Source organism: Stenotrophomonas sp. FW305-3-2-15-E-LB1 (assembly GCF_058787375.1).
Map to the genome: position 1 here is coordinate 1 of NZ_JBYSZR010000003.1, position 57,671 is coordinate 57,671.

Below are 57,671 nucleotides of genomic sequence, written 5' to 3' on the forward strand. Positions count from 1 at the left end.
GGAAGTGAAACGCAGCTGCGCCGATGGTAGTGTGGCTCAAGCCATGCGAGAGTAGGTCATCGCCAGGGTTTATACCCAAAAACCCCGCTGCTTGCGCAGCGGGGTTTTTTCTTTGCGCGTGATTAATCACGCCGCACCCATGAACTGCACGGAGCAACACCGGTAGTGCCGGCCGCTGGCCGGCACAGGCGCGGCGTCCGCGCCTGCAGGAAGGGCGGTGCCAACCAAGGTTGGCATCTACCAGAGCACCGGCGCGTGGATGGGGTGGCCCCATGTAGATCCACGCAACGCGGTAGTGCCGGCCGTTGGCCGGCACAGGCACAGGCACGGCAACCGCGTCCGTGGAAAGCAAGGTGCCAACCAGGGTTGGCACCCGCCCATCGCAACTGCCCGGCCTCAGGCCAGCGCCACGTCCCGCGTTTCCTGCTGGCGGAACACCGCCACCGCTTCACTCAACGTGCCCGCCTGTACCTGCAGTTCGCGTGCGGCGGCAGTGGCTTCCTCCACCAGGGCCGCGTTCTGCTGCGTCGCCTGGTCCATCTGCACGACCGTCTGGTTGATCTGCTCGATGCCGCTGGACTGCTCCTGCGAAGCAGCGGAAATCTCCTGCATCAACGCGCTCACGCTCTGCACGCCGCCGACGATGCCCTGCATGCGCTGCCCGGCATCGGCCACCAGCTGCGCGCCGGCTCCCACTTCACGGCCGGCTTCGTCGATCAGTTTCTTGATCTCCTGCGCGGCCGCCGCCGAGCGCTGGGCGAGCACGCGGACCTCACTGGCCACCACGGCGAAGCCACGGCCCTGTTCCCCGGCACGGGCAGCTTCGACGGCGGCGTTCAGGGCCAGGATGTTCGTCTGGAAGGCGATGCCATCAATCACGCCGGTGATGTCACCGATGCGCCGCGACGCCGCCTCGATGGCCTGCATGGTGTCGACCACCCGCTGCATCGCCTGGTTGCCGTCGTTCGCGGCGTCCTGTGTGGTCGCGGCCAGATCACTGGCCTGGCGCGCATGGCTGGCGTTCTGCCGCACGGTGGCAGTCAATTCCTCCATCGACGCCGCGGTTTCCTGCAAGTGCGCGGCTTGGCGCTCGCTGCGCTCGGACAGGGCATCGTTGCCGGCGGCGATCTCGCTGGCGGCGCCGCGGATGGCACCGGCACTGCGCTGGATGCGGCCGACCATGCGCGCGAGCTGGGTCGCGGTGGCGTTGGCATCGCGCTGGATGGCGGCGAAGGCGCCGTGGTACTCGCCTTCCATGCGCTGGTCCAGCTCACCGCGCGCCAGTGCGGCCAGCATCTGTCGAACCTCTTCGACCGTGCCACCCACCGTGGCCATCAACTGGTTGATGCCACCGGTCAGGCCATCCAGGAAGCTGGCCCCCTCGCCGGCCTGCAGGCGCTGCTCGAGGTCGCCGGCGGCCGCGGCCGCAACGATGCCGGCCACGGCGTTTTCCAGCGCCAGCTCATGGGTGCGGTCATGCCATTCCACGGCAAAGCCGAGCCGGGTGCCCTGGGCATCGAACACCGGGGTGACGACCTGGGCGAAATGCACCGGCCCGATCTGGATCTTGCCGTTGTGGGTGACCTGCAGGCCGTTGAGGATGGCGCGGATGCGCTCGGGGTTGGCGTGGAAGCGATGGATGCTGCTGCCGACCAGCTGCTCGGCATCGAAATCGGGGAAGGCCTGGCGCAGCGTCGCCTGCTGGTTGCGCAGCAGGGCCACCACCGAACGGTTCACGTAGCGGATCACGTGGTCGTTGTCGGCGATCATCATCGCCGTGCGCGAGACATCCAGTGCCTGGCGGATCTGCGCGTTGTCCGCATGCGCCTGTGCCTGCCGCTCCCGCTGCGCCTGCACGTGGCGGGCGGTATCGGCCAGTGCATGGGCGAGTGAACCTGCGGCGTAATCCTGCACGTTGCTGTGCGCGGACAGATCGGCGCCGGTGGCGATGGCGCGGGCCAGCGCGGCCAGTCGCTTGGGGCCATGGCCGAGCGCTTCGCTCTGCTGGCGCAGGCGTGCTGCGGTCTGCCCGAGCACGATGGCCAGCGCGGCCAGCGCTGCGGCGTGCAGCACGGCCGGCAGTATCGCCGCGCCCTGCAGCAGCGGCAGCAGCAGGGCAATCACCCCGACCGCGCCGGCCAGCCACAGCGGCGGGCGATCACGGTGGCCGAGCAGCGCCGCCAGCAGCAGGCCGATCGGCAAGGCCGGGTTGAGACCACCGAGATGGCAGAGCAGGGCCAGCTGCGTGGCAACGATCACGGCCAGGCCGTTGCGGGCCAGCGCCCTGCCCGCGTGCGGGCCGCCCAGCCACGCGGCGGGCACCACCACGGCCGCCGCCAGCACGCCGGCCAGGCCGCCGTGGCCACTCAATGCAGCGCCAAGCCCGAGCAGGGCCATGGCAGCGCTGCCCAGCAGCAGGCGGCGGTCACCACGCCGTGCCAGTTGCTGCAGGTAGGGAAGGCGGCCCTGGTCGGGCGGGCGGGGGGATGCAACGGACATCGACGACTCCTGGATCAACGAACGGCAACGGCCCCGCGTACGGGCACGCACGACGGCGTAACGATGGCAGGGCCAGGATTGCGCAGGGGGAAAAGGTGCGGATGGCAGGCGCCGGGGCCACGTCCTGTGGGCGGCGGTGCGGACAGACAGGCATGCGGGCTTCCTTGCAGGACCACGAACAGCCGCAGGCCCGACCGGGCCCGCGTACAGCGGGCGCAGGGGCCCGCAACTGTTCTATCGGCCGTGCGCGCGTGGAGTGAAGCGCGCGCGGCCGTCCTCGCTCAGCCGCCGTTGCGTTGGAGCATCGCCATCAACTGGCGAGGAAGCCGTTGATGACCTCGGCGATCTGCGCCGGCTGTTCCATGTGCAGGTGGTGGTTGCCCGGGAACACGGCCAGGCGGCCATCGCGCAGGTGCTGCAGGCGCTGGCTGCGACCCGGCTCGGGATAGTAGGACTGTGCCGGCGTGGCGTAGATGACCTGGGTGGGGCAGGCGATGGCCTGCAGCAGGTTGTCGATCTGCCCTTCGCTGAGGCGGATGGCCGTGGGCAGCATCAGCCGCGGGTCGCTGCACCAGCGGTAGCCGCCTTCGACCGGCTCGACGCCGCGCTCGACCAGCAGACGGGCACAGCCCTCGCTGAGCTGGTTGGTCATCATCCGCGCGCGGATCGGCGCGGCCAGTTCGGGGAATACCCGCAGCTGCTTCCGGGCCAGGGCGCGGGTGGCCGTCACATGCTCGCGCAGGCGGTCGGCGGTTTCCTCTTCCGGCCCGCGCAGGCCGCCCAGTGCTTCGATGGCGATCAGCCGCTCAACCCGGTCACTGACCGCCGCGGTGAGGCTGGCGATGCCGGCACCCATCGAATGGCCCATCAGGGTGAAGCGGTCCCAGCCCAGCGCGTCGGCGACATCGAGCACGTGGGTGATCGCTGCCGGCGTGGTGTAGACCGCGCCCGCCGGCAGGTGTGCGCTGTGGCCGTGGCCAGGCAGGTCGATGGCCACCAGATCCAGATCGGGCAGGTGCGGGGCCAGCGGCACGAAGCTGGCGGCGTTGTCCAACCAGCCATGCAAGGCCAGCACGCGGGTGCCGCCGGCGTGGCCACCGCGCAGGCCGGCCACGCGCGCACCGGCGATGTCCATCGCGAACGGTTGCAGGCTCATGCCAGCGATGCCACGGCCAGGCGTGCCAGGGCGCGGGCGTGTTCGGGCTCGGCATTCAGGCACGGGATGTAGCGCATCTGCGCGCCGCGCTCGGCCAGTGTCTCGGTGAAGCCCATCGCCACTTCTTCCAGTGTTTCCAGGCAGTCGGTGGCAAAACCGGGGCAGACCACGTCGATCTTTTTCACCCCGGCCTCGGCCAGTGCCCACAGGCTGGGCTCGGCGTAGGGCTGCAGCCAGCGTTCGCGGCCGAAGCGCGACTGGTAGCCGAGCTGCCATTCGTCGGCGGCCAGGCCCAGTGCCTTGGCGATGGCCTGCGCGCTGGCTTCGCAGCGCTGCGGGTACGGATCGCCGGCATCGGCCAGCCGCTGCGGGATGCCGTGGAAGGAGAACACCAGCTTCTGGCCACGGCCTTGCTGCTGCCAGTAGCGTTGGATGGAGCCGGCGACGGCGGCGACCCAGTCCGGGTCGACCGAGTAATCCTGCACCAGGCTGATGGTGATGCCGGGATGGCGGCGCTGCCACGCATCGACGCGGTCTTCGATCGACGCGGTGGTGGTGGTCGAATACTGCGGGTACAGCGGCAGCACGACGATGCGGCGCACGCCTTCGGCGGCCAGGCGGTCGAGCTCGGCGGTGAGCGCGGGCGCGCCGTAGCGCATGGCATGGCGCACCCGCAGATTGGGCAGCAGCGCCTGCATGGCTTCGGCCAGGCGGCGGGTATGCACCATCAGCGGCGAGCCTTCCGGCAGCCACACCAGAGCGTACTTCGCCGCTGAACGGCCGCTGCGCAACGGCAGGATCAGCCCGCGCAGCAGCGGCTGCCAGAGCAGCGCCGGAATCGAGACCACGCGGGGGTCGGACAGGAATTCAGCCAGGTAACGGCGTACGGCGGGAGCCGTCGGCGTCTCGGGCGTGCCTAGGTTGACCGCCAGCACGGCGGTATCGGGTGCGTCGAGCATGGTCGATATTGTCGCCGATCCGGCGCCGCGCCGGGATGCAGGGTTTGGATCGTATCGATGCAGGGGGTTTATCCGAATGGGCCGCGCTCATTGGATATTCATGACAACGCTACTAATTTCAGTCACTTGCTATATCTTCCTATGGACTGACTTCTGGAGCCCGCCATGCGTCGCCCGATCCAAGCCCTGCTGATCGCCGCCAGCCTGCTGTCCAGCCAGGCCATGGCCGGACCGCAGGAAGACCAGCGCGCCCGCAACGCGGTGCGTGTGCTGGCTGAAATCCAGGAAATTCCCGAGCAGGGCATTCCGGACAAATTGCTCGACGAAGGCCGCGCGGTCATCGTCATTCCCGACACGATCAAGGCTGGTCTGGTCATCGGCGGTCGCCGTGGCCACGGCCTGATGTCGGTGCGCATGCCCAATGGTGCGTGGTCGAACCCGGTGTTCATCAAGCTCACCGGCGGCAGCATCGGCTTCCAGGCCGGCGTGCAGTCCTCCGACGTGGTGCTGGTGTTCCGCAACGACCGCAGCCTGGACAATCTGGTCAACGGCAAGTTCACCCTGGGCGCCGATGCCGGCGTGGCCGCCGGTCCGGTGGGCCGCAACGCCGCCGCCGCCACCGATGGCCAGCTGAAGGCCGAGATCTGGTCGTGGTCGCGTGCCCGCGGCCTGTTCGCCGGCGTCGCCCTGGATGGCGCGGTCCTGCAGATCGACGATGCCGCCAACCTCGATGCCTACGGCAGCAACACCACGCCGCGGATGATCTTCGAAGGGCGAGCCGCCGGTGCGCCGTCGATGGACGTGGTCGCCTTCCGTGACCGCCTGGAAGAAGCGACCTACGCCGCCCGCAACAACCGCACCGGCAACGGCAGCACGGCCAGCGCCCCGCCGCCGCCGGTCCAGGCGCCTGTTCAGGCACCGGTCCCGGCCCCGGCCGAAGCGACCACCGCGCCGCTGCAGAACATGCCGCAGACCCCGCCGCCGCAGCAGCAGGGTTTCCAGCCGGTCGGCGACGGTGAGATCCGTACCGAGACGCTGGGCGGCAACTGACTTTCGTCACGCGCGCCGGCTTACAGCCGGTGCGCTATGCTCGACAGCCTGATCACTACGTAACGAGCGTCTTTATGGGCGGTTTGAGCATCTGGCATTGGTTGATTGTCCTGGCCGTGGTTCTGTTGGTGTTCGGCACCAAGCGGCTGACCAGTGGCGCCAAGGATCTCGGCTCGGCGGTGAAGGAATTCAAGAAGGGCATGCGCGACGACGACAAGCCCTCGGCGCAGCTGGGCGACGAGTCGCGCAGCCAGGACGCCTCGCGCACCGCGCAGGACGAGCACGACCGCAACGCGCGTTGATCCGGAGCGGTTGCGGTGTTTGATATTGGTTTCAGCGAACTGCTGGTGATTGCAGTGGTCGCCCTGGTGGTGCTCGGTCCCGAGCGCCTGCCCAAGGCGGCCCGCTTCGCCGGCCTGTGGGTGCGTCGCGCCCGCAACCAGTGGGATTCGGTGAAGCAGGAACTGGAGCGCGAACTGCAGGCCGAGGAGATCAAGCGGCACATGCAGGACGTGCGGCAGGGCATGCAGGACACCGAGAACCAGCTGCGTGCCAGCGGCGAAGCAGTGCGCCGCGAGGCGAGCGAAGCACAGCAGCAGGGCGATGACCTGGCCCGGGAAGTGCGCGCGCCGGCCCAGGCGCAGACGCCGCCGCACCTGGCAGAAGACCCCGCGGTGCCCGCAGCGGCGCAGGACGGCGGTTCTATTCCGCCCACCTCTACCGAACTTGCCGCGGATGCGCCCGCCAACCCCGTGGCCGATGCGCCCGTTCCGCCGGAGCGCCAGCCATGAGCGAACATGATTTCGGCGAAAGCTCGCTGGTCGAGCACCTGGTTGAACTGCGCGCGCGCCTGATCCGCGCACTGCTGGGCTTTGGCGTGGTGCTGCTGGGCCTGCTGCCGTTCACCCAGAAGCTCTACAACACGCTGGCCGAACCGCTGGTGTCGCAGCTGCCGAACGGGCAGACGATGATCGCCACCAACCCGGCCGGCGCCTTCTTCGCGCCGCTGAAGCTGACCTGCTTCGTCGCCCTGTTCGTGGCCGTGCCGTGGCTGCTGTACCAGCTTTGGGCCTTCGTCGCACCGGGCCTGTACGCGCGCGAGAAGCGCCTGGCGGTGCCGCTGCTGGTGTCGTCGGTGCTGCTGTTCTACACCGGCTGTGCGTTCGCCTACTTCCTGGTGCTGCCGGCGGTGTTCCACTTCCTCACCACCTTCAGCCCGGAAGTGATCGCGATCACCCCGGACGCGAACGCCTACCTGGACTTCGTGCTGGCGATCTTCTTCGCCTTCGGTGGCAGCTTCGAGCTGCCGGTGGCGATGGTGATCCTGGTGCTGCTGGGCTGGGTGACGCCGCAGCAGTTCAAGGAAGGCCGTGGCTACGCGATCGTCGGCATCTTCGTGCTGGCGGCGGTGCTGACACCGCCGGACGTGGTGTCGCAGCTGATGCTGGCGATCCCGATGTGCCTGCTGTACGAGCTGGGCATCCACGCCGCGCGCTGGCTGGTGCCGTCTTCAGTGGTGAAGAAGCCCGCAGCCTGAAACGGAAACGCCGGGCATGGCCCGGCGTTGCGCGTTGGTCCGTTTCATCCACGCATGGCGTGGATCTACCCAGGTGCAGGTCAGGCGTGGAAGACGTCGTTCGCCGGTGCGTTGGCCGACACCGGCGGTGCCGCGCGGTTGCCGCGGTGGACGAACATCTGCTTCCAGGCGGCATAGACCGCGCCGACATACAGCGGCATCACCACCGTGGTCAGCACCAGCTGGGCGATGAAGGCTGCCGCCAGCGGGCCGCCGATCAGCATCGTGACCTGGATGACGATGACGAACAGGATGTAACCGCAGAACGCGGCGATCAGGCCCAGCACCGCGAACACGACCATTGCCACGATGTTCTCGATGCAGCCCTGCAGGCTCAGGCGCAGCGCATGCATGCCGCTCTGCTTGTCGAACACCACCAGCGCTGGCTGGGTGAACATCGCCAGCGACAGGCCCACGGCGGTGACGAACACCAGCAGCAGCCACAGCGCGATGCGCTTGGCCGGCAGGTTGGCCACCAGGTTCGCCGCATCGTCCGGGCTGATCTGCTGGCCACTGCGGCTGATCTGTTCCATCCTGGTCATGACCTCGCTGAAGGCGGCAAAGCCTTCCCGACCGATCATCAGGTACAGCAGCACGCCCAGCAGCAGCACCGCCAGCACCTGGATGGCCAGCGGCACCAGCAGGTGGCTGACGCGGTGGTCGCGGATCGGCTGCAGCAGGTGCGAGGCGAGGCCGGGACGGCCTTCGTCGATCTCACCCATCGCATACAGCATGCCGCCGAACATCACCGGCGAAATGGCCAGCGTCATCAACTGCACGGCCAGGCCCGCCGCACCCGGAATCAGGGTCGACAGCAGGGTGACTACCCAGCTGACCACCAGCCAGGTGAGGCCGATCCGGGCCAACTGCAGCGGCGCACGCCGGTACAGCGAGAACGTATCCAGCAACCACTGGGCGCCCGCCGAAGCCGGCAGCTTGCGAATCTCTTTCATGGACATCCGGGAAGGGACAGAAGGGGGCCGGGCGGGTGCCCGTGCCGCCGATTATCCCTGTTTTGCGACCGGCTGGGCTGAAGACTGCCGGGCCTGGCGGACGAAGCGGCGCAACAGCTGGCGGGCCAGGGGCGCGGCGCTGACCGCGCGCTCGATGCTGCGTGCGCAGCCGCCGTGGCGGCCGATGCAGTCGGCGCGGGCGCGGATGTAGCCACGCATGTGGTGGGTGGCGAACTCGGGGTGGAACTGCACGCCCCAGGCCTGGCGGCCCCAGCGGAAGGCGTGGCAGCCATCCAGCGGCGAGCGCGCCAGCACGGCGGCGCCCTCGGGCGCGCGCAGCACGGTCTGCAGGTGGGTGGCGTGGGCCGGGAAGTGGCTGGGCAGGCCGCCGAACAGGGGATCCTCCGCGGCGGCCGGGTCCAGCGCCAGTTCGATCGTGCCCGACTCGCGCCCGGCCGGGTTGTAGGCCACTTCGCCGCCGAGCGCATGCGCCAGCAGCTGGTGGCCGTAGCAGATGCCAAACACCGGCAGGCCATCGTGGGCCACCTGGCGCAGCCAGGCGGCGCTGCGCTCGCTCCACTCGGCCTGATCGGTGACGTAGGCGGCCGAGCCGGTCACCAGCACGCCGGCAAAGGCGCGGGCGTCGGGCAGGTGGTCGCCATGCTCGACATCGACCACCACCGTTTCGTGTTCTTCCAGCCCGGCGGCGACGCGGATCCAGTGCGGAAAACGACCGTAGCGCCGCAGCGACGGCACCGGGCGGCCGGTTTCAATGATCAGGAACGGTGCTGGATTCATCCGGGGGCGGCAGGACTGACAGGACTTCCTCGATTGTAGTCAGCCCCTGCGCCACCTTTTCAAGCCCCGCCTGGCGCAGGGTTCGCAGTCCTTCAGCCTGTGCGGCACGGCCGAACGTGGCCAGATCCATGTCCGCGCGGATCAGCCTGCGCAGCCGCGAACCCAATGGCAGCAACTCATACAGGCCGATGCGGCCGAGGAAACCGGTGCGCCGGCACTCCAGGCAACCGACCGGCCGACAGGGCGTGGCGGCATCTGGATATGCAGCATGGCTATCAGCCAGCACCGCCCAATCGGAGGGCCCGAGGGTGTGCGGCTGCTTGCAGTGCGGGCACAGGGTACGCACCAGGCGCTGGGCCAGGATGCCGTTGATGGTGCTGGCCAGCAGGTAATGCGGCACGCCGATGTCGAGCAGGCGGGTGATGGCCGAGGCCGCATCGTTGGTGTGCAGCGTGGACAGCACCAGATGGCCGGTCAGCGAGGCCTGCACCGCCATCTGCGCGGTCTCCAGGTCGCGGATCTCGCCGATCATGATGATGTCCGGGTCCTGCCGCAGCAGGGTGCGCACGCCGCTGGCGAAGTCCAGGTCGATGTTGGCCTGCACCTGCATCTGGTTGAACTCCGGCGAGATCATCTCGATCGGGTCCTCCACCGTGCACACGTTCACGTCCGGCGTGGCCAGCCGCTTCAGGGTGGAATACAGGGTGGTGGTCTTGCCCGAACCGGTGGGGCCGGTGACCAGCACGATGCCGTGCGGGCGCTCGACCAGGGCGCTCCAGCCGGCGGCCTCCTGCGGGCTGAAGCCGAGCTGGTCGATGCTCTTGAAGGCCGCGTCCGGGTCGAAGATGCGCATCACGCACTTCTCGCCGAAGGCGGTGGGCATGGTCGACAGGCGCATTTCGACTTCGCGGCCACCCGGCGAACGGGTCTTGATGCGGCCGTCCTGCGGGCGCCGGCGCTCGGCCAGGTCCATGCGGCCGAGCACCTTGATGCGGCTGACCACGGCGGTCATCACCGCCGCTGGCACCTCGAACACCTTGTGCAGCACGCCATCGATGCGGAAGCGCATGCGCCCCATCTCGCGGCGCGGCTCCAGGTGGATGTCCGAGGCGCGTTGTTCGTAGGCGTACTGCAGCAGCCAGTCGACGATGTGGACGATGTGCTGGTCGTCGGCGTTGACGTCACCGGCGCGGCCGAGCTCGACCAGCTGCTCGAAGCTGGGCAGGGTGGTGTTGGCTTCGCCGCGCACGTCGCCGCGGGCCCCGCGCACCGAGCGCGTGACCCCGAAGAACTCCATCGTGTAGCGGTGCAGGTCGAGCGGATTGACCATCGCCAGCTCGATCTGGCGCCGGGTCAGGTGCTGCAGGTCGCGGCGCCATTCCTGGGCCAGCGGCTCGCTGGTGGCCACCAGCACGCGCTCGGCATCCACCGCCAGCGGCAGGAAACGGTGGCGGCGGGCATAGGCGTGCGAGGCCACGGCGGTGACCGAGGCGACGTCGACGCGGGTCGGGTCGATGCGCAGGTAGCGGCAGCCGGTGCGCCGGGCCAGCCATTCGGTCAGGCGTTCCAGGTTCAGCTCGCCGCCCTCGCTGGCGGCCAGCTTGAGGTTGGACAGCAGCACCAGCGGGTGTACTTCGCTGGCGTTGCGCGCGCCCTGTGCCGAAAAGCGCACGCGGTCGCGGTCACGCTCGGCGATCAGGCCATCGGCCAGTGCGGCAGCGGCCACCTGCTCGAACTGCAGGCGCCCTGGCGGCAACGGGGGCGGTGCCCCGGGCGTGCCTGCCGGCAGCCGGTGTTCCATCTGCCTGCTCCTCCCGGGTACGGAATGCCCCGCAGGTCGGCCGTTATACTAGCGCACCCCTCTGCCGGCCAAGAATCGTCCGCATGTCCGCGACCCCGACCGTTCCGATCACCTTCCAGGGCCTGATCCAGACCCTGAACCAGTTCTGGGCCCAGCAGGGCTGCGTGCTCATCCAGCCGCTCGACCTGGAGGTGGGCGCCGGTACGTTCCACCCGGCCACCTTCCTGCGTGCGATCGGCCCGGAAGGCTGGAACGCGGCCTACGTGCAGCCTTCGCGCCGCCCCACCGACGGCCGCTATGGCGAGAACCCGAACCGCCTGCAGCGCTACTACCAGTACCAGGTGGCGATGAAGCCGGCACCGGACAACATCCAGCAGCTGTACCTGGATTCGCTGAAGGCGCTGGGCATCGACCCGCTGGTGCACGACCTGCGCTTCGTCGAGGACAACTGGGAATCGCCGACGCTGGGCGCCTGGGGCCTGGGCTGGGAAGTCTGGCTCAACGGCATGGAAGTGACCCAGTTCACCTACTTCCAGCAGGCCGGTGGCCTGGAGTGCCGCCCGGTGCTGGGCGAGATCACCTACGGTCTCGAGCGCCTGTGCATGTACCTGCAGAACTGCGACAACGTCTACGACCTGGTCTGGACCTACGGCCCGGATGGCCAGCCGGTGACCTACGGCGACGTGTACCACCAGAACGAGGTGGAGCAGAGCACCTACAACTTCGAACACGCCGACGTGGAAGAAATGTTCCACCGCTTCGACGCGTGCGAGCGCGAGGCGCAGAAGCTGGTGGAAGTGAACCTGCCGCTGCCGGCCTACGAACAGGTGATGAAGGCCAGCCATACCTTCAACCTGCTCGATGCGCGCCGCGCGATCAGCGTGACCGAACGCCAGCGCTACATCCTGCGCGTGCGCGCGCTGGCCCAGGCGGTGGCCAAGGCCTACTACGAGCAGCGCGAAAAGCTGGGTTTCCCGGGCGCGAAGAAGGCCTGACGGCCGCGCTGCTTTCCAACACCCCATTGCCCCGGGGCGCCGGCCGCGTCGCGCGCTGCGCCCCCACCACAGGATTGAAACGATGAGCCAACTGTCCCCCCTGCTGATCGAACTGGGCACCGAGGAGCTGCCGGTCAAGGCGCTGCCGGGCCTGGCCCAGGCCTTCTTCGATGGCGTTGTCGACGGCCTGCGCAAGCGTGGCGTTGAACTGGAACTGGGCGATGCCCGCCCGCTGTCGACCCCGCGCCGCCTGGCCGTGCTGCTGCCCGGCGTCGGCCTGGAACAGCCCGAGCAGCGCAGCGAAGTGCTGGGCCCGTACCTGAACATCGCGCTGGACGCCGAAGGCCAGCCGACCAAGGCCCTGCAGGGCTTCGCGGCCAAGGCCGGGATCGACTGGACCGCGCTGGAAAAGACCAGCGACAACAAGGGTGAGCGCTTCGTCCACCGTGCGGTGAGCCAGGGTGCGCGCACCGCTGCGCTGCTGCCGGAGATCCTGCGCGAGGCCATCGCTGCGATGCCGATTCCCAAGCCGATGCGCTGGGGCGACCACGACTGGGGCTTCGCCCGCCCGGCGCACTGGCTGGTGCTGCTGCACGGCAACGATGTGGTGGACGCCGAGCTGTTCGGCCTGAAGGCCGACCGCATGAGCCGCGGCCACCGCTTCCACCATGACAAGACCGTGTGGCTGAGCCAGCCGCAGGATTACGTGGAATCGCTGCGCGCGGCCAAGGTGCTGGTCGACCCGGCCGAGCGCCGTGAGCGCATCGTGGCCGAGGTCGAGGCCGCTGCCGGCCAGGCCGGTGGCAGCGCCCGCATCACCGAGGACAACCTGGAGCAGGTGGTGAACCTGGTCGAATGGCCGGCGGCGGTGCTGTGCAGCTTCGAGCGCGCGTTCCTGGCCGTGCCGCAGGAAGCGCTGATCGAGACGATGGAGATTAACCAGAAGTTCTTCCCGGTGCTGGATGACAGCGGCAAGCTGACCGAGAAGTTCATCGGCATCGCCAACATCGAATCGAAGGACGTGGCCGAAGTGGCCAAGGGCTACGAGCGCGTGATCCGCCCGCGCTTCGCCGATGCCAAGTTCTTCTTCGACGAAGACCTGAAGCAGGGCCTGGAGTCGATGGGCGAGGGCCTGAAGACGGTGACCTACCAGGCCAAGCTGGGCAGCGTGGCCGACAAGGTGGCGCGCGTGTCGGCGCTGGCCGAAGTGATCGCGGCGCAGGTCGGTGCCGACCCGGTGCTGGCCAAGCGTGCCGCCCAGCTGGCCAAGAACGACCTGCAGTCGCGCATGGTCAATGAGTTCCCGGAACTGCAGGGCATCGCCGGCCGCCACTACGCCGTGGCCGGTGGCGAATCGCCCGAGGTGGCGCTGGCCATCGACGAGGCCTACCAGCCGCGCTTCGGTGGCGATGACATCGCGTTGTCGGTGCTGGGCAAGGTGCTGGCGATTGCTGAACGCGTCGATACGCTGGCCGGCGGTTTTGCCGCGGGCTTGAAGCCGACCGGCAACAAGGACCCGTTCGCCCTGCGCCGCAACGCGCTGGGCCTGGCCCGCACGATCATCGAGAGCGGCTTCGAGCTGGACCTGCGCGCGCTGCTGGCCAGCGCCAACGCCGGCCTGGCCGCGCGCAACGTGCAGGCCGACGTGGCTGAGCTGTACGACTTCATCCTCGACCGCCTGAAGGGCTACTACAGCGACAAGGGCGTGCCGGCCACGCACTTCAACGCGGTGGCCGAGCTGAAGCCGGCCTCGCTGTATGACTTCGACCGCCGCCTTGACGCAATCGGCACCTTCGCCGCGTTGCCGGAAGCCGAGGCGCTGGCCGCGGCCAACAAGCGCATCCGCAACATCCTGCGCAAGGCCGAGGGCGACATTCCGGGCCAGATCGATGCATCGCTGCTGCAGGAAGACGCCGAGCGCGCGCTGGCCGAAGCGGTCACCGCGGCCATCGACGACACCGGCGCCAGCCTGCACCAGAAGGACTACGTGGCCGTGCTGGCGCGCCTGGCCCGCCTGCGCCCGCAGGTCGATGCCTTCTTCGATGGCGTGATGGTCAATGCCGAAGACCCGGCCCTGCGTGGCAACCGCCTGGCGCTGCTGACGATGCTGGGCGAGCGCCTGGGCAAGGTGGCGGCGATCGAGCACCTGTCGAGCTGATCGGGATGACCCATCCACGCATGGCGTGGATGGGTGGGTAGCGCCGGGCCATGCCCGGCGGCTTTTCGTGCGGCCGCGCTGTGCGCTCGCCGGGCATGGCCCGGCGCTACCCATATCGTGCAGATGAGGCGCATAAAGACGCGCATTTTGACTGCCACTTAACAACCGATCCCCATTCGTGCGCTGCATTTCGCATCGTCACGCGCGGTCGGTATGCTGTGCCGCATGCAGCCAAAGAAATACGCCCTCCCGCTGATGGTCCTGACCCTGGCCACCACGTCCGTGGCCCATGCGCGCGGCACCATCGACAAGGTGGACATCAAGGGATTGGACAAGGGCGACGACGCCGCGATCATCGAGAACATCCAGGAATCGCTGACGCTGTACGACACCATCGGCAAGGAACAGGGCGAGTCGCGGCTGGAATACCTGCTGTCGCAGGCCGAGCGGCAGACCCGCGAGGCGCTGGAGCCGTTTGGCTACTACAACCCGGTGATCACCGTGGAAGCGCCCCGCCAGGACGAGCGCGTGCAGGTGCATATCCGGGTGGAGAAGGGCGAGCCGGTGCGCGTGCGCCGCGAGCACATCGACATCACCGGCCCTGCCATGTACGACCAGTACCTGCAGGACGACCTGGCCGCGTTCAAGCCGCGCAAGGGCCAGCGCTTCGAACACACCCAGTACGAAGCCAGCAAGATCACCATCACCCGGCGCCTGGCCGAGCGTGGCTACTTCGATGCCGACTACACCCAGCGCCAGGTGCAGGTCACCCGCGCGGAAAACGCTGCCGACATCGACCTGACCTGGGACAGCGGCCGCCGCTACAACATGGGCCCGGTGACGTTCGAGCAGGACTACTTCGTCGACAAGCTGTTCGACCCGCTGGTGTACTGGGAACAGGGCAGCTACTTCCACGAAGGCAAGCTGGACCGCCTGCGCGAGTCGCTGACCAAGCTCGATTACTTCAGCGTGATCGACATCCAGCCGCGGCCCGACCAGGCCGACGAGAACGGCGAAGTGCCGGTGGACGTGAAGCTGACCCGGGCCAAGCGCACCATCTATACCTCGGGCCTGAGCTACGGCAGCGAGAGTGGCGCGGGTGTGCGCGGCGGCATCGAGCGGCGCTACGTGAACAGCCGCGGCCACAAGATGAACACCCAGCTGGACTATGCGCAGAAGCGCAAGAGCCTGACCAGCACCTACCGCGTGCCGGCGTTCAAGTGGCTCGATGGCTGGTACGGGTTCACCGCCAGTGCCTACGACGAGCAGACCGACTACATCGACCTGCGCAACTTCAAGCTGATCGCCAGCCGCAGCGGGCAGATCAACGAGTACTGGACCGCCATCGCCTCGATGAACGCCCTGCGCGAGCGCTGGCGCTACGCCTCGGGCACCGAGTTCACCAATGCGGTCTACAACACCTCGACCCTGGTGTACCCGCAGCTGGTCGCCGACTACGTCAACGTCGACGATCCGCTGTTCCCGCGCAGCGGCATCAGCGGCACCGCCACCCTGCGCGGCGGCATCGAGGGCGCCGGTTCGGATACCAGCTTCGTGCAGGCCAACGCGGTGCTGCGCTGGTACATCCCGGTGGGCCAGAGTGATCGCCTGATCCTGCGTGGCGAAGGCGGCACCACCTGGACCAGTGACCTGGTGGCGATGCCGCCGAGCCTGCGCTACTTCGCCGGTGGCGACCGCAGCATCCGCGGCTACGCCTTCCGTGAAGTGGGCCCGCGCACGCCGGCCCCGGACAAGTACGCGCTCGGCGCGAAGAACCTGGTGGTCGGCTCGGCCGAGTACGAGCATTACTTCAAGGGCGGCCCGTGGGGTGCGGCGGTGTTCGTCGACACCGGCAGCGCGTTCGACAACACCATCGACCTGCATACAGGCGTGGGCTTCGGCGTGCGCTGGAAATCGCCGGTGGGGCCGGTGCGCGTGGACATCGCGCACGGCCTGAACAACCCTGATTCGCAGTTCCAGCTGTACCTGAACATCGGAGCGGACCTGTGAGCGCGCAGACCCCGGACACCCGCACTCCGCCGCCGCCGCGCGTGCGTTTCTACCGCCGCCGCCGTTTCTGGGCATGGTCGGGCGTGGGCGTGATCGGCCTGGTGCTGCTGGCACTGCTGGCCGTGTACTGGCTGCTGCAGACCGTGGCCGGCCGCGATGTGCTGCTGGCCCAGGTGGTGGCGCGCCTGCCGGTGGGCGCCAGCTTCACCTGGGACAAAGCGGACGGCCCGGTGGCCGGGCCGCTGACCCTGTACAACGTCGATTTCCGCTACGACGACATCCACTTCCACGCCGAACGCGCGCACCTGGAGCCGGACCTGCGCCCGCTGCTGGGCCGCAAGCTGCAGCTGGACAAGCTGGAACTGACCAACGCCACGCTCAACCTGGCCAAGAGCGATGAGCCGTTCAAGCTGCCGTCGTGGCCCGATTCGCTGCCGCAGATCGAGATGCCGCTGGCGATCCAGGCCGATGTCATCGCCATCGATGGGTTCCGCATCAGCCAGGCCAACGAACCGGTGATCGACATCAGCCGCGTGCGCGGCGGCATCGAGATCGCCAACGGTGAATTCCAGGCCCGGCAGCTGGTCGTGGCCAGCGACATGGGCGATTTCACCGCGCAGGGCCGTTACATTCCGGCCAAGGATTACGACACCGACGTGACCGTGACGGCGGTGCTGCCGACACCGCGTGGACGCACCGCCGCGACCCTGGGCCTGGTGGCGCGTGGCGACCTGGCGCACATGGAAGTGGCCGTGGCCGGCCGTGCACCGCAGCCGCTGAAGGCGATGCTGGTGTTCGACGGCCGCACCGACCCGACCTGGAATGCCACGGTCCGCAGCGACGAGCTGGACCTGGCACTGCTGTCGCCGGCGCTGGCGACCTCGGGCATCGCGCCGCTGGCGCTGGATTTCACCGCCTCAGGCAAGGGCGGCAACGCCAACCTGCACGGCCGGGTGAAGCAGGGCGAGCAGGAACTGGAGCTGGCACCGTCGGTGGTTTCGCTGCAGGACCAGGTGCTGAAGGTCTCGCCGTTGGTGGTGAAGGGCCTGGGCGGCGAAGCACGCCTGCAAGGCACCGCTGATTTCAGCCAGGAAGACCAGCAGAAACTCAATTTCTCGGTGATCGCGCAGAACCTGACCTGGGTGCCGGCGCCGGACCCGAACACCGCCGGCAGCGCACCGGTGCCGGTGACGCTGAAGGAAGCGCGCTTCGGCCTGGCCGGCACGCTGCAGGCCTGGGCTGCGATCGGCCGTGCCGACGTGCAGCGCGAGGAACAGAAGGCACAGCTGCGCTTCGACGTGCGTGGCAACGACAAGGCCGCACAGATCCACCAGCTGCAGGCACAGACACCGGGCGGGCAGCTGCAGGTGGAAGGCCAGGTGGCCTGGTCGCCGCAGCTGGACTGGGATGCCAAGGCGACGCTGAAGGATTTCGACCCGGGCTATTTCGTGCCGGGCTGGAATGGACGGCTGTCCGGCAATCTTGCGTCCAAGGGCCAGCAGCTGCCGCCGCCGGCCAATGCACCGGCCGGTACCACCGGCACGCTGCAGGCGACCGTGGACCTGCCCTCGCTGAAGGGCACGCTGCGCCAGCGCAACGTCGACGCGCAGGGCAAGTTCGCCCTGCAGGGCGAACAGGGCCAGGGCGAGCTGAAGCTGACCGTGGGCAGCAGCCGGGTGACCGCGTCGGGCAAGGTGGGTGACCGCCTGGACATCGACGCACGCTTCGAGCCGCTGCAGCTGAGCGACCTGCTGCCCGGCGCCGATGGCGGCCTGCGCGGCCAGGTGCAGGTGAAGGGCCCGCGCGATGCGCCGGACATCACCGCCGACCTGGTCGGCAACAACCTCAACTGGGATGGCTACGGCGCCGAAAGCCTGAGCATCAAGGGCCACCTGCCGTGGCGTGGCGACAGCGGCACGCTGGCCGTACAGGGCCAGCAGGTCAACGCGGGCATGCTGCTGGAACGCTTGAACGTGGATGCACAGGGCAGCGTCTCCAACCTGCGCCTGGCCGCACAGACGCGCAACGAGATGGGCGCGATCGACCTGCAGGGCAGCGTGCGCCAGCAGGGGACGCAGTGGCGCGGGGAACTGGCCGCGCTGCGCATCGCACCGATGAAGGGCGATGCGTGGTCGCTGCGGGCACCGGCGACCTTCGCCATCAACGGCGGCACTTACACGCTGTCCGAAGCCTGCCTGGCCACCACCGGCGGTGGCGCGCTGTGCGCGCAGGCCAACTGGCCGCGCGAGGGCGTGGTGGTGCGCAGTGATGCGCTGCCGCTGTCGCTGGTGCAGCCGTGGCTGCCGCCGCAGTCCGGCCGCCGCATCTACCTGCGTGGCGATGTCAGCCTGGACGCGCAGATCCGCCCGCGCGCCAATGCGTGGGAAGGCCACGTGGAAGTGCGCTCGAAGGAAGGCGGCGTGCGCCTGGGCGAGATCCGCAACGCCGGCACCGACAGCACCCGCGGCGAACTGGTGCGCTACGACCAGTTCTCGCTGAAGCTGGACATGACCCCGGCCAGCATCAAGGGCTACCTGGGCCTGGGCTTCCAGGGCAACGGCTTCGTCGATGCGAAGATGCAGACCGGCTGGGAAGCCAGCGCGCCGTTGAACGGCGAGCTTTACCTCAACATGTCGCGGCTGTACTGGCTGGAGCTGTTCTCGCCGGACATCGTGCGCCCCACCGGCCTGATCGAAGGCCACGTGAGCCTGCGCGGCACGCGCGGCCAGCCTTCGCTGGGCGGCGATGCCACGCTGAGCAACTTCAAGGGCGAGTTCCCGGCGCTGGGCCTGACCTTCGACCAGGGCAAGGGCAGCTTCGTGGCCCAGCCCGATGGCTCGGCCAAGATCACCGCGCAGGCCAACTCGGGCCAGGGCACGCTGTACGTGGACGGTGGCCTGTCCTGGTTCGGCGATGCGCAGCCGCTGCAGCTGAAGATCCACGGCGAGAACGTGCTGGTGTCCAACACCAGCGAACTGCGCATCGTGGCCAACCCCGATCTGGACTTCACCCTGGCCAAGGCGGCGATGGAGCTGCGCGGCACCGTCAATGTGCCCGAGGCCGATATCGACCTGGAGCGCCTGGACCGCGGCACCTCGGTGTCCGAGGACGTGGTGGTGCTGGACCCGGCCGACCCGGAGGAGTCGCGTACCTCGCCGCTGGACATGGACCTGACGGTGAGCCTGGGCGACAAGGTGAAGATGACCGGCTTCGGCCTGAAGGGCGGGCTGACCGGCAAGATGCAGGTGTGGGCCAAGCCCGGCCGCGAGATGACCGCCAATGGCGGCCTTGAGGTGAGCGGCCGCTACAAGGCCTATGGCCAGGACCTGACCATCACCCGCGGCAACCTCAACTGGAACTACAACGCCGTCTCCGATCCGCGCATCAACATCCGCGCCGAACGGCGCATCGGTGATGTCACCGCCGGCATCGACGTGACCGGGCGCGCGCAGCAGCCGCGCGCGGACGTGTGGTCGGACCCGGCGATGTCGCAGTCCGAAGCGCTGGCCTACCTGGTGCTCGGCCGCAGCCTGACCAACGCCAGTACCGACCAGACCCAGCAGGTCACCGCGGCCTCGGCGGCGCTGTCGGCCGGCAGCGGCCTGCTGGCCTCGCAGCTGGGCGCCAAGCTGGGCCTGGACGATGCCGGCGTGAGCCAGTCGCGCGCGCTGGGCGGTTCGGTCATCGGTTTCGGCAAGTACATCTCGCCCAAGCTGTATGTCGGCTACGGCGTGTCGATGGTGGGCGCCGGTTCGGTGCTGACCCTGAAGTACCTGCTGCGCCGCGGCTTCGACGTGGAAGTGGAATCGAGCACGGTGGAAAACCGCGGCTCGCTGAACTGGCGCCGCGAGAAATGACCCCGTCGCCGGCGGCGATCAACGGTTGAACCAGCGCAGTTGGTCGCGGTGGGCGTGCAGGTCCTTGGCCCAGTAGACCAGGGCCACCATCAGCGCGGGCACGATCAGCAGGATGGCGATCATCATGCCTGCGCCGCCGGCCTCCTCCCCGGCCGGCACGCAGCGCTTCACGAAGCGCTGGCGGGCCATGCGCAGCACCACGGCGCTGGCCACCAGCAGCACGAGCAGCGCGGTGAAGGGAACCTCGGTGGTGCTGCGCAGTGCGAGGTGGAACGCACCCATCACCGCGGCGACCGCCAGCGGAATGGCCAGGATGCGCAGCCCCGGCAGGACCGTTGCAGCGTGCTCCGGCAGGGACTGCCAGCGCACGATCGCACGCAGCACCATGGAGCTGAGCCACAGCACCGGGGCCAGCAGCACCGCAACCGCGATGAGCAGCGCCGCGCGCTGGCCTCCGTCCAGCAGGCCATCGGACGAGGCGGGCAGCGGCCAGCTGGCGACCACGCCCCAGGTGCAGAGCAGCCCCAGGGCCAGTGCCACCAGCAACGTGCGCAGGCCGCCGGCCTGCCAATGGATGGCGTCGTCCTCGCGCCCGAAGCGTGACCAGAACGCCACCTGCCCGGCATCCAGGCCCGGTGGCAGGCGCAGGTCGTGCCAGTAGCCCAGCGCCGCCAGCAGGTTGATCGCCTGGTGCGCGCGCGACGGCTGCAGGGTGCTCAGCAGGTTGCGCCAGGCCGGGCGCGGCTCGCGCAGGCTGGGCAGCACATCGCTGCCGGGCACCAGCAGGGTGTCGCTGATGCCTGAGCAGCGGACCGCCAGCGCACCCGCACCGTCCGGCGACAGCAGCCAGCGCTGTTCGCAGCGGCGTGCCACGGCATCCAGCCAGTGCATGTCCCAGCCCCGTACCGGGTCATCCCAGCCGAAGCATTCACCGAGCACGTCGAAACGCGTGCGTGGCAGGGCGGGTTCGTTGTTCACCAGGTGCTGCAGCACGGCCTGGCCAATAAGACGCTTGCCGTGCAGCGACCACAGCTCCGGTTGCTGCTGCAGGGTCTGCCGCAGGAGCGCGTCATCGCCCTGTGCGGCCACCTCGACCAGCTGCGCGGCAACGGCATCGTGGTCCACCTCGTGTGTCGACGCCTGCGGCGCGCTGTGCCTGGGCGGTTCCACATCGCCGGCCAGCTGCGCCAACGCGGCCTGGTAGGCCTCGTGCAGCTGCTGGAACGCCACCGGATCATCTTCGGGCCGGGTGACCCGCAGCTGCCTGGCATAGGCGCGCTTGATGGCGCGCTCGTCAGCGTCGGCGTCCAGCCCCAGCCGTTGCATCCAATCACTCATGCCCACTGGCCCCGCACATTGCGCCAGCCATCCCACAGCCAGAGCACGAGCGTGGCGACCAGGGCCAGTTCGGCCACCACCACCATCATGACCGTCAGCTTCAGCAGCGGCAGCGCGGCCAGCAGCAGCCAGCCGTTGAAATGCACTTCCAGGCGGCTGCGCTTCCAGAAGCGCACCAGGGCCAGCACCAGCGCCGACCACGCCACCGCCGTGCCGGCCACGCGCAGGTCCAGGACGTGGATCAGCACCACCGCCATCACCGCCAGCAGCGGAATCAGCAGCAGGCGCGGATAGCGCCCGCGCGAAGCGGCAGGTTCATCGCCGCTCTGCCAGCGCAGCAGCGTGTGCAGGGGCGGTGCCAGCGCGCCCAACACCGTCAGCGCGAGCAGCGCCCACAGTGCAAGCTCGGCGAAACGCTGCATGGGCCATGCGTCGGGCTCGCTGCTCTTCAGCACGCCATACCCCAGGATCAGCGCCGACAGGGCGAGGCCACTGGCGATGCCGCGCAGCAGGCCCTGCAGGCCGCGCACCACGCTCATGCGGTCGCGCTGGCCGATGCGCAGCCAGAAGTCGACCTGCTGCGCGCGCAATGGTGCGGGTGCATCGGTGGCATCGTCGATGCACAGCACGTCCAGCGTGCGATTGAGGTCGCGCCCCCGCATCGGCGGCAGCGACGTCAGCAGGGCCTGCCAGACCTTCCAGGGGCGTGACAACCAGGCCAGGTGGTCGCGCGCGCTGGTGACGGTTGAAGGCAGCCCGTTCTGCCGCAGCAGCTCGGCCAGTCGCCCATGGTTGCGCGGCTGCACCACCCAGCTGCGATGCATCTGCAGGCGGTGCGCGTGCAGCGCATAGGGGTCGATGCCGCTGTGCAGATCATTCCAGCCGAAGGTCTCGACAAGCACTTCGCTGATGCCCATCGACAGCGGCGGGACGTGGTTGCACAGCTGGGCCAGCACCGCCTCGCCGATGGCAGGCTTGCTGTACAGCGACCACAGTTCGGGCTGCTGCGCCAGCCAGTCGCGCAGCGGGCCAGGCTCCAGCTGCAAGGCCCGGGTCAGGATGCCGTGTGCGCTGGAGGCGACGTCCACGGTCTGCGGGGGCAGGGGTGGGGCATCGGCGAGCGCCCTGTCCGCAGGTGCGGGTGCAGCTGCAGGCGCAGGTTCGGGCGCGGGTTCGGGTCCGCTGGCTACGTGGGCGCTGGCGGCGCTTGCTGCTTCCAGTGGCACCGGCCGCTGCTGCACCCATGCAAGCGCGGCCTGGTAGGCCTCATGCAGCTGCTGGAACGCGGCCGGGTCATCGTCGGGGCGGGTCACCCGCAGGCGCTGCGCGTAGGCGCGCTTGATCGTGCGCTCGTCGGCGTCCTCGCCCAGCGCCAGCACCTCCAGGCCCCAGCTCATGCATCGCGCTCCAGCATGTCCAGCGCCTGGGACAGCTCGCGGCGCTGCTGCTCGATGTGGTGCAGGTCCTGGCCGTCCAGGGCATGGCGGAACTGCATCAGCCAGCCCTGCAGCGTGTCGCGGTGGTGGATGAATTCCTCGTACAGGCGCTCGGCGCGGGCCACCACGGCCAGGTTCTGCTGGGTGTCGCGCGGGTGGATCTTCAGGCCTTGCAGTGCCGCCAGGCGCTGCTGGATCTCGGTGGGCGACAGCAGGCCCGGGTTCTGCTCCAGGATCAGCTCATGGCGCAGGCCGCTGGCGTCCTCGGTGACTTCCACCTGCAGCAGGCCGTTGATGTCGTAGGTGAAGCGGGTGGTGACGCCGCGTTCCTCCAGCGGCCCGCGATGGGTGAGCGGCACGCGCAGCTCGCCCAGCTTGATGTTGCGGTCCACGGTCGGGCTTTCGCCCTGGTAGATGTCGATCACCACTTCGCGCTGCTGCTCCTGGATGGGGAAGAAGCGATCCTCGCGGCTGACCGGCACCACGCTGTTGCGCTGGATGATCGGGTGGAAATAGCCTCCGCGCGACTGCCCGTCGGCGGTGCGGCGCGACACCTGGGTGCCCAGCGTGTAGGGGCAGACATCGGTCAGCACCACTTCGCGCAGGGCCTCGTCGCGTCCCTTCAGGCCGGCGGCGACGGTGGCACCCAGGGCGATGGCATGGTCGGGGTGGATATGGCGCAGCGGCAGCCGGCCGAACATGCGGGTGACCAGGCGGCTGACCATCGGCATGCGTACCGCGCCGCCCACCAGCACGATGTCGTCCAGTGCGTCCGGCTGCAGCCGCGCATCGCGGATGGCGCGCTCGATCGGGCCACGCATGCGCTGCAGCAGGGGATCGCACAGCCGGGCGAATGCCGCCTCGTCCAGCGCCCAGTGCAGCTGGCGCTCGCCCAGTGCCAGTTCCAGCGTGCTGCTGCCGCTGTGGCTCAGTTCGCGCTTGAACAGTTCCAGATGCCGCAGCAGCTGCGCCTTCTCGCTGGCGGCCAGCGTGGCCAGGTCCAGCCGCTGGTCGGCCAGCAGGGCGTCCAGCAGCACGCGCGAGAAATCCTCGCCGCCCAGGAAATTGTCACCGGCACTGGCATGGACTTCGACCACCCCGTCGAACAGCTCCAGGATCGAGACATCGAAGGTGCCGCCGCCCAGGTCCAGCACCAGCACGCGGCCTTCGCCCTCGCGCTGCTGCAGGCCATAGGCCAGCGCTGCTGCCGTGGGCTCGTTGATCAGGCGCTCGACGCGGATGCCGGCCAGTTCGCCGGCGCTGCGCGTTGCCTTGCGCTGCGCATCGGAGAAGTACGCCGGCACGCTGATCACCGCCTCTTCCACCTTCTGCCCGAGCGCGGCCTCGGCGTCGGCCAGCAGCGAGCGCAGCACCAGCGCCGACAGTTCCTCGGGCCGGAAGCTGCGGTCGCCCAGGCGGGTCTGCCGGTCGGTCCCCATCCAGCGCTTGAAGTTCGCCACGCTGTGCGCCGGATGGCTGACCAGGCGGTCGCGCGCCGGTTGCCCGACCAGCACCGCGCCATCGGCCAGGCTGACCACCGAGGGCGTCAGCAGCTCGCCGTGTGCATTGGGGAACAGCCGCCCGCCACCTGCCTCGTAGATGCCCACCAGCGAATGGGTGGTGCCCAGGTCGATACCGACGATCATGCTGCTTCCCTGACTGCATGTGATGGAGCGCCGATTGTAGGCTGGTCGAGCGGCCGATGAACGCGCCGCCCCCAACCATCGGCCGTTGCCCCATCCGCCCCCAGCGGCTATGGTCCCGGGCTGTTCTGTACTGCCGGAAATGCCGATGCCCGCCCGTAAAACCCTTCCTGCCGCCCTGGCCCTGGGCCTGACCCTCGCTGCAGGCGCCCACGCCGATGAAGGCATGTGGATGCCGACCCAGCTGCCGGAGCTGGCCAAGCCGCTGCAGGCGGCCGGTTTCAAGGGCAACCCGGCCGAGCTGGCCAACGTCACCGCGCCGCCGCTGAGCGCAGTGGTGCGTGCCGGCGGTGGTACCGCCTCGTTCGTTTCCGCCGATGGCCTGCTGCTGACCAACCACCACGTGGCGATGGGCGTGATCCAGTACAACAGCTCGCCCGAGCACGACCTCATCAACGGCGGTTTCATCGCCCAGGGCCGTGCCGACGAGCGCCCGGCCAACCCGGACTTCCGCGTGCTGGTCACCGTCGGCTTCGACAAGGTGACCGACCAGGTGCTGGCCCAGGCCCGCGGCAAGACCGGCCGTGCCTACTTCGACGCCGTCGACGCGGCCAGCAAGCAGATCGTGGCCGAGTGCGAGAAGGACGGCAGCGTGCGCTGCTCGGTGGCCAACATGTACTACGGCACCGATTTCTACCGCATCGCCCAGCTGGAACTGAGCGACGTGCGCCTGGTGTACGCACCGCCGCGTGCCATCGGCAACTACGGCGACGAGATCGACAACTTCATGTGGCCGCGCCACACCGGCGATTTCACCCTGCTGCGCGCCTACGTCGGCAAGGACGGCAAGCCGGCCGCCTACAGCAAGGACAACGTGCCCTACCAGGCGCCGGCGCACCTGCAGATGTCGGTGGAAGGCCCGAAGGAAGGCGACTACGCGATGCTGGCCGGTTACCCGGGCATCACCTACCGCCACCGCACCGCAGCCGAATTCGCCGGCCAGATCGACACCGTGCTGCCGCGCCGGGTCTCGGTGTTCCAGCAGATGATCGACACCATCGAGGCGGCCAGCGCCAACGATGCGCAGGCACGCACCCGCTACGCCTCGCAGCTGCAGTCGCTGAAGAACAACCGCAAGCGCGCCGCCGGCGAGCTGGAAGGCCTGCTGCGCAGCGATGCCAAGGCCCAGCGCGCTGCCGACGAAACCGCCATGCTGGCCGCCACCGACCGCAAGTACCAGGCCGACATCAAGGCGCTGCTGGCCAACCTGTCGCAGGGCGCGGCGGTGGGCGAGCGTGACCTGCTGCTGGACCAGATGGCCGCGCAGACCCAGCTGCTGCGCTCGGCCCTGCTGCTGGAACGCCTGCGCATCGAATCGGCCAAGCCGGATGCGCAGCGCGAGACCGGCTACCAGCAGCGCGACCAGGCGATGATCGAGGGCGTGCTCAAGCAGGTGCAGCGCCGCTACGCACCGGAGGTCGAGAAGGCCCTGCTGACCCGCCTGCTGACCCGCTACCAGCAGTTGCCGGATGCGCAGCGCGTGGCCGAGTTCGACGCCGCCTTCGGCCGTACCCCGGCCGAGCTGGCCAAGGCTCTGGATGGCCTGTACGCCGGCACCCAGCTGGGTGACGAGGCCCAGCGCCTGTCCCGCTTCGCCGCCGCCCGCGAAGGCAAGGCCCTGGCCGCCGATCCGCTGGTGGCCGTGGCCGGCCCGCTGGTGGCCGCGCAGCTGCGCATCGAGAACGAGAGCAAGACCCGCGAAGGCGAGCAGCTGCGCCTGCGCCCGGCTTACATGCAGGCGCTGTTCGCCTGGCGTGCCAAGCAGGGCCGCGCGGTGTACCCGGATGCCAACCGCACCCTGCGCATCAGCTACGGCAAGGTGGAGGCGCTGCATCCGCGTGACGGCGTGACCTATTCGCCGGTGACCACCGTGGCCGGCATCGTCGAAAAGAACACCAACGCCTACCCGTTCGATGCACCGAAGCCGCAGCTGGCCGCCATCGCCAAGGGCGATTTCGGCAGCACCGCCGACCCGGCGCTGAAGACCCAGACGGTCAACTTCCTGACCAACCTGGACACCACCGGCGGCAACTCCGGCTCGCCGGTGCTCAACGCCAAGGGTGAGCTGATCGGCCTGAACTTCGACAGCAACTGGGAATCGGTCAGCGCCAGCTGGTGGTTCGACCCGCGCTTCAAGCGTGCCGTGCACGTGGACATGCGCTACCTGCGCTGGCTGCTGGCCAAGGTCTACCCGGCGCCCGAGCTGCTGAAGGAAATGGGCGTGCCGGCCGAGTAAGGCCGGTTGCCGGTGGGTGCCCATTGATTCCCGGTAGGTGCCCACCGTTGGTGGGCACGGACACCGTCCACCTCTTCTGGTGGGTGCCCACTGTCAGTGGGCACGGATGCCCCGTCACGACCAACGGTCGTGACCTACCAGAATGGCCAACGGTCGTGATCTACTGGCCTCTGTCCTGACGGAAACGCGCGCGTGGTCTCCAGCTGGATCCTGCTGCTGGTCTCGGTTGCCTATGCCGCGCTGCTGTTCGGCGTGGCGTGGTGGGGCGACCGCCGGCCGATGTACCCCGACCGGCCGTGGCTGCGGCCGGTCGTCTACAGCCTGGCGCTGGCCGTGTACTGCTCGTCGTGGACCTTCTACGGCGCGGTCGGTACCGCGGTGCGCCACGGCGTGGGCTACCTGCCCATCTACATCGGCCCGCTGCTGATGCTGCTGTTCGGCTGGCGCATCATCGAGCGCCTGGCGCTGGTGGCGCGCAGCCAGAACGTGGTGTCCATTGCCGATTTCATCTCCTCGCGCTTCGGCCGCTCGCGGCGGCTGGCCGCGCTGGTGGCGATCATTGCCCTCATCGGCATCGTTCCGTACCTGGCCCTGCAGTACAAAGCGGTGGCGATGAGCCTGCAGGTGCTGACCGGCAACGCCGGCCCGACCGGCTACTTCACCGATCCGGCGCTGTACGTGGCCCTGCTGATGGCCCTGTTCGCGACCCTGTTCGGTACCCGCCAGGTCGATGCCACCGAGCACCACCACGGCATGATGCTGGCCATCGCCTTCGAATCGGTCATCAAGCTGCTGGCGATGCTCGCGGTGGGCGTGTTCGCCTACCTGTGGCTGAGCAACCGCACCGATGCGGTGGTGCAGTCGGTGCATACGCTGTTCACCGGCCTGCCGCCGGTGGGCTTCATCTCGCAGACGCTGCTCAGTTTCCTGGCCATCATCTGCCTGCCGCGCCAGTTCCACGTGGCCGTGGTCGAGTGTGGCGACGTGCGCGACGTACGCCGCGCGCGCTGGATGTTCGGCAGCTACCTGGTGCTGATTTCGGCGATGGTGCTGCCGATCGCCACCGCCGGCGTCACCCTGTTCGGCACCGGCGGCACGGTCGCGGACGATTCGATGGTGCTGGCCCTGCCGCTGGCCGAAGGCCGCAACGCGCTGGCGCTGATCGCCTACGTCGGTGGCTTCTCGGCGGCGACCGGCATGGTCATCGTGGCCTCCATCGCGCTGGCCACCATGGTCAGCAACGACCTGGTGATGCCGGTGCTGCTGCGCCGCAGTGGCGATCACCAGGAGGCGGCCGACATGGCCTCGCGCGTGCTGTGGATCCGCCGCCTGGCCATCCTGCTGCTGGCCCTGATGGCCTACAGCTACTACCGCAGCAGCAGCAACGACAGCAGCCTCGCTTCGTACGGGCTGATGGCCTTCGCCGCCGTGGCGCAGTTCGCGCCGGGCCTGATTGGTGGCCTGTACTGGCGCGGCGCCAGCCGCCGTGGCGTCGAAGCGGGCATGGTGCTGGGCTTTGCCACCTGGATGTACACCCTGCTGCTGCCGGCGATGACCATGGCCGGCTGGGTGGATGCGACCTGGGTGCAGCACGGTCCGTTCGGCGTGGAATGGCTGCGCCCGCAGCAGCTGTTCGGCATGACCGGCTGGGACCCGCTGACCCACGGCACGTTCTGGTCGCTGCTGGTCAACGCGGCCACGATGATGCTGGTGTCCGCGCGCTGGCGCCCCGGCGTGGACGAACGCCTGCGCGCCGCGCCCTTCCTCGACCCCTACGCCGAACGCCCCTCGGTGGCGGGCGGCTGGCCCGGCCACGTGCACGTGGGCGACCTGCTGGCCCTGGCTTCGCGCGTGGTGGGTGAGCGCCACGCGCGGCGTTCGTTCTTCGAACAGGCACAGTCGCTGGGCCGTGAGCTGCAGTCCTCGGCACCGGCCGACCGGCCCTGGGTGCAGTTCACCGAGCGCCTGCTGGCCGCGTCGATCGGCGCCGCCTCCGCGCGCCTGCTGCTGACCAGCCTGCTGCGTGGCTCGGGCATGGACCTGGGTGAAGTGGTGGCGGTGCTGGACGAAGCGGGGCAGGAGCTGCGCTTCAACCGCGAGATCCTGTCCACCACGCTGGAAAACATCAGCGCGGGCGTCAGCGTGGTCGACCCGGACATGCGCCTGACCGCGTGGAACCGGCGCTACCAGGACATGTTCGGTTACCCCGACGGCATGCTCTACGTGGGCCGGCCGGTGGCCGACCTGATCCGCTACAACGCCGAACGCGGCGAGCTCGGCGAAGGCGACATCGAAGTGCAGATCAACCGCCGCATCGGTTACATGCGCGCCGGTTCACCACACGTGTTCGAACGCACGCGCAGCGATGGCAAGGTGATCGAGATGCGCGGCCAGGCGCTGCCCGGCGGCGGTTACGTGACCAGCTACAACGACATCACCGACTACAAGCACGCGGAAAAAGCACTGCTGGAAGCCAACGAAACGCTGGAGCAGCGCGTGGCCGAGCGTTCGCACGAAGCCGAGGTCGCGCAGCAGTCGAAGACCCGCTTCCTCGCGGCGATCAGCCATGACGTGCTGCAGCCGCTGAATGCCGCGCGCCTGTTCGCTTCGGCATTGCGTGACAGCGACCACGTGAGCGACGAGCAGAAGCACCTGGCCGAACGCGTGGATGCTTCGCTGCGCGCGGCCGAAGAACTGCTGGATGGCCTGCTGGACGTGTCGCGGCTGGATGCCGGCGGCCTGCATCCGGTCATCGGCGAATTCGATGTGAGTGCGCTGATGCGCGAACTGGCCGCGCAGTACACGCCGGTGGCGGCCGGTCGTGGCCTGCGCCTGGACCTGTTCGCGCGTACCACCTGGGTACGCAGCGACCGCCGCCTGCTGCGCCGCGTGCTGCAGAACTTCCTTGCCAACGCACTGCGCTACACGCGCCAGGGCCGCATCGTGCTGGCCGTGCGCCAGCGTGGCGACGAAGTGGAACTGCAGGTGTGGGATACCGGCCCGGGCATCCCCGAGCACCACATGCGCCAGATCTTCGAGGAGTTCCACCGCTACCAGCAGCCCTTCGACTGGGGCGAGCAGGGGCTGGGGCTGGGCCTGTCGATCTGCCAGCGCATCTCGCGCCTGCTTGACCACCGCCTCAACGCGCGCAGCCGGGTCGGCAGTGGTTCGATGTTCTCGATCATCCTGCCGCGCGTGGCGCCGTTGCCGGGCTACAGCGAGCCGCTGCTGCCCGCCCAGGCCGCCGCGCCACCGGTGCGCAGCGACTCGCTGGCTGGGCTGCGCGTGCTGTGCGTGGACAACGACGAGGAGATCCTCGATGGCATGCGCGCGCTGCTGGGCCGCTGGCAGGTGCAGGTGATCACCGCATCGACCGTGGACCAGGCGCTGGAGAAGGTGGCCGAGCAACCGCAGGTGATGCTGGTGGACTACCACCTGCATGACCGCATGGATGGCCTGGACGCGCTGGTGGCGCTGCGCGAAGCGGCCGGCTACCCGTTGCCGGGCGCGCTGCTGACCGCCGATGGCCGCGATGAACTGAAGCGGATGGCACGCGAGCGTGGCTACCGCGTGCTGACCAAGCCGATCAAGCCGGCCTCGCTGCGCGCCTTCCTCGGCGCGCTGCGCGACGCGAGGTAATGCCGGCCGCTGGCCGGCAACCACGCAATCCTCAACGTGTTACGCCACGCCGTGCAGATGTTCGTACAGGATTGTCGAACCGATGATCACCAGGATCACGCCGCCGATGATCTCGGCGCGCTTGCCGACCATGCCGCCCAGCACGCGGCCCAGCATGATGCCGGCGGTGACCATGGTCAGCGTGCACAGGCCGATGACCGCAGCCATCACGCCGATATGCACGTCCATGAACGCCAGGCCGATGCCCACGGCCATGGCATCGATGCTGGTGGCGAAACCGGTCAGTGCCAGCTTCCAGAAACCGTGGTGCTGCGAGGGATCCTCATCCTCTTCGCCGCTGTCCGGGCGCACGCCGTTGATGATCATGTGCACGCCCAGCGCGACCAGCAGGCCGAAGGCGATCCAATGGTCGAACGCTTCGACGTACTGCAGGGCGGCGCGGCCGAGCAGCCAGCCGATGATGGGCGTGATCGCCTCGATGACGCCGAAGATGATGCCGGCGCGGAGTGCATCGCGGAACACCGGCTTGCGCATGGCCGCACCCTTGCCGATCGCGGCAGCGAAGGCATCGGTGGACATGGCGAAACCGATCAGGAGGATCGAAACAGGAGACATTGGCGGCTGCTGAAGGTCGGGCAAGGACGGACGCACGGCTCGCGCTCGCGCCCAACCTGTCGTTGCGCGCGCGGGCCGCTGGTCTCGCCAACCATCATGGTTGTCCACGCCACGGCGCACTGGCCGAGTATGTTGACGTGGACGATTCCTGCGAAGGAATCCGGCTACTCCCCAAGGGGACGCGAAGCTTAGCACCGCGATCCGCGCGTGGCGCATTTGCGGGCAAACGCGCAGGCAGGGCTGGTTTGTATAGCGAAGGCTATACCGCGAGCACAGCGGTGCCTGGTAGTGCCGGCCGCTGGCCGGCAGGTGCGTCGGTAGAAGCGTGCCAAGCAAGCTTGGCAGCTACCAGAGCAGTTCCAGTGGTTTCAGGCGGATGCCGGCCAGCGGCCGGCACTACCGTCAGTCTTCTTCCGGCGGCAGCACGATGGCGTCGTCATCGATCGCCAGCTTGCCGGCCATCAGCACGGCCTGGGTGCGGTTGGTCACGCCGAGCTTGCGCAGGATGGCGGTGACGTGGGCCTTGATCGTGGCTTCGGAGACGTTGAGGTCGTAGGCGATCTGCTTGTTCAGGCGGCCGGCGCCGAGCATCTGCAGCACGCGGAACTGCTGCGGAGTGAGCTCGCGCAGGCGCTGGCCGACTTCGCGTTCCTCGCTGCCGGTGGGCGGCACGTTGTGCGCTTCCGGCGGCGCCCAGGTCTCGCCATCGAGGATGGTGCCCAGTGCATGCCCGATCGTGTCCGAGTCGGCCGACTTGGGAATGAAGCCCAGCGCGCCGTGGTCGAGCGCGCGGCGCATCACCGTGGCTTCTTCGCGTGCGGACACCACCACCACCGGCAGGTGCGGGTGCAGCGAGCGCATGTGCACCAGCGCGTTGAATCCCTGCGCGCCGGGCATGTTGAGGTCCATCAGGACCAGGTCGGCGTCGTTGTGCTGGTCGGCCAGGGCGTACAGCGCTTCCACGCTGTCGGCCTCGAACAGCTGCACGCCCGGGATGACCCGCTGCACGGCCCCTCGCAGGGCTTCACGGAACAACGGGTGGTCATCGGCAATCAGGAGGGTGGTCATGGGTCGAGCTTATCGATCAGGTAGAGGGGCGACGTGACGGCCGGCGCGGGACGGGTCGGACGTCGCCGGGTCCCTCCCCCCGGCGGTGTCCCTGGCGCGTCCCGCACCTGCCTTCATGCCATCAGCGGACCTTGCGCTCGTCCACCAGCGACGCCACCACCGACGGATCGGCCAGGGTCGAGGTGTCGCCGAGCTGGTCCGGCGCGTTCTCGGCGATCTTGCGCAGGATGCGGCGCATGATCTTGCCCGAACGGGTCTTGGGCAGGCCCGGCGCCCACTGCAGATGGTCCGGCGTGGCGATGGGGCCGATTTCCTTGCGCACCCACGCCACCAGCTCCTTGTGCAGCTCGTCGCTGGGGGCTTCGTCGGCCACCAGGGTCACGTAGGCGTAGATGCCCTGGCCCTTGACGTCGTGCGGGAAGCCGACGACGGCCGCTTCGGCCACCTTCGGGTGCGAAACCAGTGCGCTCTCCACTTCGGCGGTGCCGATGCGGTGGCCGGACACGTTGATCACATCGTCCACGCGGCCGGTGATCCAGTAGTAGCCGTCTTCATCGCGGCGGCAACCGTCGCCGGTGAAGTAGCTGCCCGGGTAGGTGCGGAAATAGGTGTCGATGAAGCGCTGATGGTCGCCGTAGACCGTGCGCATCTGGCCCGGCCAGGAATCACGGATGATCAGGTTGCCCTCGGTCGGGCCGTCCTGGATCTCGCCATCGGCATTGACCAGCGCCGGCTGCACGCCGAAGAAGGGCAGGGTGGCCGAACCCGGCTTGAGGTCCATCGCGCCGGCCAGCGGCGAGATCAGGATGCCGCCGGTCTCGGTCTGCCACCAGGTATCGACGATCGGGCAGCGGCTGTCGCCGACCACCTCGTAGTACCAGCGCCAGGCTTCGGGGTTGATCGGCTCGCCGACGCTGCCGAGCAGGCGCAGCGAGGCGCGCGACGTCTTCTTCACCGGCTCCTCGCCTTCGCGCATCAGTGCACGGATGGCGGTCGGGGCGGTGTAGAAGATGGTCACCTGGTGCTTGTCGATGACATTCCAGAAGCGCGAGGTATCCGGGTAGTTCGGCACGCCTTCAAACATCAGCGAGGTCGCGCCGTTGGCCAGCGGGCCATACACGATGTAGCTGTGGCCGGTGACCCAGCCGACATCGGCGGTGCACCAGTAGATGTCGTCCTCGCGCAGGTCGAACACCGCTTCGTGGGTGTAGGCCGCGTACAGCAGGTAGCCACCGGTGGTGTGCAGCACGCCCTTCGGCTTGCCGGTGGAACCGGAGGTGTAGAGGATGAACAAGGGGTCTTCCGCGTTCATGCGTTCCGGCTCGCAGGTGGACGGCTGGCTGTCCACCACGTCGTGGAACCAGCGGTCGCGCGGGGCCTGCATGTCCACCGCGCCGCTGGTGTGGCGCACCACCAGCACGGTTTCGACGGTATTGGTGCCCGGCAGCTTCAGCGCGGCATCGACGTTGGCCTTCAGCGGAATCCTGCGGCCACCACGCAGGCCCTCGTCGGCGGTGATGATCAGCTTGCTCTGGCAATCGCTGACACGGTCGGCGATCGAGTTCGGCGCGAAACCACCGAACACCACCGAGTGGATGGCGCCGATGCGCGCGCAGGCCAGCATGGCCACGGCGGCGTCGACGATCATCGGCAGGTAGATGGTGACCCGGTCGCCCTTCTTGACGCCCAGGTTGCGCAGCGCGTTGCCGAGGCGGCAGGTGCGCTCGTACAGCTCGCGATAGGTCACGTGCTGGGCCGGTGCGTCCGGACCGTCCGGTTCGAACAGCAGGGCGGTCTTGTCGCCGCGCTTCTCGAGCTGGCGGTCCAGGCAGTTCACGCTGGCGTTGAGCTCGCCGTCCTCGAACCACTTGATGCGGAAGTCGGCCAGGTCGTAGCTGACGTTCCTGATCTTCGTCGGCTTGCGCATCCAGTCCAGCCGTTCGGCGGCCTTGCCCCAGAACGCATCCGGGTCGGACACCGAGGCCTGGTACTGCTGCTGGTAGGACGTCTTGTCGATGCGTGCCTTGGCGGCGAACTGCGGATCGACGGGGTAGATATCAGCCATGGCACCCTCACTTGCACGTTGACTTTGTATGTGCGGTCGCAGCATCGCAGCGACCCTCCGCCACCAGTTTGCCCCATCCACCCCCGGTCGCGTCACCACGGCGCTTAGACCATGGTCGAAAGGCGGCGCTCTGCAGGCCCGGGTTCGACCAATGGCGAATACCGCTATACATAAACGCCCCGCAGTCTCGGCTCGACCGTGCCCCACGCGCGGCATCACCTTGCCACTTGGGAGAGAGGGCAACATGAGCCACCGTACGTTGAAAGCCGTGCGCAAACCTTTGGCGGCCTGCTTGCTGGTCGCCCTGGTCGCACCGGGCATGGCGTTCGCAGAGACCGCCAAAGAGAAAGCACTGGAAGCACGCGTCGCTGAACTGGAACGCCAGGTCCAGGCGCTGCTGTCTTCGCAGCAGCAACAGCAGACCCAGATCGTCCAGACCCAGCAGGCCGTGACCGATGTCCGCGCCGTGCAGGCCGAGCAGAAGCCGGTCGCACAGGTGCCGGCCGGCAAGCAGCCGATCCAGGTCACCACCATCACCCCGGGCGCCGCGCCGGGCACCACGGTCAAGATCGGCGGCTTCATCAAGGCTGATTTCCTGGCCACCCAGACCAGCGATGGCCAGCTGGCCGACGATGCCACCGGCCGCGCGCTGTACCTGCCGGGCCAGACCCCGGTGGCCGGCGCCGGCGGCTCGGGCAAGCGCTCGGACGTGGACTACAACGCCCACGCCAAGTTCTCGCGCTTCAACATCGGCATCGACAACGTCAGCGAGTCGGGCAACAAGTCCGGCGCGATGTTCGAGATGGACTTCTTCGGCAATTCGCTGGGCAACCAGACCGCCACCAACACCTACGGCGTGACCCTGCGCCACGCCTACATGTACTGGAACAACTGGCTGGCCGGCCAGACCTGGTCCAACTTCATGGATGCGGCGGCGCTGCCGGAAGCGGTCGACTTCGTCGGCCCGACCGATGGCGTGATCTTCGTCCGCCAGGCCCAGGTGCGTTACACCCAGGGCGGCTTCAGCGTCGCTCTGGAAAACCCGGAAACCACCACCCTCACCGGCACCCGCAACCCGGTCACCGGCGCGTGGACCAACGCCAGCGCCAACTCCGACCGTGGCAGCCTGCCCGACCTGACGATGCGTTACGGCTGGAAGGGCGACTGGGGCACCTTCGGCGTCGGCGGCATCGTCCGCCAGCTGAAGGTCGACAACCAGGCCACCAACGCCAAGGCCGACAAGGTGGCTGGCGGCCTGACCCTCGGCGGCAAGTGGGTGATGGGCGGCAATGATTCGCTGCATTACCAGCTGACCGGTGGCGAAGGCATCGCCCGTTACATCGGCCTGGGCGTGACTGCGGACACCGCCTACGACATCGCCCGCGACGAGCTCAACCCGACCGGCGTGCTGGCCGGCTACGTCGGCTGGCGCCATGCATTCACCCCGAAGCTGCGCACCAACCTGATCTACGCCCGCAGCGACTACGACAACGATGGCAGCCTGGGGCCGCTGGTCACCAAGAGCGTGCAGAGCATCCGCGGCAACATCTTCTACACGCCGATGCCCAAGGTCGATATCGGTGCCGAGTACATGTACGGCGTGCGTGAGATCGAGGACGGCCGCAAGGGCGACATCAACCGCGTGCAGTTCACCACGAAGTACAGCTTCTAAGAGCGTGCCGGCCAGCGGCCGGCACCTACCACATTGAGTGCCGACCAACGGTCGGCACCTACCAGAACACGGAGTCGACCAACGGTCGGCATCTACAGAGGGAAAACGTCTCATGTCCAGCACACCTGCACCGGCGAAAGCCGAGCTCACCCAGGGACACAAGAAGGTCATCTTCGCGTCCAGCCTGGGCACTGTTTTCGAGTGGTATGACTTCTTCCTGTATGGCTCGCTCGCGGCCATCATCGCCAAGCAGTTCTTCAGTGGCGTCAACGAAACCACGGGCATGATCTTCGCCCTGCTGGCCTTCGCCGCCGGCTTCTTCGTGCGTCCGTTCGGCGCGGCCTTCTTCGGCAGCCTCGGCGATCGCATCGGCCGCAAGTACACCTTCCTGGTCACCATCCTCATCATGGGCATCTCGACCTTCCTGGTCGGCGTGCTGCCCAACTACGCCTCGATCGGTTTCGCCGCACCGGTGATCCTGATCGTGCTGCGCCTGGCCCAGGGCCTGGCGATGGGCGGTGAGTATGGTGGCGCGGCGACCTACGTGGCCGAACATGCGCCGGCAGACAAGCGCGGCCTGTACACCAGCTTCATCCAGTGCACGGCCACGCTCGGCCTGTTCATGTCGCTGCTGATCATCCTGGCCTGCCGCTACTTCCTGGGCAACGAAGCCTTCGAAGCCTGGGGCTGGCGCATTCCGTTCCTGGTCTCGATCGTGCTGCTGGGTATTTCGGTGTGGATCCGCCTGCAGCTGAGCGAGTCGCCGCTGTTCCAGCAGATGAAGGCCGAAGGCAAGGGTTCCAAGACCCCGTTCCGTGACAGCCTGAAGGGCGGCAACCTGAAGCTGATGCTGCTGGTCCTGCTGGGTGCTGCGGCCGGCCAGGCCGTGGTGTGGTACGGCGGCCAGTTCTACGCGCTGTTCTTCCTGAGCAGCATGCTGAAGGTCGACGCCACCACCTCCTACCTGCTGATCGCCGCCGCGCTGGCGCTGGGCGTGCCGTTCTTCATCTTCTTCGGCTGGCTGTCCGACCGTATCGGCCGCAAGAAGATCATCCTGGCCGGCTGCCTGCTGGCCGCCGTCACCTACATCCCGATCTTCAAGGGCCTGACCCACTTCGCCAACCCGGCCATCGAAGAGGCCCGCAGCAACTCGCCGGCGCTGGTTGTGGCTGATCCGAGCACCTGCTCCTTCCAGTTCGATCCGGTCGGCCTGCGCAAGTTCACCAGCTCCTGCGACGTGGCGACCGCCGCGCTGACCAAGGCGGGCGTGCCGTACGACGTGCAGCCGGCCGCTGCCGGTTCGCTGGCCATGGTGAACGTGGGCAGCGCCAGCGTCACCTCGTACGAGGCCGCCGGCCTGACCAAGGAAGAAGGCAAGGCCAAGGCCGATGCCTTCGGTGCCGAACTGAAGGGTGCACTGACCACGGCGGGCTATCCGGCCAAGGCCGATGGTTCGCGCATCAACATCGCCGGTACGATCTTCATGCTGTGGCTGCTGGTGCTGTACGTGACCATGGTCTACGGCCCGATCGCCGCCTACCTGGTCGAACTGTTCCCGACCCGCATCCGCTACACCTCGATGTCGCTGCCGTACCACATCGGCAACGGCTGGTTCGGTGGCTTCCTGCCGGCGATCTCCTTCGCGCTGGTGGCCGGTACCGGCAACCTGTACTACGGCCTGTGGTACCCCATCATCATCGCGCTGATGTCGGTGGTGATCGGCGGCCTGTTCCTGGCTGAAACGAAGAACGTGGACATCACCAAGTAACCGGTGGGTTCAATGCAATGAAGGAAAGGCCGCGGTGCAGACCGCGGCCTTTCTGTTTTGGGGGCGCCGGATCGCCTGACGGCGGGTAGAGTCGACCGTTGGTCGACTATCGCGCGCAGCGCGGGGTTCATGCGTTCTGCGCCGACGGCAGTCGACTGACAGTCGACTCTACCCAGTCGATTCCACTCCCTGTCATGCGGTCATGACCGCCGTAGCTCGTATAGTCGGCCCATGACCACCACCGCCCCAGCCGACCTCCCCGCCATCCTGCACACCCTGCGCAGCGCCTGGCAGGCCCAGCGCCCTTCGCTCGACCAGCGCGAAGCCGACCTGCGCCGCCTGCGCGAGGCGCTGAAGCCGCGCCTGGATGAAATGGCCCAGGCCATCGCCGAGGACTTCGGCCACCGTGCCCACGTTGAATCGAAGCTGGCCGATGGCATGAGCGTGCTGTCGGCCATCGACCACCTGCGCCGCCACCTGCGGCGCTGGTCGAAGCCGCAGCGCGTATCGGCCGGCTGGAAGCTGTGGCCGGCGCGCGCGCAGCTGCGGCCGACGCCGCTGGGCGTGGTCGGGGTGATTTCTCCCTGGAACTACCCGGTGACCCTGGCGCTGGTGCCGCTGGCCACGGCCATCGCCGCCGGCAATCACGTGCTGCTGAAACCCTCCGAGCACACCCCGCGCACCAGCGCGTTCCTGGCCGATCTGCTGGCCAGCGTGTTCCCGCGCGACCGCGTGGCGGTGGTGCAGGGCGGGGCGGACGTGGCTGCGGCGGTGTCCTCGCTGCCGCTGGACCATCTGCTGTTTACCGGCTCGACGGCCGTCGGCCGCAAGGTGATGGCCGCCGCGGCCGAGCATCTGGTGCCGGTCACGCTCGAGCTGGGCGGCAAGTCGCCGGCCATCGTCTGCCGCGATTTCCCGCTGGACACTGCCGCCGCGCGGCTGGCCACCGGCAAGTGGTTCAACGCGGGCCAGACCTGCATCGCGCCGGATTATGTGCTGATCGACACCGCACGCCAGCGCGAGTTCGTGCAGGCGCTGCAGCAGCAGGTGCGCGAGCGCTATGGCGATTTCAGCGATGCCGGCGATTACACCCGCATCATCAACGAAGGCCAGTACCAGCGCCTGCAGGGCTATCTGGCGCAGGCGCGCGAGCGTGGCGTGCCGGTGATTCCGCTGGCGCAGGTGGATGATGCGCGTGCCGACCGTGAGCGCCTGCTGGTGCCGACCGTGGTGCTGGACCCGCCGGGCGACCTGGACCTGATGCGCGAGGAGATCTTCGGGCCGATCCTGCCGGTGCGCGCCTACCCGGATCTGCAGGCCGCGCTGGGCGACGTGCTGTCCCGCGACCGGCCGCTGGCGCTGTATCCCTTCAGCCATGACAGGGCCACGGTGGAGCGCATCCTCGGCCAGGTGGTGGCCGGCGGGGTGACGGTCAACGACACCCTGCTGCACTTCGCCGCCGATGGCCTGCCGTTTGGCGGGGTCGGGGCCAGCGGCATGGGCGCGTACCACGGCCGGGCCGGGTTCGATGCGATGAGCAAGCGGCTGCCGGTGCTGTGGCAGTCGCGCTGGGCGGCCAGCGACCGGCTGCGGCCGCCGTATTCGAAGATTGCCGGGTTGTTGAGGCTGCTGCTGCGGTAGTGCCGGCCGCTGGCCGGCAGATGCAGGGTCTCGCCGAACGTTCATGGGGTTGCCGGCCAGCGGCCGGCACTACCGGGCCAGCGGGGCCGGGTAGAATGGCCCCATGAAAATCGCCTCGTGGAACGTCAATTCGCTCAATGTCCGCCTGCCGCACCTGGAGCAGTGGCTCAAGGAGTTCGGCCCGGACATCGTCGGTATCCAGGAAACCAAGCTGGAGGACCACAAGTTCCCCGATTCGGCGCTGATCGCCGCCGGTTACCGCAGCGTGTTCGCCGGGCAGAAGACCTACAACGGCGTGGCCCTGCTGTCGCGTGAGCCGGCGCAGGACGTGCAGATCGGCATCCCCGGCTTCGAGGACGAGCAGAAGCGCGTCATCGCCGGCACCTTCGGTGATCTGCGGGTGATCAACCTGTACGTGGTCAACGGCCAGGACATCGGCACCGACAAGTACGACTACAAGCTGCGCTGGCTGGAAGCGGTGCACGCCTGGATCGCGCAGGAACTGCAGCGCCATCCGAAGCTGATCGTGATGGGCGACTTCAACATCGCCCCGGATGCGCGCGACGTGCACGACCCGGAGGTCTGGAACGAGAACCACATCCTGACCTCCACGGCCGAGCGCGGCGCGCTGGAAAAGCTGCTGCAGCTGGGCCTGCATGATGGTTTCCGCCTGCACAACGACGAGGCCGGGGTGTTCAGCTGGTGGGATTACCGCGCGGCCGGCTTCCGCCGCAACCTGGGCCTGCGCATCGACCTGACGCTGGTCTCCGACGCACTGAAGGCCAGTGCCGTGGCGTCGGGCATCGACCGCGAGCCGCGCACCTGGGAGCGCCCGAGCGACCATGCGCCGGCGTGGGTGCAACTGGGCTGAACGAACGGGGCCCGGCGATTGCCGGGCCCGTTCTGATGCGTCTGCCGGCCAGCGGCCGGCACTACCGCCGCTTCAGCGGATGCTCTTGCGGGTGAACAGGTTGACGATGGCCAGCAGGATCACCGCACCGATCAGCGAGAACAGGAACGTGCGCAGGGTGATGGCCTCGTTGATGCCGCCGCCGAACAGCCAGCCGCTGATCAGCGCGCCGACGATGCCCACCACGACGTTGAGGATGATGCCCTGCTGGGCGTCGCGGCGCATGATGATGCTGGCCAGCCAGCCAACGATGCCGCCAACGATCAGCCAGATGATGATGCCCATGAACGTGACCTCGGGAAGGGGAAGGGGCGAGCGCCAGTTGACGCGCAGCGCCGTGAACCCGTTGTGCAATCCCGTGACGGACGCGTGCGGATGAGCCTGCCTGCCACCCTGGACGGCCCCTGGCGCTTTGGCCCGGTGACGGTCTGGCGCTGCCCGCACGTGCCCGGCCAGCGCGGTGAGCCGCAGGCCCGGCAGGTGCTGGCACAGGCCCTGGGCGGCGAACCCGATGCCCTGCCGCTGGTGCGCGACGACAAGGGCCGGCCAGAGCTGGCCGGCGCGCTGGCCCACTACGGCACCGGCTGGAGCCACAGCGGCGAGGTGCTGCTGGTGGCGCTGGGCGAGGGCGTGCGGCTGGGCGTGGACCTGGAACTGCTGCGCCCGCGCCCGCGCCTGCTGGAAATCATCCAGCGTTTCTTCCACCCCGATGAGGTGGCATGGCTGCAGGGGTTGCCCGCCGACGCGCGCGAACACTGGTTCTTCCGCGTGTGGTGCGCCAAGGAAGCGCTGCTCAAGGCGCATGGCCAGGGCATCTCCTTCGGCCTGCACCGGCTGCTGCTGGCGCCCGGTGCCGATGGTGCCCTGCACCTGCGCTGGTGCGACGCCGAACTGGGCCAAGCCGAGCGCTGGCACCTGCACGAATGGCAGGCCAGCGGCCAGTTCCGCGCGGCATTGGCCTGGCATGCCGATTGACGCCGCGCATTGAAGCGGCGAACCGGCGGGCAAAACCGGCGATAATGACGGCATGAGCGAACACGATCTTCCCGCCGGCGCAGTCTCCACGCTGGAACAGGGCCTGGCCAGCATGGGCCTGGCGGCCACATTGGCGCCGCCACTGCTGCGCTACCTGGCGCTGCTGCACCGCTGGAACGGCACCTACAACCTCACTGCCATCCGCGATCCGCAGGACATGGTCACCCGCCACCTGCTCGATTCGCTGGCGATGCAGCCGTTCGTGGCCGATGGCAGCCTGGCCGATCTCGGTACCGGCCCCGGGCTGCCGGGCATCCCGCTGGCCATCGCCTGCCCGGGCCTGCAGGTCACCCTGGTGGAGAGCAACGGCAAGAAGGCGCGCTTCATGCGCGAAGCCGTGCGCCAGCTGGGCCTGGCCAATGCACGCGTGGCCGAATCGCGCGCCGAGGCGCTGGACGAAGCCGGCCGCTACGACCAGTTGACCGCGCGCGCGATGGACACCCTGGCCGGCATCGTCCGCGTCGGTGGCCATCTGCTGCGCCCCGGTGGCGTGCTGCTGGCCATGAAGGGCGTCTACCCGCATGACGAGATCGCGGCCCTGCCAGCAGGCTGGCAGGTGCGCGAGGTGACCCCGCTGAGCGTGCCCGGCCTGGCCGGCGAACGCCATCTGGTCACTGTTACAGGCCCCTGAACCCCGCCGCCGGCCCTTTGCGAAACAAGGGGTTGGCGATCCATGATTTCCGCACGGGGCCGGTTGTACGCATAATGACCGGTCCCAGCACACGTCGACGAGGCACACCCGCATGGCCCGCATCATCGCCATCGCCAACCAGAAGGGTGGCGTCGGCAAGACCACGACCGCCGTCAACCTGGCCGCTTCCCTGGCCAACGCACCCAAGCGCGTGCTGTTGGTCGACCTGGATTCGCAGGGCAACGCGACCATGGGCAGTGGCGTGGACAAGCGCGAGCTGGTCTCCTCCACCTACGATCTGCTGCTGGGCGAAGCCAAGGCAGCCGACGTGCGCGTGGCCACCGCTGAGGGCTACGACCTGCTGCCGGGCAACATCGACCTGACCGCGGCCGAGATCCAGCTGATGGCGCAGGAAGAGCGCGAGCAGCGCCTGAAGCGCGCGCTGGCGCCGATCCGCGAAGAGTACGATTACATCCTGATCGACTGCCCGCCGGCGCTGTCGCTGCTGACGCTCAACGCGCTGGCCGCCGCCGATTCGGTGCTGGTGCCCATGCAGTGCGAGTACTACGCGCTGGAAGGCCTGAGCGCGCTGGTGGAAACCATCGAAGCGCTGCGCACCAACCTCAACCCGGTGCTGGAGATCGAGGGCGTGCTGCGCACCATGTTCGACGTGCGCAACAACCTCGCCAATGCCGTGTCGGCTGAATTGACCGAGCACTTCGGTGACCGCGTGTTCCGCACCATCGTGCCGCGCAACGTGCGCCTGGCCGAGGCCCCCAGCCACGGCCAGAGCATCGTCGGCTACGACCGCGCCTCGCGCGGTGGCGTGGCCTACCTGGGTCTGGCCGGCGAGATCATCCGCCGCAACAACGAACGCAACAAGGCCGGCAAGGCCGTGGAGACCGCCTGATGACCAGCAAGCCTGCCGCCAAGAAGCGAGGCCTCGGCCGCGGACTGGACGCCCTGCTGGGCCCCAAGGGCGCAGCCAGCCAGGTGCAGGCCACCACTGCGGTCATCGAACCCCTGCCGGGTGAAGTGCTGCGCAAGCTGGCCGTGGGCCAGCTGCAGCCGGGCAAGTACCAGCCGCGCCGCGAGATGGACGAAGGCAAGCTCTCCGAGCTGGCCGATTCGATCAAGTCGCAGGGCGTGATCCAGCCGATCCTGGTGCGCCAGCTGCCGGCGGGCAACTACGAAATCGTTGCCGGTGAGCGCCGCTGGCGCGCATCGCAGCTGGCCGGGCTGGACGAAGTGCCGGTGGTGGTGCGCGAGCTGGAAGACCGCACCGTCATCGCGATGGCGCTGATCGAGAACATCCAGCGCGAAGACCTCAACCCGCTGGAAGAAGCCGAAGCGCTGCAGCGCCTCATCAGCGAATTCACCCTGACCCACGCCGAGGCCGCCGAGGCCGTCGGCCGCTCGCGCGCGGCGGTGTCCAACCTGCTGCGCCTGCTGGAGCTGCCGGTGGCCATCCGCCTGCTGCTGGAAACCCGCCGCCTGGAAATGGGCCACGCCCGCGCGCTGCTGACCCTGGCCCCGGAACTGGCCGGCAAGCTGGCGCAGGAAGCGGCCGATGAAGGCTGGTCGGTGCGTGAGGTCGAGCGCCGTGCGCAGGCCTTCGCTGCCGGCAAGGTGCCGAGCAACCGCCCGGTGGCCACGCCGAAGGTGCAGCAGGCCGACATCGCCTCGCTGGAAACCGAGCTGTCCGAATCGCTGGGCACCAAGGTGGCCATCAACCACGGCCGCGGCGGCAAGGGCAAGCTGATCATCCACTACACCGATCTGGACACGCTGGACGGCGTGCTGGAAAAGCTGCGCACCCGCCAGGGCTGAGCGCGGCATCGCTGCAACCGCGCGCGGCAGGAAGCGCGCACGCCGCGGGACGGCCCTGTGCCGCGGCTCATCCAGGGAGCAGGAATGAGCACTGAGATCGACGACGTCAGCCCGGGTGGCAGCCCGATCCTGCGCCACCGCCGGGAGAAGGACTTCACCCCGGCCCGGGGCGACTCGCACATCGAGGCCATCAGCGCGCACATCGAGTGCCATCTGGGCCCGATTTCCTGCGTATTCCACGAAATCATCTCCGACCTCGTGCACATCGACGTGCATGTGGTGCCGGCCAGCGAACGCTTCCCCTACCTGCGCCTGGTGACGTCGGGCATGAGCGACCTGCCCATGGCCACGCCCGAAGAGGTGGAGGTGCCGCAGTACATGGAACTGATGGTGACCCTGCCGGCCGACTGGCCGATCACCCAGGATGCCTTCGGGGACGAGCGCCATTACTGGCCGGTGCGCCTGCTGAAGACGCTGGCGCGCCTGCCGCACGAGTACGACACCTGGCTCGGCTTCGGCCACACCATTCCCAACGGCCACCCGGCCGAGCCGTACGCCCCCGGCGTGGGCTTCGACGGCGCGATCGTGCTGCCGCCGGTGACCACCCCCGAGGGCTTCGACACGCTGCAGCTGGACGACGGCAGGACCATCGTGTTCATGTCCATCGTCCCGCTGTACCCGGAAGAGATGGACCTGAAGCTGCGGAAGGACACCGAGGCCCTGCTGGACCGTTTCGATGCGAAGAACATCCAGGATGTGATCGTGCCGGGCCGGGTCAACGTCGCCAGGAAGCGCTTCGGTTTCTTCTGAGACCGGTAACATCCACCGTCTGAACTTCGTTGCAGAGCCTTTGCCATGACCATCCTGCTTACCGGCGCTGCCGGCTTCATCGGTGCCTACACCGCCCGCGCGCTGCTGGAGGCCGGCCAGGCCGTGGTCGGCCTGGACAACTTCAACGACTACTACGACCCGCAGATCAAGCGCGACCGCGTGGCCGCGCTGTGCCCGGGCCTGGATCTGCGCACCCTGGACCTGACCGACCAGCAGGGCCTGGCCGCGCTGTTCGATGAAGTGAAGCCGACTGCGGTGATCCACCTGGCCGCGCAGGCCGGCGTGCGCTATTCGCTGGAAAACCCGCACGCCTACGTCGACAGCAACCTGGTCGGCTTCGTCAACATGCTCGAGCTGTGCCGCCATCGCGGCGTGCAGCACCTGGTCTACGCGTCCAGCAGTTCGGTGTATGGCGACTCGGCCACGCCCCCGTTCTCCGAGGACCAGCGCGTGGACCAGCCGCGCTCGCTGTATGCGGCCACCAAGGCCGCCAACGAGCTGATGGCCTACACCTACGCGCAGCTGTACGGCCTGCGTTCCACTGGCCTGCGCTTCTTCACCGTGTATGGCCCGTGGGGCCGGCCGGACATGGCGCCGCTGCTGTTCTCGCGCGCGGTGCTGGCCGGGCGGCCGATCGATGTGTTCAACGAAGGGCGCATGCAGCGTGATTTCACACATGTTTCCGACATTGTTTCGGGCATCCTCGGCGCCCTCGCGAACCCCAGCACCGAAACCGTGCCGCACCGGGTGTTCAACCTCGGCAACCATACGCCGGTCGAGCTGGAGCGCTTCATCAGCGTGATCGAGCAGGCCGCCGGCCGCCCCGCGCAGAAGGTCTACAAGCCGATGCAGCCGGGCGACATGGTGCGCACGATGGCGGACACCCGTCGCGCCCATGACGCCTTCGGCTTCGACGCGGTCACCCCGATCGAGCAGGGCCTGCCGCCGGTGGTGCAGTGGTGCCGCGAGTATTTTGGTGATCGTGCCTGAGGACGGACCCTCACACAGCCGGATTCATCTTCGGATAACCTCGGCTTCGGAGAATGCGCGGTCTTTGTATCCCTGCTGGCCGAGTGACCCATGAGCCAACCCGAGCTTTCCGTTGTCGTCCCGGTGTTCAACGAGCGCGACAATGTCGCGCCCCTCGTCGGGGAGATCGTGGCCGCACTGCGCGGCCAGGTGCCGTTCGAGATCGTCTATGTGGACGACCATTCGCGCGACGACAGCCTGGCCGTGCTGCAGAGCCTGAAAGCCAGCACGCCCGAGCTGCGCGTGCTGCACCATGTCAGCCAGAGCGGGCAGAGCACCGCCGTACGCACCGGCGTGCGCAACGCCCGCGCCCCCTGGATCGCCACCCTTGATGGCGACGGCCAGAACGATCCGGCCGATATCCCCAAGCTGCTGGCGGCACGGCAGAGCGCCGATGCGCAGGTGAAGCTGTTCGCCGGCTGGCGCGTCAACCGCCAGGACAGCGGCAGCAAGCGCTGGGCCAGCAAGTGGGCCAACGCGATCCGCGCGCGCATGCTGCGCGACGATACACCCGACACCGGTTGCGGCATCAAGCTGTTCGAGCGCGAGGCCTTCCTCGACCTGCCGTACTTCGACCACATGCACCGCTACCTGCCGGCGCTGATGCAGCGTGCCGGCTGGAAGACCACCAGCGTGCCGGTCAACCACCGCCACCGCACTGCCGGCGTATCCAAGTACAACAACCTTGGCCGCGCCCTGGTCGGCATCCGCGACCTGCGCGGCGTGGCATGGCTGATCACCCGCAGCAAGCGCACGGCGGTGGAGGAGCGTTGATGGACCTGGAACTGCACTGGCTCGACCAGCCGCTGACCTGGTTGTACTGGACCGGCCTGCACGTGACCGGCTGGAAGCTGATCGGCTATACCGGCGCGTTGATGTTCGGCGGCCGCTGGCTGGTGCAGTTCGTGGCCTCCAAGCGCGCCGGCAAGCCGGTCATCCCGCGCCTGTTCTGGTACATGAGCGTGGTCGGCAGCCTGATGACGCTGAGCTATTTCCTGTTCTCGGCCAAGCAGGATTCGGTGGGCGTGCTGCAGAACCTGTTTCCGGCGTTCACGGCGTTGTACAGCCTGCACCTGGACATCCAGCACCGCGGCTGGAAGCGGGACAAGGCGAGCCACTGAGAGGCCGGTAGCGCCGGGCCATGCCCGGCGGATGGATCCGTTGTCCGCGCTGCGCGCTACCGCGCGCATGCGGCGCGTGCGCGCTGTGGGTAGAGTCGACTGTCAGTCGACTTCTTCCGCGCGAAGCGCGAGGTTTGCCGGACCTGGTGGAAGAGCAGCCGACTAACAGTCGGATCTACCGCGCGCCTGCGGCGCTGGGGTCCCGGCCTGCGGCCGGTCCCCGGTCCTGCCTGCGTAGCAGGCAGGACCTTCGTCCCATGCCACGGCCGGTGCGCGGTGCGATCATCGGGATCTGCCTTTCCGGGAACCTGTGCTCGTGAAAACCCGCCTTGCCGTTGCTCTGCTGATTGCCCTGTCCGCCCCTGCGGTCGCCCTCGCTGCCCCGCCTGCCGTCGCTCCGGCCAGCATGGCCAACGAATCGGCGGCCGATGCCGCCTTCCGTGCCCTGTACGAGAAGGAGTGGACGTGGCGCCAGGACGGCGGCGGCGAAGCCAGCGAGGACGAGGATGCACCGGCCAACGCCACCCGCATGCCCGATGTCGGTCCGGCCGCCCAGCAGGCCCGCCTGAAGGTCTGGGACGAAACCCTGGCCGCGCTGAAGAAGATCGACGTCAAGGCCCTGTCGGCCGACAACCAGGTCAACTACGCGATCTACCGCGACCAGGTCTTCAACCTGGCCGAAGCGACGCGCCTGCGCACCTACGAGATGCCGTTCAATTCGGATTCCTCGTTCTGGTCCAACCTGTCCTTCATGGCCCGGCGCGAGATGAAGACCGCGCAGGACTACCGCAACTACATCGCCCGCCTGAACGATGTGCCGCGCTACTTCGGCCAGCAGACCGACAACATGCGCGCCGGCCTCAAGCGCGGCTTCAGCGTGCCGCGCGCGGTGCTGGACGGCCGCGAGGTATCCATCGCCACCGTCGCCGAGCTGAAGGACCCAGCCACGTCGCCGCTGTATGCGCCGTTCAAGAAGCTGCCGGCCAGCATCCCGGCCGCCGAACAGGCCACCCTGCGCGAACAGGCCGCAGCGGCCATCAGCGGCAAGGTGGTGCCGGCCTTCCAGCAGCTGCGCACCTTCTTCGTCAGCGAATACGTGCCGCAGGCGCGCACCACCCTGGCGGCCGAGGCCATGCCCGGTGGCAAGGCCTTCTACAAGCAGCAGATCCACGAATACACCACGCTGGACCTGTCGCCCGAGGAGATCCACCGCATCGGCCTGGGCGAAGTGGCGCGCATCCAGAAGGAGATGAACGACATCATCCAGCAGGTGCAGTTCAAGGGCAGCTTCGCCGAATTCCTGACCTTCCTGCGCACCGATCCGCAGTTCTACGCCAAGACCCCGGAAGAGCTGCTGTCGCGCGCCGCGTGGATCTCCAAGCGCGCCGATGGCCAGCTCGGCCGGTTCATGACCCTGCCGCGTGCCCGCTTCACCATCGTGCCGGTGCCGCCGGACATCGCCCCGTTCTGGACCGCCGGCCGCGGCGGCATGGGCACCTATTGGGTCAATACCTACGACCTGCCGTCGCGCCCGCTGTACAACCTGCCGGCGCTGACCCTGCATGAGTCCGATCCGGGCCATGCGCTGCAGGGTGCGATCGCCTCCGAGCAGAAGGACCTGCCCGAGTTCCGCCGCAACGCCTACATCTCCGCCTATGGCGAAGGCTGGGCGCTGTACTGCGAGAAGCTGGGCGTGGAAATGGGCATCTACGAAACCCCGTACGAGGATTTCGGCCGCCTGACCTACGAAATGTGGCGCGCCGCGCGCCTGGTCATCGACACCGGCGTGCACAGCAAGGGCTGGACCCGCGCGCAGGCCATCGCCTACCTGCGCGACCACACTGCGCTGAGCGAGCATGAAGTGACCACCGAAGTGGACCGCTACATCTCCTGGCCGGGCCAGGCGCTGAGCTACAAGCTGGGCGAGATCGCCATCGTGCGCCTGCGCGCGCAGGCCGAGAAGGAACTGGGCGACAGGTTCGACATCAAGGGCTTCCACGATGTGATCCTGAAGCAGGGCTCGGTGCCGCTGCCGGTGCTGGAACAGCAGATCCAGGCGTACATCGCCGAGCGGAAGAAGGCCTGAGAGGCCGCGTCGCCGGGCATGGCCCGGCGCTACCGTAACGCGCGGTGGTAGCGCCGGGCCATGCCCGGCGAGCGCGAAGCGCGGCAGGCGGGGTCGGATCGCAGGATCCGACCCCGTCGTCTTTCAGCCCACCTCCCGCGGCTTGGCCACCCGCGCAGCAAACGTTGGCAGCACCAGCAGGGTCAGCACGGTGGCGGTGATCAGGCCGCCGATCACCACCGTCGCCAGCGGCTTCTGCACCTCCGCACCGGAACCGCTGGCGATGGCCATCGGAATGAAGCCGACGATGGCCACCAGCGCCGTGGTCAGTACCGCGCGGATACGACTGGACGCGCCGTTGATCGCTGCCTGCAGCGGCAGGTCACCGGCATCCAGGCGTTCGCGGATCGCCTGCATCAGCACCAGGCCGTTCAAGGTGGCCACGCCGGAGACGGCGATGAAGCCGACCGCCGCCGATACCGAGAACGGCATGCCGCGCAGCAGCAGCGCGAGAATGCCGCCGACCAGTGCCAGCGGCACGCAGCTGAACACCAGAAGAGCTTCCTTGCCGCTGCGCAGGGCCATGAACAGCAGGCTGCCGATCAGCAGGAACACCACCGGCACCACCGTCGCCAGCCGCTTCTCCGCGCGCTGCAGGTTCTCGAACTGGCCCCCCCAGCTCAGGTACGCACCCGGCGGCAACGCAACGTCGGCCACCGCCGCCTGCGCTTCGCCGACGAAGCCACCCAGGTCGCGGCCGCGCACGTTGGCCTGCACCACGACGCGGCGGCTGCCGTTGTTGCGGCTGATCTGGTTGGGCCCCTCGCTGACGCTGATGCGTGCCAGCGAGGACAACGGCACTACCCGGCCTGCAGGCGTGGCGATCGGCAGCGAGGCCAGCTGGTCAGGATCATTGCGTGCGGCATCGTCCAGGCGCACCACTACATCGAAGCGGCGGTCGCCTTCGAAGATCCGGCCAGCCGCGGTGCCGCCGATGCCGGTGGACAGCGCGTCACTCACGTCCGCCGCAGTCAGCCCGTACTGCGCGGCCGCGACGTGGTCGATCCTGACGTTGAGCGTAGGCAGGCCGGAAATCTGCTCGACCCGCACATCGGCCGCACCCTGCACCGCACGCAGCTTGAGTGCGACCTGGTCGGCTACCTTCTGCAGTTCGGCGAAATCATCGCCGTAGATCATCACCGCCAGATCGGTACGCACGCCGGAAATCAGCTCGTTGAAGCGCAGTTCGATCGGCTGGCTGAACTCGAAGCTGTTGCCCAGCTGCTGCCCGGCCAGCTGCTCGAAGCGCGCCACCAGTGCGTCTTTGCCCAGCGTCGGATCGGGCCAGTCCTTGCGCGGCTTCAGCACGATCACGCTGTCGGAGATGTTGGTCGGCATCGGGTCGATCGCGGCCTCGGCGGTACCGGTACGCGAGAACACGGTTTCCACTTCCGGTTGCTGGGCAATCGCCTTTTCCAGCGCCAGCTGCATGGCCAGTGACTGCTCCAGCGAGGCGGACGGTACGCGCAGGGCCTGCATCGCCACGTTGCCTTCGTCCAGGGTCGGCATGAATTCGCGGCCCAGCAGCGAGAACGAACCGATGCCCACCACCACCATCATCACCGCACCGGCCAGCACCGTGCGCGGATGCGCGACAGCCTTGCGCACCACCGGTTCGATGCGCGCACGCAGCACGCGGATCAACCTGGTTTCGTGTTCGCCGCCGTCGGCATGTGCATCGCCGTCCTTCGCCTTCGGTTCGCGCACCAGCAGCGCAGCCATCGCCGGCACGAAAGTGAAGGAGAAGATGAAGGCACCGACCAGGGCCAGCATGAAGGTCGCCGCCATCGGGTGGAACGTCTTGCCCTCCACACCTTCCAGCGTAAGGATCGGCGCGAACACCAGCAGGATGATCAGCTGGCCGAACGCCGCCGGCCGCGCCATCTTCATTGCCGAATCGGCGGCCACGCGCAGGCGCTCCATCGCGGTCAGCGCACGCCCCAGTTCAGCGCGGCGCTGGCCCAGCATCAGCAGCGTGGACTCGATCACGATCACCGCGCCGTCCACCAGGATGCCGAAGTCCAGCGCGCCCAGGCTCATCAGGTTGCCGCTGATGCCGAAGCGGTTCATGCCGATCACCGCGAACAGGAACGACAGCGGAATCACCAGCGCCGTGATCGCCGCCGCGCGCAGGTTGCCCAGCAGCAGGAACAGCACAACCACCACCAGCAGCGCGCCCTCGGTGAGGTTCTTCGCCACGGTCCTGATGGTGGCATTGACCAGTTCGCTGCGGTCCAGCACCGGCACTGCGACGATGGACGGCGGCAATGAGGCATTCACCTGCTGCAGGCGCGCGGCGGCCGCCTGCGCCACGGTGCGGCTGTTGCCACCGGCGATCATCAGCGCGGTACCGAGCACGGCTTCGTGGCCGTTGCGGCTGGCCGCACCCAGGCGTGGCGCACGGCTCAGGGCCACCTCGGCCACATCCGCCACGCGCACGACCATGCCGTTGCGCGTGGCCGCCGGTGCCTGCGCCAGATCGTCGATGGTCAGCGCCAGGCCATCGGCACGCACCACCAGGCCCTCGCCGGCACGCTGCACGAAACCCGCACCGGCCTGTACGTTGGCGCGCTGCAGGGCGGTGACCAGGTCCGCCAGGCCGAGGCCGTGCGCGGCCAGCCGGGCGCTGTCCGGGTGCACGCCGTACTCCTTGACGTAGCCGCCGACCTTATCGACACCGGCCAGCCCCGGGCTGGAACGCATCTGCGGCGCGATGATCCAGTCCTGCACGGTGCGCAGGTAGGTGGCGCGTTCTTCCGGCGTGCGCAGCAGGGTGCCCTCCGGCGTGCGGTAGACCTCACCGGCCTGCCATCCGGCCTCACCGGGCCTGGCCAGCGTAGCCGGATCGAACGCGGTAAAGTCCACCGTCCACATCAGCACCTCGCCGAGGCCGGTGGTGACCGGCGACAGCATCGGCGCTGCGCCGTCGGGCAGGTCACCGGAGGCTTCGCGCATGCGCTCGGCCACCTGTTGGCGGGCGAAGTAGATGTCGGTGGCATCGGTGAAGATCGCGGTGACCTGCGAGAAGCCATTGCGCGACAGCGAACGCGTGGTGGTCAGGCCGGGAATGCCGGCCAGCGCGGTTTCCAGCGGGTAGGTCACCTGCCGCTCGATCTGTTCCGGCGTCAGCGCCGGCGCCACCGTGTTGATCTGCACCTGGCGGTTGGTGATGTCCGGCACCGCGTCGATCGGCAGCTTGCCCAACTGCAGCAGGCCCACGGCCGCCAGAAGCGCGGCGGCGAACACCACCAGCCAGCGGTGGCGCACCGCTGTTTCAATGATCAGCGTGAACATGGTCGCCTCCTCAGTGGCCGTGCTCGGCTTCGCCCTTGGCCAGTTCGGCCTTGAGCAGGAAGGCGTTGGCACCGGCGATGCGCTCGTTGCCGGTCAGGCCGCCGAGGATCTCGATGCGGTCACCGGCACGGCGGCCGGCCAGCACCGGCTGCGCCCTGAAGCCGCCGTCGACGGCGACGAACACCGCGCTGCGGCCATCGACGTTCTGCACCGCATCGGCGGGGACGCTGAGCGAGCCGTCCTGGCCTTCGGTGACCACCACCGCCGATACCGGCGAACCGGCCGGCGGCAGCGCAGCGTCCACCGGCATGGCACGGATCACCGCGACGCCGCCCTGCTGGCGCACATCGGCGGCCGAGCCGGTGACGGTGGCGGTGAAGCTGCCACCCGGCACGCTCACTTCCAGCGTCATGCCCGGCGTAACCTGCGCGGCCAGCGCCGGCGGCGCGGTGAACACCAGTTCGTTCATCGCCGGATCGGCGACATCGGCCACGACGCTGCCGGCAGCGACGACGCCACCCGGGGTGACCTGCACGTTGCCGACGATGCCGGCTACCGGGCTGGTGATGCGCACGCGGCCACTGGCATCGGGCGCACCGTTGGCGGCCGCCTGGGCCTGTGCGGCGTCCGCCTGCGCCTGCGCGGCCATGGCCCGTGCATGCGAGGTTTCCAGATCCTGGCGTGCGACCACGCCTTGTTCCACCAGCGCCTTGTCACGACCGTGGGCCAGGCGTGCGGCCTTGGCTTCGGCAGCGGCAGCCAGCGCGTTGGCGCGGAACACGGCCGCCTCACCGCTGACCACGATGGCCAGGGCTTGGTTCTGCTTCACCGCCGTGCCCGGTGCCACCAGTACGCGTTCGACGCGGCCGGTCACGGTCGAGGCCACCGAGGCGCGCGCACCGATCGATGGCTCGACCCGCCCGGACAGGCGGGTGGAACCACCACCACCACGGCCGATGGCGACCACCTCGATGGCGGACGCCTTGATCTGTTCCGGCGTGAGCTGCACCACGCCCTCATCGGCGTCGGCTGCGGCGGCGGGTGTGGCGTCAGCGCTGCCCGGCGCATGGCCGTGGCCGTCGTCGGCGGCAGCCGGTGGAGCCTGTGCAGTGCCAGTGCAGCCGGCCAGCAGCGCGCTCAACAGCGCCACGGACAGCAACGAAACAGTGCGGGAAAACATCAGTGAACCTCCACGAACGGGGTGCGCCCTTCCAGGCGGGCAAGATCGATTTCGGCGCCGACGCGCGACAGGCGCGCATCCACGGCGGTGCCTCGGGCGGCGATGAGGGCGCTGCGCGTGCTGCGCAGTTCCAGCTGCGAGATGCGTCCGGCATCGAAGCCGATGCGGGCCAGCCGGTAGGCTTCCTCGGCGGCGGCCACGCTTTCATCGGCGGCGCGTGTGCGGCTGCCGGCGGCCTTCAGTCCGGCCACGGCCGAGAGGCGTTCGGCCTCGCTGTCGCGGCGCTGCTGGTCCAGGCGCGCCTCGGCCGCGCGCTGTTCGGCATTGGCCGCGCGGATGCCGCCGCGGTTGCGGTCGAACAGTGGGATGGAGAGGCTCACCCCCAGCGTGTAGGCCTGTTCGCGATCCTCGCGGAAGCGCGTCTGCGCGGCGGTCACGCTGAGGTCGGGCAGGGCGCGCTTGCGCTCCACCTCGACAAGGCGCGTGCTGGCCTGTGCTTCGGCTTCGGCAATGCGCACCGCCAGCGCGGCATCCCCGGTTCCGCGTGGCAATGGCGGCGTGCGGTCCAGCAGGCTGCTGTCGATCGACTGCACCGGCGCATCCAGCAGCGCGGCACCGGCCAGCCGCGCCAGCGCGGCATCGCGGAAGGCCTGCGCTTCATCCAGCGCGGCGGTGGCGTTGGCCACCTCGCTCTGCGCCTGCACCGCGCGCAGCTGCGGTTCGCGGCCCTGCCTGACCATCGCGTTGACGGCGCTGGCGTCATCGCGGGTGAGGGTCAGCGCCTCTTCGGCCAAGGCGTAGCGGCGCAGTGCACTTTCCGCCTGTGCGTACACCGCCGCCAGCTGGCTGGCCACATCGCTGCGGCTTTGGGTACCCCGCAGGTTGGCTGCCTGTGCCTCGGCACGCGCGGCACGGACACGCGCGCCGCGCTGGCCCCAGATTTCCAGCGGCTGGGACAGGGTGAGCACGGTATCGGCCCTGCCCATGCCGCCGTAGGAGCCGGTGCCCCAGGCGTTTTCGGCGGACCAGGAAAGGGAAGGGTTGGGCAACGCACGGGCCTGGTCGGCACGCGCGTCGGCGGCCTCGGCCAGGGCGGCGCCGACGCGGGCGCCGGGCAGCTGGTCCAGGCGTTCAAGCAGGGTGTCGTAGGAAGGGGCGGCTTGTGCCATTGCCTGCATTGCCGGGGCAAGGCCCAGCAACATGGCAATGACCCGCCCGGCCGCACGCAGCGACCGAGGTGTCAGGTTCGACATGAAAAATATCCGGAGGTGAGGGGAACGGAAGCCCGCGATTGCGGGACGCGCTCAACTCACGCCCGGGGAGGACGCTTCAGTTCATCCTGCGCGACGGCATAGGCCGCGCTGTCACCGGCCGGCATCCAGCGTGCCGGCAGCGGCGTGCCGAAGGCGGCAACGGTGCCGGCCGGCAGGCTCAGGTTGGAATGGTGGCAGTGGTTATGGCTGCAGGCACCGGTGTGCTTGCCGTCGCTGTCGCCGTCTGCGTCGTCGGCCGCGGCTTCAACATGGGCAGCGACCGTGTCATGCGGCTCCACCGCACAGGCCAGCACGTCGGCCACCGGCACGACCACGAATGCCGCCATCAGCAGCATCAACAGGGTCGAACGGAGGTGGCGGGCGATCCAGCGCATGGAGGGCAGGCTAGCAAGCGGTTTTCGCCGGATACAATATCAATGGCAGGGTCGGGGATCTGTCGGGACGCCCTGTAGAGCCGAGCCCATGCTCGGCTGCTCCCGTGCGACCGTTGCACCGCCGCGCACCATCGTTGAGGATCGGGATTCGTCACCAGGGAAGGAACGATGACCGCACGCATTGCCGCAGCAGGCCTGCTGCTGATACTGGCCAGTCCCGTGGCAGTCGCCGCCGAGGATGTCTACGTGGAATTCCTGTGGGCGCCGACGCCGGCAGATGCCCTCGCACGCTCGCAGACCCAGCTGTTCATTGCCGATGGCCACCACGATCACCGCATCTGTGTGGCCGCCAATCTCGTCGATACCGACGTGGCGGGCCTGCACATCGACATCCGTGATGCCAAGGGCGTGCAGGTCTCGCGCACGGCCCACGAGGACTACCGGGGCCGCAAGAAGTGCTATGCCGCTGACCTTGGCAGGACCGGTGTGGCCGGGATGTGGACCATCGATGCCGTGCTGGGGGATGGGCGCCGTGGCAGCGCGCAGATCCGCGTGGATCCGACGCTGGAGGCGTCGCCCCTGTACCTGCGGCATGACCAGCCCTACGTGGCAGGACGGCCGAACTACGACGCCTCCGTTCCGCCGGCCGAGTGGGTGGGCAAGCTGGTCTGGGCGATGGACGTGGATGCCGCAGGTCAGGTTACCCATGTCGAGGTGGAGACCGCCGAAGGCGTCGGCGAGCGCCTGCGTGAGCGCGCGCTGGCGGCCGGGCGGCTGACCCGGTTTGGCCCTGACCCGGCGCGTGCGACGAAACCATTGCGGTGGCGCCGCACATTGGAATTTGCCCCCGACTGAGGCTGCGGGCTGTGGTGCCGAGCCCATGTTCGGCTGGTTTCCCGTCATGAGCCGAGCATGGGCTCGGCTCTACAGCAGACGTCATGGCAGCTTCGCGATCACCTTGATCTCGAACTTGAACCCATACAGCCAGGTCACGCCGATACCCGTCAGCGTCGGGTGCGGTGCCTCGCCCCAGTACTCCGGCACGATCGCCCACGCCTTCTCGAAGTTCGTCTCCGGGTCGACCATGAACACGGTCACGTCGATCACGTCATCAAACGTGCAGCCGGCGGCGGCCAGCACAGCGTTGAGATTCTCGAAGGCGCGGTGCACCTGGGTTTCGAAGTCCGGCTCGGGCGAGCCGTCCTCGCGGCTGCCGACCTGGCCGGAGACGAACAGGAAGCCATTGGAACGGATGGCGGGCGAGTAGCGGTTGCGCTCATACAGGGCCTGTCGGCCGGCGGGAAAAACGACATCACGGTGCGTCATGGGGGGCTCCAAGCGGGAGGTTCCCATCTTCCGCACCGGATCTGTCTGGATAAACAGCGATGATCGGCCTAGATTGATTGCCAATTCCAAACAATCCCGGCCGGCCCATGGACCGTTTCGAGGCAATGCGCGCCTTCGCCCGCGTGGTGGAAACCGGCAGCTTCACCCGCGCCGCGCAGACCCTGCAGATCAGCCGCACCACGGTCACCCAGCTGGTGCAGCAGCTGGAAGCGCACCTGCGGTTGCGCCTGCTCAACCGCACCACGCGGCGGGTCAGCGTCACCGCCGATGGCGCGGCGTACTACCCGCGCATCGCGCGCCTGCTGGCTGAGCTGGAAGAGGTGGAGGGCGGCCTGGGCGATGCGGCCAGCCAGCCGCGTGGGCGCCTGCGCATCGATGTGCCCGGCCCGTATGCGCGGCTGCGGCTGGTGCCGGCGTTGCCGGATTTCCATGCGCGCTATCCGGACATCCAGTTGGACATCGGCGTCAGCGATCGCGAGGTCGATGTCATCGCCGACAACGTGGACTGCGTGATACGCGGCGGTGCACCCGCCGATCCGGCGCTGGTGGCGCGGCCGCTGGCCAGCCTGTCGATCGGCTTCCACGCCAGCCCCGCTTACCTGCAGCGCTTCGGCGTGCCCACGCACCCGAGCGCACTGGAAGGGCCGGACCATCACATGGTCGGCTTCCTCAGCCCGCGCACCGGTCGCGCACGTGTGTTCATCGCCCAGCGCGGTGATGAGCGCATTGAAGTGCAGGGCCGCCATGCGGTGGGCTTCGACGATGGCAATGCCTACCTCGCCGCCGGCGTGGCGGGCCTGGGCGTGGTCGCGCTGCCCAGCTACATGGCCGAACCGCATGTGGCCACTGGCGAGCTGCGGCCGGTGCTGCAGGACTGGCAGCTGCCACCGATGCCGATGCACGTGATGTTTCCGCCGAACCGGCACATGAGCCAGCGCCTGCGGGTGTTCATTGACTGGGCGGTGGAGGCGTTGGGGTGACACGCACCGGGCATGCGAAAATCATCACTGCACGCACCAGGAAACCGCCACACGCATGAGCCGCATCGTCGCACTGGATACCGAAACCACCGGCATCTCCCATCGCATGGGCCACCGGGTCATCGAAATCGGCGCGGTGGAACTGATCGATGGCCAGCTCACCGGTCGCCAGTTCCACACCTACCTGCAGCCACAACGCGCGGTGGATTGGGGTGCGCAGCGCGTGCACGGCATCAGCGATGCGATGCTGGTGGGCAAGCCGCTGTTTTCCAGCAAGGCCGCCGAGCTGCTGGAATTCCTGCGTGGCAGCGAGATGGTCGCGCACAACGCCACCTTCGATGTGGGCTTCCTCGACAACGAGCTGCGCCTGGCCGGCCTGCCCGGCAGCCTGGCGCAGTACTGCCGCATCACCTGCAGCCTGAAGCTGGCGCGTGGGCGCTGGCCTGGGCAGGGCAACAAGCTGGACGACGTGCTGCAGCGCCTGCGCATTCCCGGCAATCGCGGCCTGCATGGCGCGCTGAAGGATGCGCATCTGCTGGCCCAGGTGATTCCGCACCTGCGTTGATGACGCCTTGGCGGCCGGCTCTAGGCGTCTGCAGGGGAACGCAAAGACAGGTTGTCGTCATGGACATGATTGAACCTGCAGATCTGCTCAATGTGTTGCCGGGCCTCTGTTGAGAACCAGCCAAGAACTTCCACCAGATGTCTGTGTTTCTC

General features: G+C 68.5%; 45 protein-coding genes and 1 riboswitch (1 of these 46 running past the window's edge). Of the genes, 26 read left to right on the forward strand and 19 right to left on the reverse strand.

The window, feature by feature from the left end; all coding sequences use genetic code 11:
• Positions 1 to 396: 396 nt before the first annotated feature.
• The 3 genes from AC3WL7_RS03290 to hemH form a co-directional block, all read right to left on the reverse strand.
• Positions 397 to 2,499 (reverse strand): methyl-accepting chemotaxis protein, encoded by a 2,103-nt coding sequence (locus tag AC3WL7_RS03290; protein WP_492749316.1) that lies wholly within the window; start codon positions 2,497 to 2,499, stop codon positions 397 to 399.
• Positions 2,500 to 2,809: 310 nt separating this feature from the next.
• Positions 2,810 to 3,655: an alpha/beta fold hydrolase gene (locus tag AC3WL7_RS03295; RefSeq protein ID WP_079224373.1), complete on the reverse strand. Its 846-nt coding sequence runs from the start codon at positions 3,653 to 3,655 to the stop codon at positions 2,810 to 2,812.
• Entirely contained in the window at positions 3,652 to 4,614 is a 963-nt protein-coding gene (gene hemH, locus AC3WL7_RS03300; RefSeq protein WP_492749317.1) for a ferrochelatase, read from the reverse strand. Before hemH ends, AC3WL7_RS03295 begins: the two co-directional genes overlap by 4 nt.
• A 165-nt stretch (positions 4,615 to 4,779) precedes the next feature.
• Here hemH and AC3WL7_RS03305 point away from each other — a divergent pair, with 165 nt between their 5' ends.
• From AC3WL7_RS03305 to tatC, 4 genes are all read left to right on the forward strand, one after another.
• Positions 4,780 to 5,664: a lipid-binding SYLF domain-containing protein gene (locus AC3WL7_RS03305; RefSeq protein WP_079224369.1), complete on the forward strand. Its 885-nt coding sequence runs from the start codon at positions 4,780 to 4,782 to the stop codon at positions 5,662 to 5,664.
• A 74-nt stretch (positions 5,665 to 5,738) separates the two neighbouring features.
• Positions 5,739 to 5,966 carry a Sec-independent protein translocase subunit TatA gene (gene tatA / locus AC3WL7_RS03310; protein ID WP_108759268.1) on the forward strand — a complete coding sequence of 76 codons (228 nt, stop codon included), beginning with the start codon at positions 5,739 to 5,741 and terminating at the stop codon, positions 5,964 to 5,966.
• 15 nt (positions 5,967 to 5,981) lie between these two features.
• Positions 5,982 to 6,455: a Sec-independent protein translocase protein TatB gene (gene tatB / locus AC3WL7_RS03315; protein WP_492749318.1), complete on the forward strand. Its 474-nt coding sequence runs from the start codon at positions 5,982 to 5,984 to the stop codon at positions 6,453 to 6,455.
• Complete coding sequence (gene tatC / locus AC3WL7_RS03320; protein WP_079224364.1) at positions 6,452 to 7,201, forward strand: twin-arginine translocase subunit TatC; 750 nt, start codon at positions 6,452 to 6,454, stop codon at positions 7,199 to 7,201. Before tatB ends, tatC begins: the two co-directional genes overlap by 4 nt.
• An 80-nt stretch (positions 7,202 to 7,281) precedes the next feature.
• Here the strand turns inward: tatC and AC3WL7_RS03325 are convergent, their stop codons facing one another.
• From AC3WL7_RS03325 to AC3WL7_RS03335, 3 genes are read right to left on the reverse strand one after another with little or no spacing between them, the layout of a single operon-like run.
• Positions 7,282 to 8,193, reverse strand: a complete 912-nt coding sequence (locus tag AC3WL7_RS03325; protein WP_492749319.1) for a BPSS1780 family membrane protein — start codon at positions 8,191 to 8,193, stop codon at positions 7,282 to 7,284.
• A 51-nt stretch (positions 8,194 to 8,244) separates the two neighbouring features.
• On the reverse strand, positions 8,245 to 8,991 hold the full coding sequence (locus AC3WL7_RS03330) for a glutamine amidotransferase (RefSeq protein ID WP_492749320.1): 747 nt from the start codon (positions 8,989 to 8,991) through the stop codon (positions 8,245 to 8,247).
• Positions 8,963 to 10,792 carry a GspE/PulE family protein gene (locus AC3WL7_RS03335; RefSeq protein ID WP_492749321.1) on the reverse strand — a complete coding sequence of 610 codons (1,830 nt, stop codon included), beginning with the start codon at positions 10,790 to 10,792 and terminating at the stop codon, positions 8,963 to 8,965. Before AC3WL7_RS03335 ends, AC3WL7_RS03330 begins: the two co-directional genes overlap by 29 nt.
• An 83-nt stretch (positions 10,793 to 10,875) precedes the next feature.
• On the opposite strand from AC3WL7_RS03335, the gene glyQ reads away from it, so the two are divergent.
• The 4 genes from glyQ (at position 10,876) to AC3WL7_RS03355 (ending at position 19,812) form a co-directional block, all read left to right on the forward strand.
• Entirely contained in the window at positions 10,876 to 11,787 is a 912-nt protein-coding gene (glyQ, locus tag AC3WL7_RS03340; protein WP_079224358.1) for a glycine--tRNA ligase subunit alpha, read from the forward strand.
• A gap of 82 nt (positions 11,788 to 11,869) precedes the next feature.
• Complete coding sequence (gene glyS, locus AC3WL7_RS03345) at positions 11,870 to 13,945, forward strand: glycine--tRNA ligase subunit beta (protein ID WP_492749322.1); 2,076 nt, start codon at positions 11,870 to 11,872, stop codon at positions 13,943 to 13,945.
• A gap of 213 nt (positions 13,946 to 14,158) precedes the next feature.
• Positions 14,159 to 15,955, forward strand: a complete 1,797-nt coding sequence (locus AC3WL7_RS03350; RefSeq protein WP_079224355.1) for an autotransporter assembly complex protein TamA — start codon at positions 14,159 to 14,161, stop codon at positions 15,953 to 15,955.
• Entirely contained in the window at positions 15,952 to 19,812 is a 3,861-nt protein-coding gene (locus tag AC3WL7_RS03355; protein WP_492749323.1) for a translocation/assembly module TamB domain-containing protein, read from the forward strand. The genes AC3WL7_RS03350 and AC3WL7_RS03355 overlap by 4 nt, the downstream gene beginning before the upstream one ends.
• Positions 19,813 to 19,830: 18 nt before the next feature.
• On the opposite strand, the gene AC3WL7_RS03360 is transcribed toward AC3WL7_RS03355, so the two are convergent.
• From AC3WL7_RS03360 to AC3WL7_RS03370, 3 genes are read right to left on the reverse strand one after another with little or no spacing between them, the layout of a single operon-like run.
• Positions 19,831 to 21,150: a hypothetical protein gene (locus tag AC3WL7_RS03360; protein WP_492749324.1), complete on the reverse strand. Its 1,320-nt coding sequence runs from the start codon at positions 21,148 to 21,150 to the stop codon at positions 19,831 to 19,833.
• Positions 21,147 to 22,547 carry a J domain-containing protein gene (locus AC3WL7_RS03365; RefSeq protein ID WP_492749325.1) on the reverse strand — a complete coding sequence of 467 codons (1,401 nt, stop codon included), beginning with the start codon at positions 22,545 to 22,547 and terminating at the stop codon, positions 21,147 to 21,149. The genes AC3WL7_RS03360 and AC3WL7_RS03365 overlap by 4 nt, the downstream gene beginning before the upstream one ends.
• Positions 22,544 to 24,232, reverse strand: coding sequence for an Hsp70 family protein (locus tag AC3WL7_RS03370; protein ID WP_492749326.1), 1,689 nt, complete (start codon positions 24,230 to 24,232; stop codon positions 22,544 to 22,546). Before AC3WL7_RS03370 ends, AC3WL7_RS03365 begins: the two co-directional genes overlap by 4 nt.
• Positions 24,233 to 24,377: 145 nt before the next feature.
• Between AC3WL7_RS03370 and AC3WL7_RS03375 the strand changes: the two genes are divergently transcribed.
• Positions 24,378 to 26,525: a S46 family peptidase gene (locus tag AC3WL7_RS03375; protein ID WP_492749327.1), complete on the forward strand. Its 2,148-nt coding sequence runs from the start codon at positions 24,378 to 24,380 to the stop codon at positions 26,523 to 26,525.
• Positions 26,526 to 26,717: 192 nt separating this feature from the next.
• Positions 26,718 to 30,164 (forward strand): hybrid sensor histidine kinase/response regulator, encoded by a 3,447-nt coding sequence (locus tag AC3WL7_RS03380; RefSeq protein ID WP_079224344.1) that lies wholly within the window; start codon positions 26,718 to 26,720, stop codon positions 30,162 to 30,164.
• 39 nt (positions 30,165 to 30,203) lie between these two features.
• Here the strand turns inward: AC3WL7_RS03380 and AC3WL7_RS03385 are convergent, their stop codons facing one another.
• From AC3WL7_RS03385 to acs, 3 genes are all read right to left on the reverse strand, one after another.
• Positions 30,204 to 30,779: a manganese efflux pump MntP gene (locus AC3WL7_RS03385; protein WP_079224342.1), complete on the reverse strand. Its 576-nt coding sequence runs from the start codon at positions 30,777 to 30,779 to the stop codon at positions 30,204 to 30,206.
• Between the two features lie 89 nt (positions 30,780 to 30,868).
• Positions 30,869 to 30,958: riboswitch (yybP-ykoY riboswitch) on the reverse strand.
• A 223-nt stretch (positions 30,959 to 31,181) separates the two neighbouring features.
• Positions 31,182 to 31,847, reverse strand: a complete 666-nt coding sequence (locus AC3WL7_RS03390) for a response regulator transcription factor (RefSeq protein ID WP_006477308.1) — start codon at positions 31,845 to 31,847, stop codon at positions 31,182 to 31,184.
• A gap of 121 nt (positions 31,848 to 31,968) precedes the next feature.
• Positions 31,969 to 33,912, reverse strand: coding sequence for an acetate--CoA ligase (gene acs, locus AC3WL7_RS03395; protein ID WP_492749328.1), 1,944 nt, complete (start codon positions 33,910 to 33,912; stop codon positions 31,969 to 31,971).
• Positions 33,913 to 34,156: 244 nt separating this feature from the next.
• On the opposite strand from acs, the gene AC3WL7_RS03400 reads away from it, so the two are divergent.
• From AC3WL7_RS03400 to xth, 4 genes are all read left to right on the forward strand, one after another.
• Complete coding sequence (locus AC3WL7_RS03400) at positions 34,157 to 35,584, forward strand: DcaP family trimeric outer membrane transporter (protein WP_079224338.1); 1,428 nt, start codon at positions 34,157 to 34,159, stop codon at positions 35,582 to 35,584.
• A 112-nt stretch (positions 35,585 to 35,696) separates the two neighbouring features.
• Positions 35,697 to 37,352 carry an MFS transporter gene (locus tag AC3WL7_RS03405; protein WP_492749329.1) on the forward strand — a complete coding sequence of 552 codons (1,656 nt, stop codon included), beginning with the start codon at positions 35,697 to 35,699 and terminating at the stop codon, positions 37,350 to 37,352.
• 231 nt (positions 37,353 to 37,583) lie between these two features.
• The gene (locus AC3WL7_RS03410) at positions 37,584 to 38,993 is read left to right on the forward strand and encodes a coniferyl aldehyde dehydrogenase (protein ID WP_492749330.1); all 1,410 of its coding nucleotides are present in this window, start codon (positions 37,584 to 37,586) and stop codon (positions 38,991 to 38,993) included.
• Between the two features lie 103 nt (positions 38,994 to 39,096).
• Positions 39,097 to 39,864 carry an exodeoxyribonuclease III gene (gene xth, locus AC3WL7_RS03415; RefSeq protein WP_492749331.1) on the forward strand — a complete coding sequence of 256 codons (768 nt, stop codon included), beginning with the start codon at positions 39,097 to 39,099 and terminating at the stop codon, positions 39,862 to 39,864.
• A gap of 72 nt (positions 39,865 to 39,936) precedes the next feature.
• Here the strand turns inward: xth and AC3WL7_RS03420 are convergent, their stop codons facing one another.
• Positions 39,937 to 40,188 (reverse strand): GlsB/YeaQ/YmgE family stress response membrane protein, encoded by a 252-nt coding sequence (locus AC3WL7_RS03420; protein ID WP_079224325.1) that lies wholly within the window; start codon positions 40,186 to 40,188, stop codon positions 39,937 to 39,939.
• Positions 40,189 to 40,278: 90 nt separating this feature from the next.
• On the opposite strand from AC3WL7_RS03420, the gene AC3WL7_RS03425 reads away from it, so the two are divergent.
• The 9 genes from AC3WL7_RS03425 to AC3WL7_RS03465 all read left to right on the forward strand — a co-directional run bounded on the left by AC3WL7_RS03425 (position 40,279) and on the right by AC3WL7_RS03465 (position 48,466).
• Positions 40,279 to 40,878, forward strand: a complete 600-nt coding sequence (locus tag AC3WL7_RS03425; RefSeq protein WP_492749332.1) for a 4'-phosphopantetheinyl transferase family protein — start codon at positions 40,279 to 40,281, stop codon at positions 40,876 to 40,878.
• Positions 40,879 to 40,990: 112 nt separating this feature from the next.
• A complete protein-coding gene (gene rsmG / locus AC3WL7_RS03430) occupies positions 40,991 to 41,569 on the forward strand; it encodes a 16S rRNA (guanine(527)-N(7))-methyltransferase RsmG (RefSeq protein ID WP_492749479.1) in 579 nt (192 codons plus the stop codon).
• 112 nt (positions 41,570 to 41,681) lie between these two features.
• Positions 41,682 to 42,479 (forward strand): ParA family protein, encoded by a 798-nt coding sequence (locus tag AC3WL7_RS03435; RefSeq protein WP_079224320.1) that lies wholly within the window; start codon positions 41,682 to 41,684, stop codon positions 42,477 to 42,479.
• On the forward strand, positions 42,479 to 43,399 hold the full coding sequence (locus AC3WL7_RS03440) for a ParB/RepB/Spo0J family partition protein (RefSeq protein ID WP_079224318.1): 921 nt from the start codon (positions 42,479 to 42,481) through the stop codon (positions 43,397 to 43,399). The genes AC3WL7_RS03435 and AC3WL7_RS03440 overlap by 1 nt, the downstream gene beginning before the upstream one ends.
• A gap of 84 nt (positions 43,400 to 43,483) precedes the next feature.
• Complete coding sequence (locus tag AC3WL7_RS03445; protein ID WP_492749333.1) at positions 43,484 to 44,209, forward strand: suppressor of fused domain protein; 726 nt, start codon at positions 43,484 to 43,486, stop codon at positions 44,207 to 44,209.
• A gap of 45 nt (positions 44,210 to 44,254) precedes the next feature.
• The gene (locus tag AC3WL7_RS03450; RefSeq protein ID WP_312735535.1) at positions 44,255 to 45,220 is read left to right on the forward strand and encodes an NAD-dependent epimerase/dehydratase family protein; all 966 of its coding nucleotides are present in this window, start codon (positions 44,255 to 44,257) and stop codon (positions 45,218 to 45,220) included.
• A 90-nt stretch (positions 45,221 to 45,310) separates the two neighbouring features.
• Positions 45,311 to 46,033: a glycosyltransferase family 2 protein gene (locus AC3WL7_RS03455; protein ID WP_492749334.1), complete on the forward strand. Its 723-nt coding sequence runs from the start codon at positions 45,311 to 45,313 to the stop codon at positions 46,031 to 46,033.
• Positions 46,033 to 46,380: a lipid-A-disaccharide synthase N-terminal domain-containing protein gene (locus AC3WL7_RS03460; RefSeq protein WP_174214093.1), complete on the forward strand. Its 348-nt coding sequence runs from the start codon at positions 46,033 to 46,035 to the stop codon at positions 46,378 to 46,380. The genes AC3WL7_RS03455 and AC3WL7_RS03460 overlap by 1 nt, the downstream gene beginning before the upstream one ends.
• 316 nt (positions 46,381 to 46,696) lie before the next feature.
• Positions 46,697 to 48,466 (forward strand): DUF885 domain-containing protein, encoded by a 1,770-nt coding sequence (locus AC3WL7_RS03465; protein ID WP_492749335.1) that lies wholly within the window; start codon positions 46,697 to 46,699, stop codon positions 48,464 to 48,466.
• A 123-nt stretch (positions 48,467 to 48,589) separates the two neighbouring features.
• On the opposite strand, the gene AC3WL7_RS03470 is transcribed toward AC3WL7_RS03465, so the two are convergent.
• From AC3WL7_RS03470 to AC3WL7_RS03485, 4 genes are read right to left on the reverse strand one after another with little or no spacing between them, the layout of a single operon-like run.
• Positions 48,590 to 51,799: an efflux RND transporter permease subunit gene (locus AC3WL7_RS03470; RefSeq protein ID WP_492749336.1), complete on the reverse strand. Its 3,210-nt coding sequence runs from the start codon at positions 51,797 to 51,799 to the stop codon at positions 48,590 to 48,592.
• Positions 51,800 to 51,809: 10 nt separating this feature from the next.
• Positions 51,810 to 52,982 carry an efflux RND transporter periplasmic adaptor subunit gene (locus tag AC3WL7_RS03475; protein ID WP_492749480.1) on the reverse strand — a complete coding sequence of 391 codons (1,173 nt, stop codon included), beginning with the start codon at positions 52,980 to 52,982 and terminating at the stop codon, positions 51,810 to 51,812.
• Positions 52,979 to 54,232, reverse strand: coding sequence for a TolC family protein (locus AC3WL7_RS03480; RefSeq protein WP_492749337.1), 1,254 nt, complete (start codon positions 54,230 to 54,232; stop codon positions 52,979 to 52,981). Before AC3WL7_RS03480 ends, AC3WL7_RS03475 begins: the two co-directional genes overlap by 4 nt.
• A 56-nt stretch (positions 54,233 to 54,288) precedes the next feature.
• Positions 54,289 to 54,627 (reverse strand): hypothetical protein, encoded by a 339-nt coding sequence (locus AC3WL7_RS03485; protein ID WP_492749338.1) that lies wholly within the window; start codon positions 54,625 to 54,627, stop codon positions 54,289 to 54,291.
• 168 nt (positions 54,628 to 54,795) lie between these two features.
• Between AC3WL7_RS03485 and AC3WL7_RS03490 the strand changes: the two genes are divergently transcribed.
• Entirely contained in the window at positions 54,796 to 55,482 is a 687-nt protein-coding gene (locus tag AC3WL7_RS03490; protein WP_492749339.1) for a hypothetical protein, read from the forward strand.
• A gap of 81 nt (positions 55,483 to 55,563) precedes the next feature.
• On the opposite strand, the gene AC3WL7_RS03495 is transcribed toward AC3WL7_RS03490, so the two are convergent.
• Positions 55,564 to 55,953, reverse strand: a complete 390-nt coding sequence (locus AC3WL7_RS03495; protein WP_492749340.1) for a RidA family protein — start codon at positions 55,951 to 55,953, stop codon at positions 55,564 to 55,566.
• 107 nt (positions 55,954 to 56,060) lie between these two features.
• Between AC3WL7_RS03495 and AC3WL7_RS03500 the strand changes: the two genes are divergently transcribed.
• Together AC3WL7_RS03500 and dnaQ are read left to right on the forward strand one after the other, a co-directional pair.
• On the forward strand, positions 56,061 to 56,954 hold the full coding sequence (locus AC3WL7_RS03500; RefSeq protein ID WP_492749342.1) for a LysR family transcriptional regulator: 894 nt from the start codon (positions 56,061 to 56,063) through the stop codon (positions 56,952 to 56,954).
• 55 nt (positions 56,955 to 57,009) lie between these two features.
• Entirely contained in the window at positions 57,010 to 57,519 is a 510-nt protein-coding gene (dnaQ, locus tag AC3WL7_RS03505; RefSeq protein ID WP_492749343.1) for a DNA polymerase III subunit epsilon, read from the forward strand.
• 20 nt (positions 57,520 to 57,539) lie between these two features.
• Here the strand turns inward: dnaQ and AC3WL7_RS03510 are convergent, their stop codons facing one another.
• On the reverse strand, positions 57,540 to 57,671 hold the end of the coding sequence (locus AC3WL7_RS03510; RefSeq protein ID WP_492749344.1) for a hypothetical protein. It continues 717 nt past the right edge of the window; 132 of the gene's 849 nt are visible here — the last part of the coding sequence; the start codon falls outside the window, past its right edge — the gene reads right to left on this strand; it ends in the stop codon at positions 57,540 to 57,542.

Coding starts and splice junctions, on each gene's coding strand:
- AC3WL7_RS03290 (WP_492749316.1), bottom strand. CDS start 2,499: ATGTCCGTTGCATCCCCCCGCCCGCCCGACCAGGGCCGCCTTCCCTAC.
- AC3WL7_RS03295 (WP_079224373.1), bottom strand. CDS start 3,655: ATGAGCCTGCAACCGTTCGCGATGGACATCGCCGGTGCGCGCGTGGCC.
- hemH (WP_492749317.1), bottom strand. CDS start 4,614: ATGCTCGACGCACCCGATACCGCCGTGCTGGCGGTCAACCTAGGCACG.
- AC3WL7_RS03305 (WP_079224369.1), top strand. CDS start 4,780: ATGCGTCGCCCGATCCAAGCCCTGCTGATCGCCGCCAGCCTGCTGTCC.
- tatA (WP_108759268.1), top strand. CDS start 5,739: ATGGGCGGTTTGAGCATCTGGCATTGGTTGATTGTCCTGGCCGTGGTT.
- tatC (WP_079224364.1), top strand. CDS start 6,452: ATGAGCGAACATGATTTCGGCGAAAGCTCGCTGGTCGAGCACCTGGTT.
- AC3WL7_RS03325 (WP_492749319.1), bottom strand. CDS start 8,193: ATGAAAGAGATTCGCAAGCTGCCGGCTTCGGCGGGCGCCCAGTGGTTG.
- AC3WL7_RS03330 (WP_492749320.1), bottom strand. CDS start 8,991: ATGAATCCAGCACCGTTCCTGATCATTGAAACCGGCCGCCCGGTGCCG.
- AC3WL7_RS03335 (WP_492749321.1), bottom strand. CDS start 10,792: ATGGAACACCGGCTGCCGGCAGGCACGCCCGGGGCACCGCCCCCGTTG.
- glyQ (WP_079224358.1), top strand. CDS start 10,876: ATGTCCGCGACCCCGACCGTTCCGATCACCTTCCAGGGCCTGATCCAG.
- glyS (WP_492749322.1), top strand. CDS start 11,870: ATGAGCCAACTGTCCCCCCTGCTGATCGAACTGGGCACCGAGGAGCTG.
- AC3WL7_RS03350 (WP_079224355.1), top strand. CDS start 14,159: ATGCTGTGCCGCATGCAGCCAAAGAAATACGCCCTCCCGCTGATGGTC.
- AC3WL7_RS03360 (WP_492749324.1), bottom strand. CDS start 21,150: ATGAGTGATTGGATGCAACGGCTGGGGCTGGACGCCGACGCTGACGAG.
- AC3WL7_RS03365 (WP_492749325.1), bottom strand. CDS start 22,547: ATGAGCTGGGGCCTGGAGGTGCTGGCGCTGGGCGAGGACGCCGACGAG.
- AC3WL7_RS03370 (WP_492749326.1), bottom strand. CDS start 24,232: ATGATCGTCGGTATCGACCTGGGCACCACCCATTCGCTGGTGGGCATC.
- AC3WL7_RS03375 (WP_492749327.1), top strand. CDS start 24,378: ATGCCCGCCCGTAAAACCCTTCCTGCCGCCCTGGCCCTGGGCCTGACC.
- AC3WL7_RS03385 (WP_079224342.1), bottom strand. CDS start 30,779: ATGTCTCCTGTTTCGATCCTCCTGATCGGTTTCGCCATGTCCACCGAT.
- AC3WL7_RS03390 (WP_006477308.1), bottom strand. CDS start 31,847: ATGACCACCCTCCTGATTGCCGATGACCACCCGTTGTTCCGTGAAGCC.
- acs (WP_492749328.1), bottom strand. CDS start 33,912: ATGGCTGATATCTACCCCGTCGATCCGCAGTTCGCCGCCAAGGCACGC.
- AC3WL7_RS03400 (WP_079224338.1), top strand. CDS start 34,157: ATGAGCCACCGTACGTTGAAAGCCGTGCGCAAACCTTTGGCGGCCTGC.
- AC3WL7_RS03405 (WP_492749329.1), top strand. CDS start 35,697: ATGTCCAGCACACCTGCACCGGCGAAAGCCGAGCTCACCCAGGGACAC.
- AC3WL7_RS03410 (WP_492749330.1), top strand. CDS start 37,584: ATGACCACCACCGCCCCAGCCGACCTCCCCGCCATCCTGCACACCCTG.
- xth (WP_492749331.1), top strand. CDS start 39,097: ATGAAAATCGCCTCGTGGAACGTCAATTCGCTCAATGTCCGCCTGCCG.
- AC3WL7_RS03420 (WP_079224325.1), bottom strand. CDS start 40,188: ATGGGCATCATCATCTGGCTGATCGTTGGCGGCATCGTTGGCTGGCTG.
- AC3WL7_RS03425 (WP_492749332.1), top strand. CDS start 40,279: ATGAGCCTGCCTGCCACCCTGGACGGCCCCTGGCGCTTTGGCCCGGTG.
- rsmG (WP_492749479.1), top strand. CDS start 40,991: ATGGGCCTGGCGGCCACATTGGCGCCGCCACTGCTGCGCTACCTGGCG.
- AC3WL7_RS03435 (WP_079224320.1), top strand. CDS start 41,682: ATGGCCCGCATCATCGCCATCGCCAACCAGAAGGGTGGCGTCGGCAAG.
- AC3WL7_RS03440 (WP_079224318.1), top strand. CDS start 42,479: ATGACCAGCAAGCCTGCCGCCAAGAAGCGAGGCCTCGGCCGCGGACTG.
- AC3WL7_RS03445 (WP_492749333.1), top strand. CDS start 43,484: ATGAGCACTGAGATCGACGACGTCAGCCCGGGTGGCAGCCCGATCCTG.
- AC3WL7_RS03450 (WP_312735535.1), top strand. CDS start 44,255: ATGACCATCCTGCTTACCGGCGCTGCCGGCTTCATCGGTGCCTACACC.
- AC3WL7_RS03455 (WP_492749334.1), top strand. CDS start 45,311: ATGAGCCAACCCGAGCTTTCCGTTGTCGTCCCGGTGTTCAACGAGCGC.
- AC3WL7_RS03460 (WP_174214093.1), top strand. CDS start 46,033: ATGGACCTGGAACTGCACTGGCTCGACCAGCCGCTGACCTGGTTGTAC.
- AC3WL7_RS03470 (WP_492749336.1), bottom strand. CDS start 51,799: ATGTTCACGCTGATCATTGAAACAGCGGTGCGCCACCGCTGGCTGGTG.
- AC3WL7_RS03480 (WP_492749337.1), bottom strand. CDS start 54,232: ATGTCGAACCTGACACCTCGGTCGCTGCGTGCGGCCGGGCGGGTCATT.
- AC3WL7_RS03485 (WP_492749338.1), bottom strand. CDS start 54,627: ATGCGCTGGATCGCCCGCCACCTCCGTTCGACCCTGTTGATGCTGCTG.
- AC3WL7_RS03490 (WP_492749339.1), top strand. CDS start 54,796: ATGACCGCACGCATTGCCGCAGCAGGCCTGCTGCTGATACTGGCCAGT.
- AC3WL7_RS03495 (WP_492749340.1), bottom strand. CDS start 55,953: ATGACGCACCGTGATGTCGTTTTTCCCGCCGGCCGACAGGCCCTGTAT.
- AC3WL7_RS03500 (WP_492749342.1), top strand. CDS start 56,061: ATGGACCGTTTCGAGGCAATGCGCGCCTTCGCCCGCGTGGTGGAAACC.
- dnaQ (WP_492749343.1), top strand. CDS start 57,010: ATGAGCCGCATCGTCGCACTGGATACCGAAACCACCGGCATCTCCCAT.